48 protein-coding genes and 2 pseudogenes (2 of these 50 running past the window's edge) are annotated in these 57,671 nt (G+C 71.3%); 27 read left to right on the top strand and 23 right to left on the bottom strand.

Annotated features, from left to right (window positions below):
- The 3 genes from sepH to IE263_RS22055 form a co-directional block, all read right to left on the bottom strand.
- Window positions 1-820 carry the 5' portion of a septation protein SepH gene (sepH, locus tag IE263_RS22065; RefSeq protein ID WP_189939274.1) on the bottom strand. The gene continues 218 nt to the left of window position 1, outside the view, so only the first 820 of its 1,038 coding nucleotides appear in the window; its start codon is at window positions 818-820; its stop codon lies off the left edge, out of view.
- Window positions 821-1,285: 465 nt separating this feature from the next.
- Entirely contained in the window at window positions 1,286-2,605 is a 1,320-nt protein-coding gene (locus IE263_RS22060) for a D-arabinono-1,4-lactone oxidase (RefSeq protein WP_189939272.1), read from the bottom strand.
- Entirely contained in the window at window positions 2,565-3,803 is a 1,239-nt protein-coding gene (locus IE263_RS22055; protein WP_189939270.1) for an MFS transporter, read from the bottom strand. Before IE263_RS22055 ends, IE263_RS22060 begins: the two co-directional genes overlap by 41 nt.
- A gap of 290 nt (window positions 3,804-4,093) precedes the next feature.
- Between IE263_RS22055 and IE263_RS22050 the strand changes: the two genes are divergently transcribed.
- Window positions 4,094-5,221, top strand: coding sequence for a ferrochelatase (locus IE263_RS22050; RefSeq protein ID WP_189939268.1), 1,128 nt, complete (start codon window positions 4,094-4,096; stop codon window positions 5,219-5,221).
- Window positions 5,222-5,229: 8 nt separating this feature from the next.
- On the top strand, window positions 5,230-6,045 hold the full coding sequence (locus IE263_RS22045; RefSeq protein ID WP_189939266.1) for an inositol monophosphatase family protein: 816 nt from the start codon (window positions 5,230-5,232) through the stop codon (window positions 6,043-6,045).
- A 73-nt stretch (window positions 6,046-6,118) separates the two neighbouring features.
- Here IE263_RS22045 and IE263_RS22040 read toward each other — a convergent pair whose 3' ends face one another.
- Window positions 6,119-6,292 carry a hypothetical protein gene (locus tag IE263_RS22040; RefSeq protein WP_167348321.1) on the bottom strand — a complete coding sequence of 58 codons (174 nt, stop codon included), beginning with the start codon at window positions 6,290-6,292 and terminating at the stop codon, window positions 6,119-6,121.
- A 418-nt stretch (window positions 6,293-6,710) separates the two neighbouring features.
- Between IE263_RS22040 and IE263_RS22035 the strand changes: the two genes are divergently transcribed.
- From IE263_RS22035 to IE263_RS22020, 4 genes are all read left to right on the top strand, one after another.
- Entirely contained in the window at window positions 6,711-7,364 is a 654-nt protein-coding gene (locus tag IE263_RS22035) for a response regulator transcription factor (RefSeq protein ID WP_003993508.1), read from the top strand.
- Window positions 7,365-7,368: 4 nt separating this feature from the next.
- On the top strand, window positions 7,369-8,601 hold the full coding sequence (locus IE263_RS22030) for a sensor histidine kinase (protein WP_189939264.1): 1,233 nt from the start codon (window positions 7,369-7,371) through the stop codon (window positions 8,599-8,601).
- Between the two features lie 396 nt (window positions 8,602-8,997).
- Window positions 8,998-9,294 carry a DUF4193 domain-containing protein gene (locus IE263_RS22025; protein WP_003993510.1) on the top strand — a complete coding sequence of 99 codons (297 nt, stop codon included), beginning with the start codon at window positions 8,998-9,000 and terminating at the stop codon, window positions 9,292-9,294.
- Between the two features lie 13 nt (window positions 9,295-9,307).
- Window positions 9,308-10,246, top strand: a complete 939-nt coding sequence (locus IE263_RS22020; protein ID WP_189939262.1) for a hypothetical protein — start codon at window positions 9,308-9,310, stop codon at window positions 10,244-10,246.
- Window positions 10,247-10,279: 33 nt separating this feature from the next.
- Here the strand turns inward: IE263_RS22020 and IE263_RS22015 are convergent, their stop codons facing one another.
- On the bottom strand, window positions 10,280-10,744 hold the full coding sequence (locus IE263_RS22015) for a DUF3093 domain-containing protein (protein ID WP_189939261.1): 465 nt from the start codon (window positions 10,742-10,744) through the stop codon (window positions 10,280-10,282).
- Window positions 10,745-10,802: 58 nt separating this feature from the next.
- Between IE263_RS22015 and IE263_RS22010 the strand changes: the two genes are divergently transcribed.
- The 7 genes from IE263_RS22010 to IE263_RS21980 all read left to right on the top strand — a co-directional run bounded on the left by IE263_RS22010 (window position 10,803) and on the right by IE263_RS21980 (window position 17,585).
- Window positions 10,803-11,387, top strand: a complete 585-nt coding sequence (locus IE263_RS22010) for a PaaI family thioesterase (RefSeq protein ID WP_189939259.1) — start codon at window positions 10,803-10,805, stop codon at window positions 11,385-11,387.
- Complete coding sequence (dut, locus tag IE263_RS22005) at window positions 11,384-11,935, top strand: dUTP diphosphatase (protein WP_189939257.1); 552 nt, start codon at window positions 11,384-11,386, stop codon at window positions 11,933-11,935. The genes IE263_RS22010 and dut overlap by 4 nt, the downstream gene beginning before the upstream one ends.
- A 1-nt stretch (window position 11,936) precedes the next feature.
- On the top strand, window positions 11,937-12,701 hold the full coding sequence (locus tag IE263_RS22000) for a DUF3710 domain-containing protein (RefSeq protein WP_189939255.1): 765 nt from the start codon (window positions 11,937-11,939) through the stop codon (window positions 12,699-12,701).
- A 286-nt stretch (window positions 12,702-12,987) separates the two neighbouring features.
- Complete coding sequence (locus IE263_RS21995; protein ID WP_229911094.1) at window positions 12,988-15,624, top strand: sensor histidine kinase; 2,637 nt, start codon at window positions 12,988-12,990, stop codon at window positions 15,622-15,624.
- A complete protein-coding gene (locus tag IE263_RS21990) occupies window positions 15,618-16,334 on the top strand; it encodes a response regulator (protein WP_189939253.1) in 717 nt (238 codons plus the stop codon). The genes IE263_RS21995 and IE263_RS21990 overlap by 7 nt, the downstream gene beginning before the upstream one ends.
- A 96-nt stretch (window positions 16,335-16,430) precedes the next feature.
- Complete coding sequence (locus IE263_RS21985; RefSeq protein ID WP_189939251.1) at window positions 16,431-16,829, top strand: OB-fold nucleic acid binding domain-containing protein; 399 nt, start codon at window positions 16,431-16,433, stop codon at window positions 16,827-16,829.
- A gap of 3 nt (window positions 16,830-16,832) precedes the next feature.
- Window positions 16,833-17,585: a DUF3159 domain-containing protein gene (locus IE263_RS21980; protein WP_189939249.1), complete on the top strand. Its 753-nt coding sequence runs from the start codon at window positions 16,833-16,835 to the stop codon at window positions 17,583-17,585.
- Window positions 17,586-17,832: 247 nt separating this feature from the next.
- Here IE263_RS21980 and IE263_RS21975 read toward each other — a convergent pair whose 3' ends face one another.
- From IE263_RS21975 to IE263_RS21940, 8 genes are all read right to left on the bottom strand, one after another.
- On the bottom strand, window positions 17,833-18,510 hold the full coding sequence (locus tag IE263_RS21975) for a potassium channel family protein (RefSeq protein ID WP_189939247.1): 678 nt from the start codon (window positions 18,508-18,510) through the stop codon (window positions 17,833-17,835).
- Window positions 18,510-19,178, bottom strand: coding sequence for a potassium channel family protein (locus IE263_RS21970; protein ID WP_189939245.1), 669 nt, complete (start codon window positions 19,176-19,178; stop codon window positions 18,510-18,512). The genes IE263_RS21975 and IE263_RS21970 overlap by 1 nt, the downstream gene beginning before the upstream one ends.
- A gap of 254 nt (window positions 19,179-19,432) precedes the next feature.
- Window positions 19,433-20,677, bottom strand: coding sequence for an NAD(P)/FAD-dependent oxidoreductase (locus IE263_RS21965; RefSeq protein WP_189939243.1), 1,245 nt, complete (start codon window positions 20,675-20,677; stop codon window positions 19,433-19,435).
- Between the two features lie 43 nt (window positions 20,678-20,720).
- Complete coding sequence (locus IE263_RS21960; RefSeq protein ID WP_229911093.1) at window positions 20,721-22,205, bottom strand: FAD-dependent oxidoreductase; 1,485 nt, start codon at window positions 22,203-22,205, stop codon at window positions 20,721-20,723.
- Between the two features lie 32 nt (window positions 22,206-22,237).
- The gene (locus IE263_RS21955) at window positions 22,238-24,361 is read right to left on the bottom strand and encodes a molybdopterin oxidoreductase family protein (RefSeq protein WP_189939241.1); all 2,124 of its coding nucleotides are present in this window, start codon (window positions 24,359-24,361) and stop codon (window positions 22,238-22,240) included.
- The gene (locus IE263_RS50065; protein WP_189939239.1) at window positions 24,354-24,695 is read right to left on the bottom strand and encodes a hypothetical protein; all 342 of its coding nucleotides are present in this window, start codon (window positions 24,693-24,695) and stop codon (window positions 24,354-24,356) included. Before IE263_RS50065 ends, IE263_RS21955 begins: the two co-directional genes overlap by 8 nt.
- A gap of 521 nt (window positions 24,696-25,216) precedes the next feature.
- Entirely contained in the window at window positions 25,217-25,471 is a 255-nt protein-coding gene (locus tag IE263_RS21945) for a hypothetical protein (protein WP_189939237.1), read from the bottom strand.
- 345 nt (window positions 25,472-25,816) lie between these two features.
- Window positions 25,817-26,803 (bottom strand): NADPH:quinone reductase, encoded by a 987-nt coding sequence (locus IE263_RS21940; RefSeq protein WP_189939235.1) that lies wholly within the window; start codon window positions 26,801-26,803, stop codon window positions 25,817-25,819.
- 469 nt (window positions 26,804-27,272) lie between these two features.
- Here IE263_RS21940 and IE263_RS21935 point away from each other — a divergent pair, with 469 nt between their 5' ends.
- Together IE263_RS21935 and IE263_RS21930 are read left to right on the top strand one after the other, a co-directional pair.
- Window positions 27,273-29,351, top strand: coding sequence for an APC family permease (locus IE263_RS21935; RefSeq protein WP_189939234.1), 2,079 nt, complete (start codon window positions 27,273-27,275; stop codon window positions 29,349-29,351).
- 106 nt (window positions 29,352-29,457) lie between these two features.
- Window positions 29,458-30,801 carry a class I SAM-dependent RNA methyltransferase gene (locus IE263_RS21930; protein WP_189939232.1) on the top strand — a complete coding sequence of 448 codons (1,344 nt, stop codon included), beginning with the start codon at window positions 29,458-29,460 and terminating at the stop codon, window positions 30,799-30,801.
- A 238-nt stretch (window positions 30,802-31,039) separates the two neighbouring features.
- Here IE263_RS21930 and IE263_RS21925 read toward each other — a convergent pair whose 3' ends face one another.
- The 6 genes and pseudogenes from IE263_RS21925 to IE263_RS21900 all read right to left on the bottom strand — a co-directional run.
- The gene (locus IE263_RS21925; RefSeq protein ID WP_189939230.1) at window positions 31,040-31,390 is read right to left on the bottom strand and encodes a hypothetical protein; all 351 of its coding nucleotides are present in this window, start codon (window positions 31,388-31,390) and stop codon (window positions 31,040-31,042) included.
- 77 nt (window positions 31,391-31,467) lie between these two features.
- Window positions 31,468-31,905: a PH domain-containing protein gene (locus tag IE263_RS21920; protein ID WP_189939228.1), complete on the bottom strand. Its 438-nt coding sequence runs from the start codon at window positions 31,903-31,905 to the stop codon at window positions 31,468-31,470.
- Window positions 31,906-31,937: 32 nt separating this feature from the next.
- Window positions 31,938-36,713: a putative T7SS-secreted protein gene (locus IE263_RS21915; protein WP_189939226.1), complete on the bottom strand. Its 4,776-nt coding sequence runs from the start codon at window positions 36,711-36,713 to the stop codon at window positions 31,938-31,940.
- Between the two features lie 2 nt (window positions 36,714-36,715).
- Complete coding sequence (locus IE263_RS21910) at window positions 36,716-37,372, bottom strand: hypothetical protein (protein ID WP_189939223.1); 657 nt, start codon at window positions 37,370-37,372, stop codon at window positions 36,716-36,718.
- Complete coding sequence (locus IE263_RS21905; RefSeq protein ID WP_189939221.1) at window positions 37,362-37,784, bottom strand: hypothetical protein; 423 nt, start codon at window positions 37,782-37,784, stop codon at window positions 37,362-37,364. Before IE263_RS21905 ends, IE263_RS21910 begins: the two co-directional genes overlap by 11 nt.
- A gap of 288 nt (window positions 37,785-38,072) precedes the next feature.
- Window positions 38,073-38,189, bottom strand: a pseudogene (locus IE263_RS21900) (IS5/IS1182 family transposase); the annotation flags it as partial.
- Window positions 38,190-38,291: 102 nt separating this feature from the next.
- Between IE263_RS21900 and IE263_RS21895 the strand changes: the two are divergent.
- From IE263_RS21895 to IE263_RS21885, 3 genes and pseudogenes are all read left to right on the top strand, one after another.
- On the top strand, window positions 38,292-39,386 hold the full coding sequence (locus IE263_RS21895; RefSeq protein ID WP_189939219.1) for an NAD(P)/FAD-dependent oxidoreductase: 1,095 nt from the start codon (window positions 38,292-38,294) through the stop codon (window positions 39,384-39,386).
- Entirely contained in the window at window positions 39,383-40,276 is an 894-nt protein-coding gene (locus IE263_RS21890; RefSeq protein WP_189939217.1) for an RNA polymerase sigma-70 factor, read from the top strand. The genes IE263_RS21895 and IE263_RS21890 overlap by 4 nt, the downstream gene beginning before the upstream one ends.
- Before the next feature lie 146 nt (window positions 40,277-40,422).
- Window positions 40,423-40,560, top strand: a pseudogene (locus IE263_RS21885) (IS5/IS1182 family transposase); the annotation flags it as partial.
- A 42-nt stretch (window positions 40,561-40,602) separates the two neighbouring features.
- On the opposite strand, the gene IE263_RS21880 reads toward IE263_RS21885, so the two are convergent.
- The 4 genes from IE263_RS21880 to IE263_RS21865 all read right to left on the bottom strand — a co-directional run bounded on the left by IE263_RS21880 (window position 40,603) and on the right by IE263_RS21865 (window position 48,898).
- Window positions 40,603-43,752, bottom strand: a complete 3,150-nt coding sequence (locus IE263_RS21880; protein WP_189939215.1) for an FAD-binding and (Fe-S)-binding domain-containing protein — start codon at window positions 43,750-43,752, stop codon at window positions 40,603-40,605.
- Window positions 43,753-43,975: 223 nt separating this feature from the next.
- Entirely contained in the window at window positions 43,976-46,756 is a 2,781-nt protein-coding gene (locus tag IE263_RS21875) for a P-loop NTPase fold protein (RefSeq protein ID WP_189939214.1), read from the bottom strand.
- Window positions 46,757-46,798: 42 nt separating this feature from the next.
- Entirely contained in the window at window positions 46,799-48,307 is a 1,509-nt protein-coding gene (locus IE263_RS21870) for a hypothetical protein (protein WP_189939212.1), read from the bottom strand.
- 99 nt (window positions 48,308-48,406) lie between these two features.
- A complete protein-coding gene (locus IE263_RS21865; RefSeq protein WP_189939210.1) occupies window positions 48,407-48,898 on the bottom strand; it encodes a MarR family winged helix-turn-helix transcriptional regulator in 492 nt (163 codons plus the stop codon).
- A gap of 110 nt (window positions 48,899-49,008) precedes the next feature.
- Here IE263_RS21865 and IE263_RS21860 point away from each other — a divergent pair, with 110 nt between their 5' ends.
- The 9 genes from IE263_RS21860 to IE263_RS21820 all read left to right on the top strand — a co-directional run.
- Window positions 49,009-49,524: a YceI family protein gene (locus IE263_RS21860; protein WP_189939208.1), complete on the top strand. Its 516-nt coding sequence runs from the start codon at window positions 49,009-49,011 to the stop codon at window positions 49,522-49,524.
- A gap of 263 nt (window positions 49,525-49,787) precedes the next feature.
- A complete protein-coding gene (locus IE263_RS21855; protein ID WP_189939206.1) occupies window positions 49,788-50,177 on the top strand; it encodes a cell division protein SepF in 390 nt (129 codons plus the stop codon).
- Window positions 50,178-50,303: 126 nt separating this feature from the next.
- A complete protein-coding gene (locus IE263_RS21850; protein WP_189939204.1) occupies window positions 50,304-51,509 on the top strand; it encodes an AAA family ATPase in 1,206 nt (401 codons plus the stop codon).
- Window positions 51,506-51,832 (top strand): nucleotide pyrophosphohydrolase, encoded by a 327-nt coding sequence (locus IE263_RS21845; RefSeq protein ID WP_189939203.1) that lies wholly within the window; start codon window positions 51,506-51,508, stop codon window positions 51,830-51,832. Before IE263_RS21850 ends, IE263_RS21845 begins: the two co-directional genes overlap by 4 nt.
- Before the next feature lie 242 nt (window positions 51,833-52,074).
- Window positions 52,075-52,536 carry a DUF6099 family protein gene (locus tag IE263_RS21840; RefSeq protein WP_189939557.1) on the top strand — a complete coding sequence of 154 codons (462 nt, stop codon included), beginning with the start codon at window positions 52,075-52,077 and terminating at the stop codon, window positions 52,534-52,536.
- A 219-nt stretch (window positions 52,537-52,755) separates the two neighbouring features.
- A complete protein-coding gene (locus tag IE263_RS21835; RefSeq protein ID WP_189939201.1) occupies window positions 52,756-53,679 on the top strand; it encodes an LLM class F420-dependent oxidoreductase in 924 nt (307 codons plus the stop codon).
- A 133-nt stretch (window positions 53,680-53,812) separates the two neighbouring features.
- On the top strand, window positions 53,813-54,736 hold the full coding sequence (locus IE263_RS21830) for a DUF4232 domain-containing protein (protein WP_189939200.1): 924 nt from the start codon (window positions 53,813-53,815) through the stop codon (window positions 54,734-54,736).
- A 109-nt stretch (window positions 54,737-54,845) separates the two neighbouring features.
- On the top strand, window positions 54,846-56,330 hold the full coding sequence (locus IE263_RS21825; protein WP_189939198.1) for a 3' terminal RNA ribose 2'-O-methyltransferase Hen1: 1,485 nt from the start codon (window positions 54,846-54,848) through the stop codon (window positions 56,328-56,330).
- A protein-coding gene (locus IE263_RS21820; protein WP_189939196.1) for a polynucleotide kinase-phosphatase crosses the window boundary here: on the top strand, window positions 56,327-57,671 show its 5' portion. Its footprint extends 1,238 nt past the window's final position; the window shows 1,345 of its 2,583 coding nt (coding positions 1-1,345); its start codon is at window positions 56,327-56,329; its stop codon lies off the right edge, out of view. The genes IE263_RS21825 and IE263_RS21820 overlap by 4 nt, the downstream gene beginning before the upstream one ends.

Raw genomic sequence — 57,671 nt, 5'->3', positions numbered from 1 at the left:
CCTCCGCGGGCTCCTCCGGCTCCTCCGGCGGGCGTTCGGGAACGACCAGGTCGCCCCGGAAGCTCGGCACCGCCTCCAGCAGGCTGGTCAGCGAGTCCCGTTCCCGCTCACCGGTGCTCTCCTCGGCCGGCTCGGACGCCTGCGCGGGCAGACTCGGCCGCTCGAGGGCGCGATCCATCGAACGCTCGCGCGGCAGCCGGGCGATGCGGGGGACGAACGGAAAGCTGGGCTCGGGGGCGGCCAGGTCGTCGGACTCGCCGATCAGCGAGCGCGCCTCTTCGTCGACGGCCTGGACGAGCCGCCTCGGCGGGTCGTACGTCCAGCTCGCGGAGTGCGGTTCGCCCGCGACCCGGTAGACCAGCAGGACCTCCCAGGTGCCGTCGTCGCGGCGCCAGGAGTCCCACTGGACGGTGTCCTTCTCGGCACCGCGCAGCAGCAGTCGCTCCTGGACGGCCTCGCCGAGCTGAGGCCCCGCGGCGTTCTCACCGGGCCGGCGGACGGGCGTCTTGCGGGCCCGCTCGGCCATGAAGGCGCGCTCGGCCAGCACGGGGCCCTCGAAGCGGCGGACGCGGTCGACGGGGATGCCCGCCATCTGCGCGACTTCCTCCGCCGTGGCCCCAGCTCGTATACGCGCCTGGATGTCGCGGGGGCGGAGATGGCTCTCCACCTCGATCTCGATCTGGCCGAGGCGGGGACGGTCGCCGCGGACGGCGGCGCGCAGACGCTCGTCGATCGGAAGCGTGTACTCCGTGCTGTCCGCAGCCTTCAGCACCAGCCGTGTGCCGTCATTCGAGACGGCCACGACACGCAGTTCGGGCATGGGGACCTCCCGGGTGGTGCCTGCCGACGTCACGTGCGTCGCTGCTTCCGCTAGTCGAGTGTGGCCTGCCCGGGTGCAGCCTGCCACAACCTTGCCGAGTTGCCCGGCGTGTCGGGCGCGGGCCCTGGATCGCCGTTATGGCACGGTTACCTATTCGCCACGCTAAGTGACCAACTCCGTGACCCTGTGCAACCAGCCCCCCTCCCAGCGGTCCAGCAAGGCCCCGGACGCCCAGGCGGGAGACCGGACCCAGGGCTCGCAACAGTACTCCATTTGGGCCACGTGCGTGGATTGGCGCGCCGCCCAACTTCTGGCAAGGGGTGCCAGTCGGCCGTCCGCTGCCCGGTTTCCACGATCTTGAACGTGGCGAACCTCACGCAACCCCCCGAAACGGAAAAAGGTTTCGCCGGGGCCGGTCTGAGTGTCCCTCAGATCGGGCAGGCGGCCGCGTCGACGCCGCGTCCGCTACGCCCCCAGAACCCTCCGCAAGTAGTCGTTCTGGAACAGGCGGTCGGGATCCAGCCGGTCCCGCAGTGCCGTGAACTCCTCGAAGCGGGGGTAGACGCCCGCCAAGTACTCCGCGTCGCGCGTGTGCACTTTGCCCCAGTGGGGCCGGCCCTCGTGCGCGGTGAAGATGCGCTCGGCTGCGGTGAAATACGCCCGGTACGGCGTGCCCTTCACCATGTGGACGGCGATGTACGCGCTGTCACGCCCGGACGCGGTGGACAGCGTGATGTCGTCCGCCGGCGCGGTGCGCACCTCGACGGGGAAGCTGACCCGCAGGCCGGAGCGGTCGACCATCGCCTTCAGTTCGCACAGCGTCTCGGTCACGGCCTCGCGCGGCACGGCGTACTCCATCTCCACGAACCGCACCCGGCGCGGGGAGGTGAAGACCTTGTAGGGAATGTCCGTGTAGCTGCGCGCGGACAGGGCCTTGCTGGAGATCCGGGCGATCGTCGGGACGGTGGCCGGCACCGCCCGGCCGACCCACTGGGCCGCCTGGAAGACGCCGTTGGAGAGGAACTCGTCCTCGAACCAGCCCGCGAACTGCCCCACCGGCTTGCGAGGACCCGCGCTGCGGTTGTTGCGCTTGGTGTTGGTGCTGCCGGTGTGCGGGAACCAGTAGAACTCGAAGTGCTCGTTCTCGGCCCACAGTTCGTCGAAGTCGGCCAGGACCTTGTCGAACGGCATCGGCTCCTCGCGCGCGGTGAGCAGGAAGATCGGCTCCACGGCGAAGGTGAGCGCGGTGACGATGCCGAGGGCGCCGAGGCCGATCCGGGCCGCCGCGAACACCTCGGGGTTCTCCTTCTCGGAGCAGGTGAGGACCGAGCCGTCGGCCGTGACCAGTTCGAGCGCCTTGATCTGGGCAGCGATCGAGCTCGACTCGCGGCCCGTGCCGTGGGTGCCGGTGCTGGCGGCTCCGGAGACGGTCTGCTCCATGATGTCGCCCATGTTGGTGAGCGACAGACCCTCGCGTGCCAGGGCCATGTTGAGTCTCTTGAGCGGGGTGCCGGCCTCGACCGTGACGGTCATGTTGTCGCGGTCGACGGCGCGGATGCCGGTCAGCAGCTGAGGGCGGACCAGCACGCCGTCGGTCGCGGCGATCGACGTGAAGGAGTGACCGGTGCCGACCGCCTTGACCTTCAGCCCGTCCTCGGCGGCCCGGAGCACGGCCGCGGCCAGTTCGTCGACGGAGGCGGGCGTGACCTCCCGCGCGGGGCGGGCGACGACATTGCCGCCCCAGTTACGCCACGTGCCGTTCTTCCCGCTCGCTGTGCTGCTCAACGGTGCCTCCCCGACCCGGAGCCGGCCTGCTGAGCCGGCGGTACCCCAGGAAACCGACCGCGACCGCGACGGCCCCGGACACCGCCGGAACCCCGTACCCGGCCCGCGCGCCGGCCGCGTCGATGACCCAGCCGGCGATGGAGGAGCCGAGCGCGACCCCGACCGCGAGCCCGGTGCTCACCCAGGTCATGCCCTCGGTCAGTTGCGCGCGTGGTACGTGCTCTTCGATGAGGGACATGGTCGTGATCATCGTGGGAGCGATGGCCAGGCCCGCAAGGAACAGCGCCACGGCCAGAAACGGCAAGTTTCCGACCAGTAGGAGGGGGATCATACTCACGGCCATCATGAACACGCCCAGCAGCCAGCGCCGTTCCGGCGCCCCCTTGAGGCGCAGCAGGCCGAACACGAGCCCGGCCACGCAGGAACCGGCCGCGTAGAGCGCCAGGACGACGCTCGCGGCGCCCTTGTGACCTCGCTCCTCGGCGAAGGCGACGGTGACCACGTCGACCGCCCCGAAGATCGCCCCGGTCGCCACGAACGTGGCCACCAGGACCTGCAGGCCCGGCGAGCGCAGGGCCGTGGCGCGGCCGTGGTGCTCGCGAGGGTGCGGCTTAGGCTCGGTGGCCCGCTGCGCGGTCAGCCAGAAGACGCCGACGGCGAGGAAGCAGGCCGCCAGCAGCGGTCCCGCCTCGGGGAACCAGGCCGTGGACAGCCCGATGGAGATGATCGGCCCGAAGATGAAGCACACCTCGTCCACCACGGACTCGAAGGAGTACGCGGTGTGCAGTTGCGGGGTGCCCCGGTACAGGGCCGCCCAGCGGGCCCGGATCATCGCGCCGAGACTCGGCACGGAGCCGATCCCGGCGGCGCACACGAACAGCACCCAGTCCGGCCAGTCGAAGTGCGCGGCCAGCAGCAGCCCGGCGGACGCGGCGAGCGCGACCAGCGTGGCGGGGCGCAGCACCCTGCGCTGCCCGTACTGGTCCACCAGGCGGGAGATCTGCGGTCCGATCGCCGCCGCGGCCAGTGCGATGGTCGCCGACAGGGCGCCCGCGAGCCCGTAGCGCCCGGTGAGCTGGGAGACCATCGTGACCACGCCGATGCCCATCATCGACAGCGGCATCCGGCCGAGGAACCCCGCGGCGGAGAAACCCTTGGAGCCGGGGGCGGCGAACAGGGCGCGGTAGGGGCTGGGCACGGAGGTCTCCGGTGGGGTCCGGTCACGCGTGCGTGGCGGCTCGGCACGGCGCGAGGGAAGGCGGCTCTGCGGGGCTCGGTAAGGCGTGCATGGAGCGCGACGGGGCTGGTAAGGCGTGAATACAGCTCATACAGCTTACGGAGTTAGGAAACCCTAACGCACCCCCTGCGGACCCTTCGCGCGGGTGCCGCTCGCCACCCGGCCACCTCCCTTCAGCCGCCCCCGTTCCTCACCCCCGCCCGACACCCCGCCGTTTCCCGGCTGTCAGTGCCGGGTGGCAGGATCGAGACATGCCAGACGCGCTCGATGCCACCCCTTACGACGCCCTGCTCCTGCTCTCCTTCGGCGGCCCGGAAGGCCCGGACGACGTGGTCCCGTTCCTGGAGAACGTGACGCGCGGGCGCGGCATCCCCAAGGAACGCCTCAGGGAAGTGGGTCAGCACTACTTCCTGTTCGGCGGGGTCAGCCCCATCAACGACCAGAACCGCGCCCTGCTGGACGCCCTGCGCAAGGACTTCGCCGACCACGGCCTGGACCTGCCGATCTACTGGGGCAACCGCAACTGGGCCCCGTACCTGACGGACACCCTGCGCGAGATGGTCGCCGACGGCCGCCGCCGCATCCTCGTCCTCGCCACCAGCGCGTACGCCTCGTACTCCGGCTGCCGTCAGTACCGCGAGAACCTCGCCGACTCGCTGGCCGCCCTGGAGGCCGAGGGCCTGGTGCTGCCGAAGATCGACAAACTGCGGCACTACTTCAACCACCCCGGCTTCCTGGAGCCCATGATCGAGGGTGTGATCCGCTCCCTCGCCGACCTCCCCGAGGACGTCCGGGACGGCGCACACCTCGCGTTCACGACCCACTCGATCCCCACCGCGGCTGCCGACACCTCCGGCCCCGTGGAGGACCACGGCGACGGCGGTGCGTACGTCAGGCAGCACCTGGACGTGGCGCGGCTGATCGCCGACGCCGTCCGTGAGCGCACCGGCGTGGACCACCCCTGGCAGCTCGTCTACCAGTCCCGCTCCGGCGCCCCGCACATCCCGTGGCTGGAGCCCGACATCTGCGACCACCTGGAGGAGCGGCACGCCGCCGGGGTCCCGGCCGTCGTGATGGCCCCCATCGGCTTCGTCTCCGACCACATGGAGGTCCTCTACGACCTCGACACGGAGGCCAGGGCCAAGGCCGAGGAGCTGGGCCTGCCGGTGCGCCGCTCGGCCACCGTCGGCGCCGACCCGCGCTTCGCCGCCGCCGTCCGCGAGCTCGTCCTGGAGCGCGCCGCGGCCGAGAGCGGCCGGGAGGTCACCCCGTGTGCCCTCGGCGCGCTGGGCGCGAGCCACGACCTCTGCCCGGTCGGCTGCTGCCCGGCCCGCGCCCCGAGGCCCGCCGCCGCGGGCGCCGACAGCCCCTACGCGTGAGGAGCCCCGTGACCGACCCCCTGCACACGGACCTGCTCAAGCTCGCCAAGGAAGCCGCCCGCCGGGCCGGCGAGCTGCTGCGGGACGGCCGCCCGGCCGACCTCGCGGTCGCCGCCACCAAGTCGAGCCCCATCGACGTGGTCACCGAGATGGACATCGCGGCCGAGAAGCTGATCACGGGCCTGATCTCCGATCACCGCCCCGACGACGGCTTCCTCGGCGAGGAGGGCGCCTCCAGCGAGGGCAGCAGCGGCGTCCGCTGGGTGATCGACCCCCTCGACGGCACGGTCAACTACCTCTACGGGCTGCCCACCTGGGCCGTCTCCATCGCGGCCGAACAGGACGGCGAGACCGTCGTCGGGGTGGTCGCCATCCCGATGCGCGGCGAGACGTACCACGCGGTGCGCGGCGCCGGGGCCTGGGCGACCGGCCCCTGGGAGGGCGAGCGCGCCCTCACCTGCCGCCCCCCGGCACCTCTCGACCAGGCCCTGGTCTCCACCGGCTTCAACTACGTCACCGAGGTCCGCGCCCACCAGGCCGACGTGGCGCAGAAGCTGATCCCGCTGCTGCGGGACATCCGGCGCGGCGGCTCCGCGGCCGCCGATCTCTGCGACCTGGCCGCCGGCCGCCTCGACGGGTACTACGAGCGCGGTCTGCACGCCTGGGACCTCGCCGCGGGCGACCTGATCGCCAGGGAGGCGGGCGCGCTGACCGGTGGACGCCCCGGACAGCGCCCCTCACGCGATCTGGCGGTCGCGGGGACCCCGGCCGTCTTCGAGCCCCTCCAGCGGCTCCTGGAGGACTTCGGCGCCTGGCACGACTGAGGCAGCGCCCCGGCACGCGAAGGGGCCCCGGCGCTGGATTCGCCGGGGCCCCTCCGTCGTTCGTTCGAACTGCTCAGACGCTTGACGCGCCGACTTCCACACCGTGCTCGGCGGCGAGGCGGCGCAGGTCGTCGAGCTCGCCCTGCTCCACCTCGACGAGGAAGTCGTCGCCCTCGTCACGAGCCCGCGTCAGGTCGGACTCGGTCGCCTTTATGCGCTGCAGAAGTCCTGCGGTGAATGCGTCCATGCTGCGCCCCCTCGTCCTGGGTCGTGGGTCGGTGGCACGGGGGTGTGCCGTTCGGGAAGGGGCGATCACGTCTCCAGTAGATGCCCAGCACGCTGCCCTGCTGGGCGGCGACGGTGCCGGACACCCACGCCCACTCTGCGGCAAGCGGATCGCGGAGTACCACATGGTGCTGCGGCACATGCAGAGCGTGATCGCGGGGTGTAAAGCCGTCCTCCCCCCGCTCCCTTCCGCGGAAACCTCAACCGAACGAGAAAATCTGGCATTCCCGGGCTTCACACCCGTCCTTCATGGCGCCCTCACCCGCCTTACAGCCGACTTATGGCCGAAAAGGGCAGGATGGAAGCACACACCCGCCAAGACCCCTGCCCGCGTGCGCTCACGGAGCGCTACGCGGGTGGACACAGGAAGGACAAGCGACGTGCGCGTACTCGTCGTCGAGGACGAGCAACTGCTCGCCGATGCGGTGGCCACCGGACTGCGCCGGGAGGCCATGGCCGTCGACGTCGTGTACGACGGTGCGGCCGCCCTGGAGCGCATCGGCGTCAACGACTACGACGTGGTCGTCCTCGATCGCGACCTCCCGCTCGTGCACGGCGACGACGTCTGCCGCAAGATCGTCGAACTGGGCATGCCCACGCGCGTGCTGATGCTCACGGCCTCCGGCGACGTCAGCGACCGCGTCGAGGGCCTGGAGATCGGCGCCGACGACTATCTCCCCAAGCCCTTCGCCTTCAGCGAGCTCATCGCACGCGTGCGTGCCCTCGGCCGGCGCACCAGCGTGCCCCTGCCGCCCGTCCTGGAGCGGGCCGGCATCAAGCTCGACCCCAACCGCCGTGAGGTCTTCCGCGACGGCAAGGAGGTGCAGCTCGCGCCCAAGGAGTTCGCCGTCCTGGAGGTGCTGATGCGCAGCGAGGGCGCGGTCGTCTCCGCGGAGCAGCTCCTGGAGAAGGCCTGGGACGAGAACACCGACCCGTTCACCAACGTCGTGCGCGTGACCGTCATGACCCTGCGCCGCAAGCTCGGCGAACCGCCGGTGATCGTCACCGTCCCCGGCTCCGGCTACCGGATCTGACCCCGTGGCCGCCGCACCCGCGCCTCCCCAGGCGCCCCCGAAGCCCACCTGGGATCCCAGGAAGCCGCAGGCTCCCTTCCCCTGGCTGCGCCCGACGATCCGCATACGCCTCACGCTGCTGTACGGCGGGATGTTCCTGATCGCCGGCATCCTGCTGCTGTCGATCATCTACCTGTTCGCCGCGAGCGCGCTGAACGTGGGCAGTGAACTGCCCTTCAAGATCATCTCCGGTCAGGTCGCCAGCGACACCTGCAACTTCCCGCCCGAGCCGACCGCGACCGAGCTCAACCACGCGATGTACGAGTGCGTGAACGAGCAGCGCCAGCACGCCCTGGACAACCTGCTCAGCCGTTCCCTGCTGGCGCTGCTCGGCCTCGCGGTCATCGCCTTCGCCTTCGGCTACGCCATGGCGGGCCGGGTGCTCGCGCCGCTCGGCCGGATCCTGCGCACCGCCCGCTCGGTCGCGGGCTCGGACCTCTCCCGCCGGATCGAGCTGGACGGCCCGGACGACGAGCTCAAGGAGCTGGCCGACACCTTCGACGACATGCTGGAGCGGTTGCAGCGCGCCTTCACCGCCCAGCAGCGCTTCGTGGGCAACGCCTCGCACGAGCTGAGAACGCCGCTCGCGATCAACCGCACGCTCCTCGAGGTGCATCTCTCCGACCCGAACGCGCCGGTGGAGCTCCAGCAGCTCGGCAAGACGCTGCTCGCCACCAACGAGCGCAGCGAGCAGCTCGTGGAGGGCCTGCTGCTGCTCGCCCGCAGCGACAACCAGATCGTCGAGCGCAAGCCGGTCGACCTCGCCGAGGTCGCCGGGCAGGCCATCGACCAGGTGCACGGCGAGGCCGCGGCCAAGGGCGTGGAGATCCGTGGCAAGCGCGAGTCCTCGGTCGTCCAGGGCAACGGCGTGCTGCTGGAGCGGATCGCCCTGAACCTGGTGCAGAACGCCGTGCGCTACAACGTGCCCGCGGACGGCTGGGTCGAGGTGACCACCGAGGTCCAGCACGGCCAGGCGGTCCTCGTCGTGTCGAACACGGGGCCGGTCGTCCCCGCGTACGAGATCGACAACCTCTTCGAGCCCTTCCGGCGGCTGCGTACGGAGCGCACGGGCAGCGACAAGGGCGTGGGGCTCGGCCTGTCCATCGTGCGGTCCGTGGCCCGGGCGCACGGCGGCCACATCACGGCCCAGCCGCGCGAAGGGGGAGGGCTCGTGATGCGTGTCATGCTCCCCGTCTGAGATCATGTCGCCGACACACAGGGGGGTGTTCGCTTTGCGCGGAATTTTCGGGGCTGTGACCCAGCTCCCCCATGTGTGATCGATCACAAGGGCGATTTTCCGGCCATCTACTCTCCGTGATCATGAGGGGCGCCGGAAAGCCCGGAAACTCCGGGTTTTCGGGGGTCCTGATCACGGGAAGTACACGGTGAGGCGCCTTTGAAGTGCGGCATTCGGACCGTGTACGGTCCCGATCGCCATCCAACCCGATCACTCGTGAGGAGTCCGGTTGGGTGTCGATTGAGTAACAGACCTTGATGTGAGGCAAAATCTCCGCCTCGAGGCGGGCACAAGTCCGGCCTCTCACGCGTTACGTGCGCTGGAGACACCGCAGACACCCAGAGGGGGAGAGGCGAAATGGCAACCGATTACGACACCCCACGCAAGACCGACGACGACGTTGACTCCGACAGCCTTGAAGAGCTGAAGGCCCGGCGGAACGACAAGTCGGCCTCCGCCGTCGATGTCGACGAGTTCGAGGCCGCGGAGGGCCTGGAGCTGCCCGGCGCAGACCTCTCCAACGAGGAACTGGCCGTCCGGGTGCTCCCGAAGCAGCAGGACGAGTTCACCTGCATGAGCTGCTTCCTGGTCCACCACCGCAGTCAGCTGGCCCGGGAGAAGAACGGCCAGCCGATCTGCCGCGACTGCGACTGAGGGCGGGTCGGCCGTGACTGGCTCGACCCCTCCTCGGAAGCGCCGTTTCCCTCTACGGGGAGCGGACAAGGGGCCGTCCGACGGCCCTCACGGCGTGCGTGACGACGAGCGAGGCTCATCCGGTACGGGATTGATCCCTGCGGGATCGGCCTCGCTCGAACCGACGGACGACCGGGGTGACCTCCCGGCTCCGGCACAGGGCGCCGCGCCCGTCGCCAGGCGACGGGCGGCGGCGATCCGGGACAAGGCCGTGGACCTGGCCAGGGAAGGCGTCCGCAAGGGCGGCAGCCGCGCCAGGGCGGGCGTGGCCTACCTCGCCGACCGGATCATCGAGAACGCCCCCAGGATCCCCGTGCGGGACCTCCCCACACTCCGTCGGCAGTTCCCCGGCCTCGGGCCGGAACAGCTCGCCGACAAGCTCGTGACGGGCGCGGCGAACGCCACGTCCACCGTCGGAGCGGGCGTCGGCGCGGCGGCCATGCTGCCCGTGCCGCCCGCGATGCCGACGGAGATCGCCGCCGAGATCACCGGCGTCGCGGCGATCGAGCTGAAGCTGATCGCCGAACTGCACGAGGTCTACGGCGTGCGGCCGCCGGGAAACCTCAAGGACCGCAGTACCGCGTATCTGCACTCGTGGTCGGGCGAACGCGGGGTCGACGTGATGAAGCCCGCCTCGCTCAACTCGGCCCTGGGCGGCCAGATGAAGCGCGAGCTGCGCCAGCAGATCATGAAGCGCATGGTCCGCGACCTGCCGAACCTGATGCCGTTCCTGGTGGGAGCCGCGGTGGGCGCGGTCATGAACCGGCGGGACACCAAGAAGCTGGCCGCGAAGATCCGGGCCGACCTGCGCAAGGTCCAGGTGCCGTGGGACGCCCTGCCCGACCTCCCGCCGCTGGAGAGGCCGGAGGACCCGCTGCCCCTCGGCGAAGGCCCCAAGGAGATCGGGGACTGAGAAGTCTTTGCGCGACGCGGGCGAAACCTTTGCCTACGCCGCGGTTTCCCGCGCTGCCCGCAGCGCCTCGGCCAGCCGCTCCGGCTCCCGCGTCGACAGGTACAGGTACGGCGTCGGGTCCTGCGGGTCGGTGACCTCCACCCGCAGCGCGGTGGGGATGTAGGCGCGGAGCAGCAGGAAGGCCCGGTTGTCGGCCTTGTACGTGCGCCAGGCGCGCGCCTCCTCGGGGTCCAGGACCTCCGCCTCGCCCAGCGCCGCGACCGGGATCTTCGCCTCGCCCGCGATCAGCGAGTCGCCCACCACCCGGATGCGGACGGAGCCGTAGGAGCTGGCCACGACCGCCGCGGCGGCGGTGCCGCCGACCAGGCCGCCGAGCATCGGCAGGGTGCCGAAGGGCAGCAGGATCAGGGCGAAGGAGACGCCCACGAGGAACGAGACGAACCACCACGAGCGGGGGGCGGTGAGGCGTTCTTCGTACGGGGTGGTGGAGAGCTGCATGAGGCCAAGCTTGGCACGGTGTCCGGATTCTGCCGACGCGCGGGTAAGGTCTGCGGCTGTGAGTGGTACTTCCGCAGCTCTTCAACCTCCGGCCGACGCCGTGAAACCGGTTCGGCACCCCGATGCTCCCCTGCCCGGCGAGCTTCTCGGCGCCCATTACGAACAGTGTTTCGGGTGCGGCGGCGCGCAGTCGCACGGGCTGCATCTGGAGGCGCGGGCCGGCGAAGGAGTCACGGTCATCGCCGAGTTCACCGTGCAGCCCGCCCACCAGGGGGCACCCGGGCTGGCGCACGGCGGTGTCCTGGCCAGCGCGCTCGACGAGACGCTCGGCTCGCTGAACTGGTTGCTGCGGACGATCGCCGTGACCGGACGGCTCGAGACCGACTTCGTGCGGCCCGTGCCCGTCGGTACGACCCTGTACCTGGAGGCCGAGGTGACTGCGATGGCCGGCCGGAAGATCTACTCGACCGCCACCGGGCGGATCGGCGGCCCCGAGGGGCCCGTCGCCGTCCGCGCGGACGCGCTCTTCCTCGAGGTCGAGGTCGAGCACTTCGTCCACCACGGCCGTGAGGAAGAGATCCAGGCCGCCATGAGCGACCCGGACCAGGTCCGGCGTGCCCGCGCCTTCGAGGTGAACCCGTGAGCCGTCCTCCCGTGAACGTCCTGATCCGGCGCGTCGACCCCGACGTACCGCTTCCGACGTACGCGCACGCCGGCGACGCTGGGGCCGATCTGCGGACCACCGAGAGCCGGGAGCTGGCGCCGGGAGAGCGGGCGGTGCTGCCCACGGGGGTGTCCATCGCGCTGCCTGAGGGGTACGCGGCCTTCGTGCACCCGCGTTCGGGGCTCGCCGCCCGGTGCGGCGTCGCCCTCGTGAATGCCCCGGGGACGGTTGATGCCGGGTACCGTGGGGAGATCAAGGTGATCGTGGTGAATCTCGACCCGCGCGAGTCCGTGCGGTTCGAGCGCTTCGACCGGATTGCCCAACTGGTCGTCCAGCAGGTCGAGAGGGTCCGCTTCCAGGAGGTGGCGGAGCTTCCCGATTCCGCGCGGGCCGAGGGGGGCTTCGGGTCCACCGGTGGCCACGCCGCGGTGGACGGCGGAGGCAACACGAACGGTCAGGCCGCCATGGGCGGCGCGACGGGTGGGAATCGATACGCTTCGGTCGTATCCGACCGGGAAGGACAGTGACGTGTTCGGACGTCGCAAGAAGAAGGGTGCCGCCGAGGACGCGGCCGGCGAGGCCGAGCAGGTCGTCGACAGTGTCGACACTGAGGCGGACGAGGTAACGGGCGCCCGCGAGCGCGTGCGGCTGGAGCCCGAGCCGCGGCCCGACGGGCCGTGGGACAGCTCGGAGGTGCGCGACCCCGGTGAGGGCCGCGTGGATCTGGGCGGGCTTTTCGTGCCCGGGGTCGACGGCATGGAGCTGCGCGTCGAGGTCGCGGGCGACGCGATCGTCGCGGCCACCGTCGTACTGCGCGACAGCGCCATTCAGCTGCAGGGCTTCGCCGCGCCCAAGCGCGAGGGCATCTGGAGCGAGGTGCGCGAGGAGATCGGCTCGGGCATCACCCAGCAGGGCGGCATCGTCGACGAGGTCGAGGGCCCGCTGGGCTGGGAGCTGCGGGCGCAGGTGCCGGTGCAACTGCCGGACGGCACGGGCGGGTTCCACGTCGTGCGGTTCGTCGGCGTGGACGGTCCGCGCTGGTTCCTGCGCGGTGTGATCTCGGGCCAGGGCGCGGTGCAGCCGCAGGCGGCCGGCCTGCTGGAGCAGATCTTCCGGGACACGGTCGTGGTCCGCGGCGACGGCCCGATGGCGCCCCGCGATCCGATCGTCCTCAAGCTGCCGAACGACGCCCAGATGGTCCCCGAGGGCGTCCAGCAGGAGGAGGCCGGCTCCCGGTTCTCCGGCGGCATGGGACAGCTGCAGCGCGGGCCTGAGATCACCGAGGTCCGCTAGACAGACGCGAAGAGGGCCGCACCCCCTGTGGGGTGCGGCCCTTTCTGCTGCGCGAACTCCTGACGGACGGCGTGAACCGATCGGGGGGTCTCGTCCGATGAACCGGTGAGGGGGAAGCGACGAAGAGTGAGGGGGAGGGCGTATGGCCCGGTCGACCTGGGGTGTGTCCGCCGCGTCAGGGTTGCGTCAAAGGCGTCTCGTGCCCTCCTTTTCATCCCCTTTGTCGGCTTCGTTGGCCGTAAGGTCGACGCTGCGTACGCAGCAGGTACGGGAAGACAATGGGGCCATGGCACGCGGCAAGCTTCGGATCTACCTCGGTGCGGCACCGGGTGTGGGCAAGACGTACGCGATGCTGTCCGAGGCGCACCGGCGGGTGGAGCGGGGTACGGACTGCGTGGTGGCGTTCGTGGAGCACTACAGCCGGCCGCGCACCGAGGTGATGCTGCACGGCCTGGAGCAGGTCCCGCGCCGCGAACTGGAGTACCGGGGCGGCCTCTTCACCGAGATGGACGTGGACGCGGTGCTCGCCCGCGCCCCCCAGGTGGCCCTGGTGGACGAGCTCGCCCACACCAACGTCCCCGGCTCGCGCAACGCAAAGCGCTGGCAGGACATGGAGGAGCTGCTCGCGGCCGGCATCGATGTCATCTCCACGGTGAACATCCAGCACCTGGAGTCCCTCGGCGACGTCGTGGAGTCGATCACAGGGGTCCGGCAGCAGGAGACCGTCCCGGACGAGTTCGTACGACGGGCCGACCAGATCGAGCTGGTCGACATGTCGCCGCAGGCCCTGCGGCGCCGGATGGCGCACGGCAACATCTACACGCCGGACAAGGTCGACGCCGCCCTGTCGAACTACTTCCGGCCGGGCAATCTCACCGCCCTGCGCGAGCTGGCCCTGCTGTGGGTGGCCGACCGGGTCGACGAGTACCTGAAGCAGTACCGCAGCGAGCACCGGGTGTCAGCGATCTGGGGGTCGCGGGAGCGGATCGTGGTCGGGCTGACCGGCGGCCCGGAGGGACGGACGCTGATCCGGCGGGGGGCGCGGCTGGCGGAGAAGGGCGCCGGCGGCGAGGTCCTGGCCGTCTACATAGCGCGCAGCGACGGGCTGACCTCGGCCTCGCCGAAGGAACTGGCCGTGCAGCGCACGCTCGTCGAGGACCTGGGCGGCACCTTCCACCATGTCGTGGGCGACGACATACCGGCCGCCCTGCTCGACTTCGCGCGCGGTGCGAACGCCACCCAGATCGTCCTCGGCTCCTCCCGCCGCAAGGCCTGGCAGTACGTCTTCGGGCCCGGTGTCGGGGCGACGGTGGCCCGGGAGTCGGGGCCCGACCTCGACGTGCACATCGTCACCCACGACGAGGTCGCCAAGGGACGCGGGCTTCCGGTGGCCCGGGGGGCCCGGCTCGGACGGGCCCGGATCATCTGGGGCTGGCTGGTCGGCCTGGCCGGTCCGGCCGGGCTGGCGGTGCTGCTGAACACCGTCCACCTCGGCCTGGCCAACGACATGCTGCTGTTCCTGACGGTGACGGTGGCGGCGGCACTCCTCGGCGGGCTGCTGCCGGCACTGGCCTCGGCGGCCCTGGGCTCCCTGCTGCTGAACTACTTCTACACACCGCCCCTGCACCACTGGACGATCGCCGATCCCAAGAACATCGTCGCCATCGTGATCTTCGTCGGGGTGGGGGTGTCGGTGGCCTCGGTGGTGGACCTGGCGGCCCGGCGCACGCACCAGGCGGCCCGGCTGCGGGCCGAGTCGGAGATCCTCTCCTACCTGGCGGGCAATGTGCTGCGTGGGGAGACCAGTCTGGAGGCCCTGCTGGAGCGGGTCCGGGAGACCTTCGGCATGGAGTCGGCGGCGCTGCTGGAGCGGGAGAGCGACATCGAGCCCTGGACCTGTGCGGGCCACGCCGGATTCGGGCGGCCGGCGGAGCGGCCGGAGGACGCGGACGTGGACGTGCCGGTCGGGGACCATGTGGCGCTGGCGCTCACCGGGCGGGTGCTGCCCGCCGAGGACCGACGGGTGCTGGCCGCGTTCGCCGCGCAGGCGGTCGTCGTCCTGGACCGGCGGCGCCTGCAGGAGGAGGCCGACCAGGCCCGCGCGCTGGCCGAGGGCAACCGGATCCGTACGGCGCTGCTGGCCGCCGTCAGCCACGACCTGCGGACCCCGCTGGCCGGGATCAAGGCGGCGGTGTCCTCGCTGCGGTCGGACGACGTCGAGTGGTCCGAGGAGGACGAGGCCGCGCTTCTGGAGGCGATCGAGGAGGGCGCGGACCGGCTCGACCATCTCGTCGGCAACCTGCTCGACATGTCCCGCCTCCAGACCGGGACGGTCACCGCGATCATCCGGGAGACCGACCTGGACGAGGTGGTGCCGATGGCGCTCGGCGGGGTGCCGGAGGACAGCGTGGAGCTGGACATCCCGGAGACGCTGCCCATGGTCGCCGTGGATTCCGGCCTGCTGGAGCGGTCGGTGGCCAATCTCGTCGAGAACGCCGTCAAGTACAGCCCTGACGGCGAGCCCGTGCTCGTCTCGGCGAGTGCCATGGCCCACCGGGTCGAGGTGCGGGTCGTGGACCGCGGGCCGGGCGTCCCCGACGCGGCGAAAGAGCGGATCTTCGCGCCCTTCCAGCGGTACGGTGACGCTCCGCGCGGGGCGGGTGTCGGCCTGGGCCTGGCGGTGGCACGCGGCTTCGCCGAGGCGATGGGCGGCACCCTCAACGCGGAGGACACGCCGGGTGGAGGGCTGACCATGGTGCTCACCGTGCGTGCGGCGGAGGACCGGGCGGAGCCGGGTGGGGCGGCTGACGTACGGGCCCTCGACCTCGCGGGGGACGGACGGCCGGCCCGGACCCGGCCTCCCGACGATCCCGACACGCGGCGAGAAGACCCCGCACCGACCGAAAGGCAGGCCTCATGCTGAGCCCGACCGGGGGGACCCCCCAGACCCCCACGAGGGTGCTCGTGATCGACGACGAGCCGCAGATCGTGCGCGCCCTCGTGATCAACCTCAAGGCGCGCAAGTACGAGGTGGACGCGGCCCACGACGGGGCCACCGCCCTCCAGCTCGCCGCTGCCCGCCACCCGGACGTGGTGGTCCTCGACCTGGGACTGCCCGACATGGACGGCGTCGAGGTGATCAAGGGACTGCGGGGCTGGACCCGGGTGCCGATCCTGGTGCTGTCCGCCCGGCACTCCTCGGACGAGAAGGTCGAGGCGCTCGACGCGGGCGCCGACGACTACGTCACGAAGCCTTTCGGCATGGACGAGCTGCTCGCCCGGCTGCGGGCCGCCGTCCGCCGGGCCGAACCCGCCGGGGGCGGCGAGGACGACGTGCTGGTCGAGACCGACGACTTCACCGTCGACCTGGCCGCGAAGAAGGTCAACCGGGGCGGCAAGGACGTACGGCTGACGCCCACCGAGTGGCATCTGCTGGAGGTGCTGGTGCGCAACACCGGCCGTCTGGTCAGTCAGAAGCAGCTGTTGCAGGAGGTGTGGGGGCCCTCGTACGGGACGGAGACGAACTACCTGCGCGTGTACATGGCACAGCTGCGAAGAAAGCTGGAGGCGGACCCCTCGCACCCCAAGCACTTCTTCACCGAGCCGGGGATGGGGTACCGGTTCGAGAAGTGAGCCGGTTCGAGAACTGAGCCGGGTCGTGACAGTGAGCCGGATCGAGCGTCGGCACGCGGGTACGGTCCTGTCGGTGTGCCCCGGTACGCTTCTGATATGAGTGCTGCCCCTCGTTCCGATAAGCCGGTGGGCCGGTTCCGGCGCATGCTCGACCGGCTCTCCTCCTCGCAGGAGGACCTGGAGTCCGAGGAGCTGCGGGAGGACGCCGACACCGCCGGCTGCATCCGGATCGGAGACTGCCAGGACCGACAGATAGTGACGGTTACTGGTACCTTGCGCACGGTCACCCTGCGGCCGCGCGCCGGAGTCCCCGCCCTGGAGGCCGAGCTGTTCGACGGTTCCGCCGCGCTGGACGTGGTGTGGCTGGGCAGGCGTTCCATCGTGGGGATAGAACCGGGGCGCCGCCTCATCGCATCGGGCCGGATCTCGATGAGCCGGGGCCGCCGGGTGCTGTTCAACCCGAAGTACGAACTGAGACCCCTCGGTAGGGAGTAGCCGGTGACGTCACTCGACAAGCCGACCGAAGACACATCTGCGGACCACGCCCGGACGGTGACGGAGGCCGCGCTGTTCGAGGCGTTCGGCGGAGTGCGGGGCATGGTCGAGACAGTGCTGCCCGGCCTGCTCTTCGTCACGATCTACACGATCAACAAGGACCTGCACATGTCGGCGATCGCCGCGCTCGCGGTGTCGCTGGTTCTGGTCGTGGTCCGCCTCGCCATGAAGGACACCGTGAAGCATGCCTTCAGCGGTGTCTTCGGTGTGGCTTTCGGTGTCGTGTTCGCGATGATGACGGGCAACGCCAAGGACTTCTATCTGCCCGGCATGCTCTACACGCTGGGGCTGTCCTTGGCGTACATCATCACGACACTGTGCGGGGTGCCGCTGCTCGGGCTGATTCTCGGGCCGGTCTTCAAGGAGAATCTGTCCTGGCGGACGCGGAACCCCGGGCGCAAGAAGGCTTATGCCAAGGCCAGTTGGGCGTGGGGGCTGATCCTGCTCGGCAAGTGCGCGATTCTCTTCCCGCTGTACTGGTGGGCCGATACGACGCAGCTGGGGTGGGTGCTGGTCGCTCTGAAGATTCCGCCCTTCCTGTTGGCCGTGTGGCTGACGTGGGTGTTCCTGGCGAAGGCGCCGGCTCCCATCGACGTCTTCGCCGAGATGGAGGCGGAGGAGAGGGCCGCGGCGGAGAAGGAAGCTGCTGCCAAGGAGGGCGCGGAGGCTGGTGGGCGGCACCGTCGGGAAGCGTAGTTCCCGGCGGGCGAGCGGGCGTCGGAGGGTTTCGCCCCCGCCGCGCCTGCTCTTCCCGCCCCTGGGGGCTGCGCCCCCAGACCCCCGCTGTCGGCCCTGAACGGGCCGCGTCCTCGAACTCCCCCAGAGGGGGCACCCCCGGACAGGCTGGGTTCACCGGCCGGCGCCGACATGTGCCCCACAGACTGGTAGGGAAAGGGCGCCCCTCATCGGAGGGGCGCCCTTCGCTGTCGTAGGTCGGAGCGGGTCAGCCGCCCGTGTTCTCCCGGCGTACCGACAGGAGGTCCTCCAGCTGCTCCTCGCGTGCCGGGGCCGCCACGAAGAGGAGTTCGTCACCCGGTTCCAGGGAGTCCTCGCGGGACGGGGTCAGTACCCGGGTGCCGCGGATGATGGTGACCAGGGAGGTGTCCTCGGGCCACTCGACGTCGCCCACCTGGGTGCCTGCCAGCGCCGACTCCTCGGGGAGGGTGAGCTCCACGAGGTTGGCGTCGCCGTGGCTGAAGCGGAGCAGGCGGACCAGGTCGCCCACGCTCACCGCCTCCTCGACCAGGGCGGACATCAGGCGGGGCGTCGACACGGCCACGTCCACGCCCCAGGACTCGTTGAACAGCCACTCGTTCTTGGGGTTGTTCACGCGGGCGACGACGCGCGGGACGCCGTACTCCGTCTTCGCCAGGAGCGACACGACCAGGTTGACCTTGTCGTCGCCCGTCGCGGCGATGACGACGTTGCAGCGCTGGAGGGCTGCCTCGTCCAGGGAGGTGATCTCGCAGGCGTCGGCCAGCAGCCACTCCGCCTGCGGGACGCGCTCGACCGAGATGGCGGTCGGCGCCTTGTCGATCAGCAGGACCTCGTGGCCGTTCTCCAGCAGCTCGCCCGCGATCGAGCGGCCGACGGCGCCGGCTCCGGCAATGGCGACCCTCATCAGTGACCGCCCTCCTTCGGGCCCTCGGCGAACGCGGCTTCGACCTTCTCGACCTCGTCGGTGCGCATCATCACATGCACCAGGTCGCCCTCCTGCAACACCGTCTGCGAGGTGGGCAGGATCGCCTCGCCGAGGCGGGTCAGGAACGCCACGCGGACGCCCGTCTCCTCCTGCAGCTTGCTGATCTTGTGGCCGACCCAGGAGGCGGCGGCGTGCACCTCGGCGAGCTGGACACCGCCGGTGGGGTCGCGCCACAGGGGCTCGGCGCCCGAGGGGAGCAGCCGGCGCAGCATCTGGTCGGCGGTCCAGCGGACCGTGGCCACCGTCGGGATGCCCAGGCGCTGGTAGACCTCGGCGCGGCGGGGGTCGTAGATCCGGGCGGCGACGTTCTCGATGCCGAACATCTCGCGGGCGACACGGGCGGCGATGATGTTGGAGTTGTCGCCGCTGGAGACGGCGGCGAAGGCGCCGGCCTCCTCGATGCCCGCCTCGCGCAGGGTGTCCTGGTCGAAGCCGACCCCCGTGACCCGGCGGCCGCCGAACGAGGAGCCGAGACGACGGAAGGCGGTGGGGTCCTGGTCGATCACGGCGACCGTGTGCCCCTGCTGCTCCAGGGTCTGGGCGAGAGCGGAGCCCACTCTGCCGCAGCCCATGATGACGATGTGCATGGCCTCACACCGCGCTTTCCGCGGACCGTCCGACCGGTGTCAATGTCGTGCTCATGTCCTTCTCTCGGCTCGCAGGGCAACGCGTCGCGGCCCGTTCGCGAGCCGCCGGAGGACAATCATGCCGGTGTGTCCCGGTGGTGAGCCCGTTCAGGGTCCGGTGCACCGCCGTCGATCGCCCTGTGTCCAACGTATCGGCAAAGCCGGACGGTCGGCCCGTGCGGCCACCCTGCGGCTGATCCGTGCCGTTGCCGGGGCTACCGCCGAGGCTCGCCGAGCAGCAGGTGCTCCGGGGACGAGGGGAGTTCCCGGCCGAGGACCGAGCGCAGCAGCGGATGGGCGCGGCCGTGTCCCACGAGGACGGCGCCGAGCAGCACGCGCGCGTCCGAGTCCAGCACCAGCTTCGCGTAGCGCGTCTCGGGGCTGCCCTGGGCCCCCTGCGTGTAGCTGAGTTCGACCGCTCCCGGCGTTCGGGCATGGGCGTCGCCGACGCTCGCCACCTCCGTGCCGGGCACCTTGAGCACCGTGTCGGTCTCGTCCGCTGCGAGCCCAGGGCCTTCCGCCGGCGCGCCCAGGAGCTGCCCGGCGACCGCTTCGGCCATGCGGTAGCCGGGGGCCACCGTGCCGTGACAGCGTCCCCGGAGCGCGGCGCAGTCCCCGACGGCCCAGATGTCCGGGGCCGGGGTACGGCAGTGGCCGTCCACCAGGAAGCCGCCCCGTTCGCCACGGGCCAGGCCGGCGGGTTCCGCCAGGTCGTCGCGGGGGCGGATCCCGGCGGAGAACACGACCAGGCGGGTGGCGATCCGGGTCCCGTCCTCCAGCCGCACACCGCACACCCGGCCGTCCGCGTCCGCTTCGACGCACCGCAGGGGGACCCCGCAGTGCAGTCGCAGCCCGGCGTGGCGCAGCCGGACGGCCAGAAGCCGTGCCGCGGGGGCGTCGAGCTGTGCGGGCATCAGACGGGGGGCCGCCTCCACGACGTAGGGGCGCATGCCCAGGTGACGGCGGAGCGCCTCGGCCGTCTCCAGCCCGAGCAGGCCGCCGCCGACGACCACGACCGGTTCGCCCGGCACGGCGGCCGAGCGGATCGCGTCCACGTCCGCCAGGGTGCGGTACGGCAGACAGCCCGGCAGGTCGGCGCCGGGGACGGGCGGGCGGAACGCCACCGCGCCGGTGGCCAGCACCAGGGCGTCGTAGGGGAGGGGGGCACCGTCGGTGGTGAGGACCGTGCGGGAGGCCCGGTCGATGCCGGTCGCACGGGTGGCCGTGCGGGACTCCACCAGCGGGTCGCCGAGCAGCTCGGGCCCGGCCAGTGCCAGGTCGCGCTCCGTGGCGCCGGCCAGCCGGTCCGTCAGCGCGACACGGTTGTACGCGAGCCGCGGTTCCTCACCGACGACGGTGATCCTCCAGCAGCCCTCCCGGTCCCGGGAGCGCAGGTCCTCGATCAACCGGTGCGCGGTCATGCCGTAGCCGATGATCACAAGTCGCTGTGGCGTCGTCATGGCCTCGCTGGCTCCTTCATCTCCTTCATCTCCTTCATGGCCTTCATCGACCTGAGGCCCGTGCGTCGACCGGAGGCTCGTGGCGGGCCACCGGCTTCTCGGCGGTGGCCAGCTGGGCGCACAGCTCGCGGATCTGGTCCGCGCAGGTGCCGCAGCCCGTGGTGACCCGGGTGGTGTCGGCGAGGGCCCGCAGACTGCGGGAGCCGTTCTGCCAGGCACCGGTCAGCGTCAGTGCCGTCACGTTGTTGCACCGGCACAGCACCGTGTCCGCATCCTGCGGGGGCAAGACGGACGTCCGCCGGCCGACGGCCGTCTCGCCGAGCAGCAGTGCCAGGCGGTCGTCCGGCAGCGGGCGGCGCGCGTCGTGGAGCTGGGTGAGCGTGGCCAGCGCCTGCGGGAGGCCGACCAGCACGGCGGAGGACAACCGCCCCGCCGGATCCACGGCCAGGGTCGCGTACCGGCCCCGGGACGGATCGGAGAAGGTCACCACGTCGCCCTCGGCCGCCCCGGCCTCCCGGTGGAGGCCGGGGCGGCCGAGCACCCCGAGGTGCAGCCCGGGGACGCGCAGACGGAGCACGGTCCGCGGACGTCGGCCACCGGACCGGTGCCCGGTCAGCGTCCGGGCCAGGAGGTCCGCCTGATCCCATCCCGAGGCCAGCAGCCCCGGGAACCACCCGGGGTGTTCGGCGCAGTCCCCGACCGCCCGGACGTGCGGATCACTCGTGCGCATCTCACCGTCCACGAGGACACCGGTCCGCACCCTCAGCCCCGCCGCGCGGGCGAGTTCCGTGCGGGGCTCGGTGCCGGTGCAGCACACGAGTGTGTCCCAGGTCAGGAGGCCGCCGTCGTCGAGGACGAGCTCTCCGGCCTCGACCCGTGCGGCCGAGCGGCCGGTCTCCACCCGGATGCCCAGCGAGACCAGGTGGCGGGCCAGGAGGTCGCCGGCGGTGGCGTCCAGCCAGCGGTTCAGGGGATGGGGCCCGGGGTGCACCAGGGAGACGTCCCGGCCGGAGCGCCGCAGGGCCACCGCGGTCTCCACGCCCAGCGGCCCCGCACCCAGGACGACGACCCGCTCCCCGCGGACGCGGGCGCAGTCCGCGAGCGACCGCAGACCGGTGATCCCGTCGATCAGCCTTCCGGAGGCGGTGTGCATGCCGGGGACGGCGGGGATGCGCGGCTCCGCCCCGGTGGCCAGCACCAGGGTGTCGTACCGATGGGACTCGCCGTTGGCCGTCCCCACCCGTTGCCGTCTCCGGTCGACGCCGGTCACCCGCACGTCCCGGCGGCCGCGCGCCCCCGGCACGGGCGGCAGTTCCAGGTCCGCGGGATCGAGACCGCCGTCCAGCACCGAGGTGAGGAGGACGCGGTGGTACGCGTGGCCCGGCTCCGCGTCCAGCAGCGTGACGGTGCCCTGGTGGCCGTGGTGGTGCAGCCGCTCCGCGAGACGGTGGCCCACCGGGCCGCCGCCGACGATCACGACGTCCCCCGCCGGCCTTCCCGGCTGGATCCGCTGTGTGTACCCGTTCATGTCATCCGCTCCGTGTTCCCGCTCATGGACGCTCACCCGGACGCCGCGCGGGGACCCGCCGGCCCGACCCGGACCGCGCTGACCTTGAACTCGGGCATCTTGCTGCGCGGATCCAGCGCGGCGTGGGTGAGGAGGTTCGCCCGGCCGTCGTCCGGATAGTGGAACGGCAGGAACACGGTGTCGGTCCTCAGGCTCGGTACGAGCCTGACCCGGGCCGTCACGCGTCCGCGCGCCGACTGCACCCAGGCCAGGTCGCCGTCGGCGACACCGGCGCGGGCCGCGGTGTCCGGGTGGATCTCCACGATCGTCTCGGGAGCCGCCCGGAGCAGGTCGGGAACCCGGCGGGTCTGGCTGCCCGACTGGTACTGGGCGAGCACGCGTCCGGTCGTCGCCCAGAGCGGGTAGCGGTCGTCCGGCGTCTCGGCGGGCTCGCGGTGGTCCACTTCCTGGAAACGCGCCCGCCCGTCCGGGTGGGCGAAGCCGTCCAGGAACATGCGCGGAGTGCCGGGGTGCGCGGGACCCCCGGGGCGCTCGGGGCAGGGCCAGTACAGCGCTTCACCGGCATCCAGCCGGGGGTAGCTGATACCGGAGTAGTCCGCTGTCCCGCCCTCGGAGGCGCGCCGCAACTCCTCGAAGACCAGGCGCGGTTCGTCCGGGTAGCGGTCGGGCGGCTCGCCGAGTCGTACGGCCAGCTCGCGCAGGACGCTCAGATCGCTGCGTACCCCCGGCGGAGGGCTCAGCAGCCGGCGTCGGCGCAGCACCCTGCCCTCCAGATTGGTGAGGGTGCCCTCCTCTTCGGCCCACTGGGTGACCGGCAGGACCACGTCCGCCAGACGGGCGGTCTCCGAGGGGACGAAGTCGGCCACCACGAGCAGGTCCAGCCGGGACAGGCTCTGGGCGACTCGGGCGGCGTCCGGCGCGGAGACGACCGGATTGGCTCCGAACACCAGCAGGGCCCGTGGACCGTCCGCAGTGCCGAGGGCGTTCAGCAACTCGACGGCGCTGCGTCCGGGACCGGGCAGGTGCTCCGGCGGCACGCCCCACACCTTCGCGATGTGCGACCTGGCCCGCGGGTCGGTGATCCGGCGGTAACCGGGGAGCTGGTCGGCCTTCTGGCCGTGCTCACGGCCGCCCTGCCCGTTGCCCTGGCCGGTGAGACAGCCGTACCCGGAACCCGGCCTGCCCGGCAGCCCCAGGGCGAGGGCCAGGTTGATGAAGGCCGCGACGGTGTCGGTGCCCTTGCTGTGCTGCTCCGCGCCCCGGCCGGTCAGTACGTACGCGCGTCGGGCGGTGCACAGCGTCCGTACGGCCTCGCGCTGCAGAGCCACCGGGACCCCGGTGACCCGCTCCACGCGCTCCGGCCACCAGGCGGCGGCCCGCCGCCAGGCCGCCTCGAAGCCGACCGTGCGGTGCTGGACGGCGTCCCGGTCGTACCACCCCTCGGTGACGGCGATGTGCAGCATGCCCAGAGCCAGGGCCAGGTCGGTACCGGGCGCGGGACGCAGGTGCAGCGTGGCCCGCTGTGCGGTGGGGGTGTGCCGCGGATCGATGACGATCAGCGCCCCGGCCCTGCCCAGATGCCGCATCAGCGGCGGCATGGTCTCGGCCGGATTGGCCCCCGCCAGCAGGATCGCCTCCGCGTCCGCCAGGTCGGTGACGGGGAAGGGCAGTCCCCGGTCCATCCCGAAGGCCGTCGTGCCCGCCGCGGCGGCCGAGGACATGCAGAACCGGCCGTTGTAGTCGATCTGGCTCGTGCCCAGGGCGAGCCGCGCGAACTTGCCGAGCAGGTACGCCTTCTCGTTGGTGAGACCACCGCCGCCGAACACGGCGACGGCGTCCGGGCCGTGGGCGGCGCGGATCTCCCGCAGCCGGGAGCCGACGGCGTCCAGGGCGTCGGACCAGGTCGCCGGAGCGAGCCGTCCGGCACCGTCACGCACCAGGGGGGTACACAGCCGGTCCGGGGCACGCAGGACGGCCGGCGCCGTCCAGCCCTTCTGGCACAGACCGCCCTGGTTCACCGGGAAGTCGTCGGGCTCCACGGTCACCCGAGCGCCGTCGGGGCCGTCACCGCGGGCGCGGTGGTGCAGCCGGGTGCCGCACTGGAGCGCGCAGTAGGGGCAGTGGGTGGTCACCGACGTCCGGACCTGTTCAGACATGGGCCGCCTCCCGTTCCGGTGCGCGTGTCGCCGCACCTGCGGCCGGGCCGGGGCGCAGGTACTCGGCCCAGACGACGAGGGCGGACGCCGCGTAGCAGGCGAGGACCACGAACAGGAACTTCTCCCCCGCCGAGAAGGCCGGCCCGGTCTTCGAGGACATGAACAGGACGAGCACCGACCAGAGGCTCCACACCGGGAAGCCGATGTGCTCGGTCAGCACCGAGAGCAGCAGGTTGCGCCGGGCGATGCGCTGTCCTGGGCCGTTCCAGAACTCCGGCACTTCCGGGTCGTAGCCGGACAGCCTGCGCGGTGCGCGCCAGGAGCGACTGCTCATGTGGATACCCCATTTCAGGAATGCCGGCGCAGGACGGGCCCCTGCTGAATACGCATCGGGAGGCTGTTCGTGTCGGTCGCCGCCCAGTGGCGTGCACCGCATGCCGGCCGCCCCGCCGCCCGCCGGGCGTGCGGGGCCCGCCTCCTGCCGGGTGTGCGGGGCCCGCCTCCCCGCGTACGTGCTCCTCGGCGCGGCGGCGCTGGTCGCGCCGGGGCAGTGCGTCGAACACCGCGGCGCACAGTTCCCGCAGCACCTCCTCCTGCACGGGGGGACAGATGCGGGGGCTCGACCGCAGCGGTGTCTCTGAACAGAGTGGTGCTCATCCGGCTCTGCTCGGCTCGGGGCAACTGCGGCTCACTTTTCTGCAGTCGTCCCTCGCCGGTGATGGTGATGGAGAGACGGCGGCCACCTCTCGACCGGCCGGAGGTGGTGGCCGGGCCACCGTTGCCGAGCCCCCTGTGGCGGGCGGCACGCGCGGCACGGCGGGGCGGTGGTGTCGGAGGTGTGCTCCGGCCACCATCTCAGGGCGCCGGGTGGTGGCCCGGACCCGGCGCCGCGCCGCCCGCCACCACCGACAAGGTGGTCTGGGCGGAGGTCGCCGCGAACACCGCCACCCCGGCCGAGGCGAGCAGGAGCACCGGCGCCGAGGCGACGGCCGCGGTCACCGGGGCGAGGACGCCCAGGGGCAGCAGGATCGTGAGGACGGCGGAGCGGCTCAGACGGTGGGCGTACGCGGCCATGGCCCAGGACACCGCGGAACGGATCAGCAGGGCCACGAGACTCCCCAGGGCCGATGTCGGAGGTCGCCCAGCCCGCGTCGTCCTCCAGGGTCCTCGGCACCGTGTAGAGGATCGCGAAGCAGGCGGTCGACAGGACGCACGCGATGCCGCTCACGGTCAGGAACACGGGGGAGCGCAGCAGGGCGGAGGGGATGAAGCCGTCCGGCTTGCGGCGGATCCACGCCGCCAGGGCCACGCCCAGCAGGACCGCGCCCGGCAGGACCGCGCAGATCAGCGCCGGGACCGGGAGGCGACCCAGGAAGACCAGCGAGGCGATCAGGGACTTCCGGCTGTTTCTTCCGTTGTTCCGCCGGCGGATTTCCGTGCGGCGGACGCGGTGTCCTAACGGTCCAGATCGGGGCGCACGATCAGCCGCCTGCCGCGCAACTCGGCCTTCTCCATGCGCAGATGCGCGTCCGCCATCGCGCTCAGCGGAATGCGCTCGGTGCGCCGCGGCCGGAGCCCGCCCGACGTCAGCAGTCGGTTGATGGCGACGGCGGCCTCGGCGAGCTGGTCGGTCGTGGCGTGCGAGATGACGAACCCGAGGATCGACGCGTCCTTCATGTAGAGCGGTCCGACGGGCAGCGTGGGCCGAGCGGCGACCCCCGCGAACAGCACGATCCGGCCACGGGGCGCCAGCTGCTCCACCGCCAGGGGAAGGTCGTTCGTACCGGAGGAGTCCACGTAGACGTCGATCCCGCCGGGGCAGGCGGCACGCAGTGCCTTGTCCAGGCCGGGGTCGCGGTAGTCGAGGGTCGCGGCGGCGCCCAGTTCCGTGACGTAGTCGGCGTCACCGGCGGAGGCGGTGGCCACCACGCGGGCGCCCGCCTCCGCGGCCAGGGTGACCAGGGCGCTGCCGACGTTACCGGCGGCGCCCGCCACGAACACCGTCTCACCGAGCCGGACGCGGGCATGGGTGAACAGGGCCAGATAGGCCGTCGCCGCGGGGTGGAACACCGCGACGGCCTGCTCCGGATCCACTCCGGGCGGCAGGTGGTAGAGCCGGTCGGCCGGGACCACCGCCCGCTCGGCGGCCGCGCCCTGACGGCCGCCGTGGCCGAGGCTGTTGCACCACACAAGGTCTCCCGGGCGGAAGCCGGGCGCCCCCGGACCAGCCTCGACGACGGTGCCGACGAGGTCACGGCCGACGGCCAGGGGAAGGGGGACAGGGGTGCGGAAGACCCCTGAGCGGACGAAGGTGTCGACCGAATTGACCGTGGTGCACACGACCGCGACCAGCACGTCGGTCGGTCCCGGGCGGGGCTCGGGCAGATCACCGTAGCGGATTCCGTCCGCCGGCCCGAGTTCTGTGATGTAGGCGGCACGCATGACCCCAGACTGTCCCGTGCGCCGCGGCCGGGCATGGTGCCACACCGGAACGCATCCAGTCCGGCCTGCCGCGGTCCCCGGCATCGAGGTGGAGAACGTGGCGACCACGGCCAAGACCCTGCCCGGCTTTCCCCGCTCTGTGGCGGCGCATGCTGGACGGCGGGTCCGGGGCGGAGCCGGATGGCGGGCTCACCGACGGCTGATGCTCCAGAAGCTGAGGAGAGTGAGGACGCCGAGGCCGACAAGGGTGCCGGCGGCGCCGATCAGCTCCGCGGTCGAGTGCATGGGGACCTCCCAGGGGACGGCAGCGAGCGGGATTGTCATATAGGCATGGCGACCGCTTCCGCCTCGCACTCCGCAGCCGCGCCCTGGCTGAATTCACCCGTGAGGCAGACGCGGCACGGCATCTGCCGGCCGAGCGAGGGGGAGGGTGGGCGGTCCCCTGTTCGAAGGCCTACGATGCTCTGTTGTGTCCAAACTGACCGACGTGCCCAAACGGATCCTGATCGGGCGCGCACTGCGCAGTGATCGGCTCGGAGAAACGCTCCTGCCGAAGCGCATCGCCCTACCCGTCTTCGCCTCCGACCCGCTCTCCTCCGTGGCCTACGCGCCCGGGGAGGTGTTGCTGGTCCTCTCCATCGCGGGTGTGTCGGCCTACCACTTCAGCCCGTGGATCGCGGTCGCGGTCGTCGTGCTGATGTTCACGGTGGTCGCCTCCTACCGGCAGAACGTCCACGCCTACCCCAGCGGCGGCGGTGACTACGAGGTGGCCACCACCAACCTCGGCCCCAAGGCCGGCCTCACCGTCGCCAGCGCGCTGCTCGTCGACTACGTCCTGACCGTCGCCGTCTCCATCTCCTCCGGCATCGAGAACCTCGGCTCCGCGATCCCCTTCGTCGTCGAGCACAAGGTGGCCTGCGCGGTCGCCGTCGTCGTCCTGCTGACGCTGATGAACCTGCGCGGCGTCAAGGAGTCCGGCAAGCTCTTCGCGATCCCGACGTACGTGTTCGTCGCGGGCGTCTTCATCATGATCGCGTGGGGTGCGTTCCGGGAGCTGGTCCTGGACGAGACCATGCGGGCGCCGACCGCGGAGTACACGATCAAGGCCGAGCACCAGGGGCTCGCCGGCTTCGCCCTGCTCTTCCTCCTGCTGCGCGCCTTCTCCTCCGGCTGTGCCGCGCTCACCGGCGTCGAGGCGATCTCCAACGGCGTGCCGGCCTTCCGCAAGCCCAAGTCCAAGAACGCGGCGACCACGCTCGCGATGATGGGCCTGCTGGCCGTCACCATGTTCTGCGGCATCATCGTCCTGGCCCTGGTCACCGACGTCCGCATGGCCGAGAACCCGGCCGCCGACCTGCTCAAGAACGGTGTCGCCGTCGGCTCCGACTACGTCCAGAACCCGGTGATCACCCAGGTCGCCGAGGCCGTGTTCGGCAAGGGCAGCTTCCTCTTCATCGTGCTCGCGGCGGCCACGGCCCTGGTGCTGTTCCTCGCCGCCAACACCGCCTACAACGGCTTCCCCGTCCTCGGCTCGATCCTCGCCCAGGACCGCTACCTGCCCCGCCAGCTGCACACCCGCGGCGACCGCCTGGCCTTCTCCAACGGCATCGTGCTCCTGGCCGGTGCGGCGACCCTGCTGATCGTCCTGTACGGCGCCGACTCCACGCGTCTGATCCAGCTGTACATCGTCGGCGTGTTCGTGTCGTTCACCCTCAGCCAGACCGGCATGGTCCGCCACTGGAACCGCCACCTCGCGAGCGAGACGGATCCCGCCCAGCGCCGCCGCATGATCCGCTCCCGCGCGATCAACACCTTCGGCGCCTTCTTCACCGGCCTGGTCCTGGTCGTCGTCCTCGTCACGAAGTTCACCCACGGCGCGTGGGTCGCCCTGCTCGGCATGGTGATCTTCTACGGGACGATGACCGCCATCCGTCGCCACTACGACGGCGTCTCCGCGGAACTCGCCGCACCCGAGGGCCCCAGCGACGACAGCGTCCGCCCCTCACGCGTGCACTCGGTGCTGCTGATCTCCAAGATCCACCGCCCGACGCTGCGCGCCCTGGCCTACGCCAAGCTGATGCGCTCCGACACCCTGGAGGCGCTCACCGTCAACGTCGACCCGGCCGAGACGAAGGCGCTGCGCGACGAGTGGGAGCGGCGCGGCATCGAGGTCCCGCTGAAGGTCCTCGACTCGCCGTACCGCGAGGTCACACGGCCGGTCATCGAGTACGTCAAGAGCCTGCGCCGGGAGTCGCCGCGCGACGCGGTGTCGGTGATCATCCCCGAGTACGTGGTCGGCCACTGGTACGAGCATCTGCTGCACAACCAGAGCGCGCTCAGGCTGAAGGGCCGGCTTCTGTTCACGCCGGGCGTGATGGTGACCTCGGTGCCGTACCAGCTGCAGTCCTCCGAGGTGGCGAAGAAGCGGGCGCGCAAGCGGCAGGAGTGGAACGCTCCGGGCTCGGTGCGACGCGGTCCCGCGGAGCAGGGCCGGCCCAAGGAACCGTCGGGCTCGGGCGCCTCGGGCACGTCGAGCCCGCAGGACTGACCGCCGTCGCCGCACCGGCTCGTGGTGAACGGCCGGACGACAGCCACGTAGACTGGTGGGCTGTTGTCCGGCCGTTCCTCGTTCGACGTTGTGGAGTCACCCCGCCATGCAGGCAGAACCGAAGAAGTCGCAGGTGGGGTCGCTGGTGGGCGAGGAGTACGAGGTCGAGGTCGGCCCCGTCGCCCACGGCGGCCACTGCATCGCCCGTACGGACTCGGGCCAGGTGCTGTTCGTCCGGCACGCGCTGCCCGGCGAGCGGGCCGTGGCCCGGGTGACCGAGGGCGAGGAGGGCGCGCGGTTCCTGCGCGCGGACGCGGTGGAGATCCTCTCGGCCTCCAAGGACCGGGTCGAGGCGCCCTGCCCGTTCTCCGGCCCCGGCCGCTGCGGCGGCTGCGACTGGCAGCATGCCAAGCCGGGCGCCCAGCGCCGGATGAAGGGCGAGGTGATCGCCGAGCAGCTCCAGCGGCTCGCGGGCCTCACGCCCGAGGAGGCCGGCTGGGACGGCACGGTGATGCCCGCCGAGGGCGACAAGCTGCCGGCGGGCCAGGTGCCGCAGTGGCGGACGCGCGTGCAGTACGCGGTGGACGCCGAGACGGGCCGGGCCGGCCTGCGCCGGCACCGCTCCCACGAGGTCGAGCCGATCGACCACTGCATGATCGCCGTGGAGGGCGTCAGCGAACTGGGCGTCGAGAAGCGGGACTGGAGCGGTATGGCCTCGGTCGAGGCGATCGCGGCGACGGGTTCGCAGGACCGCCAGGTGATCCTCACTCCCCGGCCGGGCGCGCGGCTGCCGATCGTCGAGCTGGACCGGCCGGTCTCCGTGATGCGGGTGGGGGAGAAGGACGGGGGCGTGCACCGTGTCCACGGCCGCCCCTTCGTCCGCGAGCGCGCGGACGGCCGTACGTACCGCGTCGGCAGCGGCGGCTTCTGGCAGGTCCACCCGAAGGCCGCGGACACCCTGGTGACCGCGGTGATGCAGGGCCTGCTGCCCCGCAAGGGCGAGACGGCGCTCGACCTGTACTGCGGGGTCGGCCTCTTCGCGGGCGCGCTGGCCGACCGGCTCGGCGAGAAGGGCGCGGTGCTCGGCATCGAGTCCGGCAAGCGCGCCGTCGAGGACGCCCGGCACAACCTCGCGGGCTTCGACCGCGTACGCATCGAACAGGGCAAGGTCGAGAGCGTGCTGCCGCGCACCGGCATCACCGAGGTCGACCTCATCGTCCTGGACCCGCCGCGCGCGGGGGCCGGGCGGAAGACGGTGGAGCACCTGACCTCGCTGGGAGCGCGGAGGATCGCGTACGTGGCATGCGATCCGGCGGCGTTGGCGCGGGACCTGGGGTACTTCCGGGACGGGGGGTACCGGGTGCGGACGTTGCGGGCGTTCGATCTGTTTCCGATGACGCATCACGTGGAGTGCGTGGCCATCCTCGAACCCACCGAAAAAGGTCGCTGACCTGCGACTTTGATAGGTGTGCACGATGTGCGTCAGGGCGATGTCCTGGCGTTGAAATGACGCTCGTGAGGCTCATCGGGCCTCAGAATTCGTGCACCACGCTCTTGGGCGCCTTACTCAGGAGCGGGGTGGCGGCATGAGTCAGATCGCTCTCCCCCGCTTCATGCGCGATGGCACCGGCCGGCTTGCCCGCGGTCGCCAAGGCGTGTTGCCCACTGCGGGGCGGGTGAGCGCTTCCTTATGGGAACAGGAGGCGGTCGCGTACCGACAGGTGGGGCGTCACCTGAATCTCCATGGTCCCCGTGCACTCGACCGTGCTGAATTCGACGGAAATGTGCTTGGTTGACTGCCCTGAGGTGAAGGAAAGGCGTGTTGCGCTTTCGCGGAAGAAATCCAGTATCTCGATTCCCTGATCGTTCACCCAGTGGATCCTCACTGACCTTGGCAGCGCATCGTAGGCAAAAATGAGCGATTGTCCGGAATCGTCGTGCAGGGTGAGAACGCGTGCGCCACTCTCGTCAGAATCCGGCCATTCGCCGATGGACTCGTAGACCTCTTCGTCGTCGGGGGTGAGGAACTCCCGGTACACGTCCGCCTTCACTTTCCACTGTGCGGCGGCCAGTGGTCCAGGCTGCCGTGGATGATGCTCGTGACGCTCATCGGACCTCAGAATTCGTGCACTACCACCCAGTAGTCGGATTCTTCGACCGAGGCGGCACACAGGTGGCGGCCGTCAACCGAAACGGCGACGAACTCGGGTGAACCCGTCACCCCGGAGATACGTGACGGGAGGCTCTTGCCGACCGGGTCCTTCACGCGCACCCAGCCGACCTCGCTCCCGCCGGGTGTGGGCGGGAGGATGAGGAACTCTCCGTTCTCCCCGTAGAGCGAAGCTTGTGAAGCATGGTGATGCCACGCCTCGTCCAGTTTGTCGGCGGCGTGGGCGGTGGAGGCGGGGATCGCGACGACCGGTTCCACCTCGAATCCGCTGACCGCATAGATGGCGGCGTTCACGGGTGGGCCGTCAGGTGCCGCCTCCCCCTTCACCTCAAGTCCACAGCGCCCAAGGGTGTCCAGCCACTCCGGTGCCTGCCGGTCCTTCATGATCCCTGACCTTTCATCGGTCCCCACGGCATTCAGCCGCCTTCGTAGAACAGGTGATGGTCGCCACCCGATTTGTTTATCTTGGCATATCTCTCCATGGACTCCGGATAGCCGAGGCTACCGTCGGGTCGCTGCACCCTTGCATTGTCCCAGCCGAAGTTGACGAAGTTCCGGGTGTCATCGATCTTCGGTTTGCCGGCATGGAAGTGTGGACCTGCCGGATCGTGGGTGTGCTCGACGACCACACGCGAGCCACTGTCCGTTTCGAATTGCCGGAAATTTCCCCAGTGTGCCGGGTCGGGTGAATACACATAACCCGGCGTGTGCTTCAGTTGCTTGTCGCCGGTGACTACCCACTCCGCGATGGGCTCTTCGCCGTAGCGAACACCGGCGAGCTCGAACGCGGCTTTTTCCGCATCCGCGCGGTTCTCGAACGGGTTGCCTTTCTCACCACGCGGATACGGGCTGAGTCCGAGGGGGTCGGACCAGGTGTGGGGGTTGTGGACGTAGGTGGCGGGGTTGGGCGCGGGAGTGAGCCCGAGGGGGTCGGGGGTGAGGTATCGCGCGGTTTCAGGGTCGTAGTGGCGGAACAGGTTGTAGTGCAGGCCGGTTTCCGGGTCGTAGTACTGACCGGGGAAGCGGAGCGGGGTGTAGGCCGTGCTGGATCTGCTCCAGGCGGTGGTGCCCCAGAGGGTGGCGCGGGTGCGCCAGGCGATGTCGCCGTCCTGGCCGATCAACTCGGTAGGGGTCCCGACGAGGTCGGTGGCGATGGCGAAGAAGCGCCGGTCCACCTCGTCCTGACGGGTGTCCGCCGTGATGATGCGCTCGGTCTGTGAGAGTGGAACGCCGGACCGATGGTCCCAGGTGAGGGCGACTGCGCTCGGGAGGTCCGGGTGGTGAACGGTCTGTTCGCAGAGGGTCATGCCGTCCCAGGCGAACCGGACCTCCTCCATCACGCTCTCGTCGTCTGCCAGACGCTGCTTGGCGACGCGGCGGCCCAGGGGGTCGTAGCGGTAGCGCCAGCGGGTCCCGTCCGGGGTGATCACAGAGGTGAGTCGGTTCTCGGCGTCCCATTCGTAGCGCCAGGTATCGGGTTTGCGGGACAGACGGGTCTTCTGCCGCAGGGTGATGCGGCCGATGGCGTCGTGTTCGAAGCGGACGCCTCCGGCGCGGGTGATCGCTGTGCCGGCGTAGGTCCGCGGTCCGGTGGCTTCGTTGCCGGGGTGGGAAGCGGGCCAGGACGCCTCGGTCAGGTTGCCGCTCGCGTCGTAGGCGTACCGCTCGGCCCAACCCTGTGCGTGGACGGCGGTGACTTGGCCGACCGCGTCCAGGTCGAAGGTGCGGGTGCCCGACAAGAGGTCGCTGACAGAGCTGAGGTGGCCGTCCGGGCGGTAGGAGTAGGTACGGCTGTTGAGAGTACGGTCGCCGGCGGTCAGGTGACTGGCGGAGAGCCGCCCGGCCTCGTCCCAGGCCGAGGTGACGGTGAGGGGGGCGGCGAAGTCTGCGAAGACACGAGCCGTTTCACGGCCCGCGACATCATGGGTGAAGACGACCGGGGACCCTCCGGTGGTCAGGCGCTCGGGACGGCCACTGGCGTCGTACGTGTAGGTGGTCACGTGACCGGTGGGAGTGATGCGGCGGGTGCGGCGGCCCACGGCGTTGTACGCGTAACTCATGGCGCGGCCGTCGACGAGCTCGGACTTGACCCGTCCCCGGCGGTCGTACATGTAGAGGAGTTCGCTGTCCGGGCCGGACGCCTGCAGAAGACGTCCGGCCCGGTCGTAGCTGTAGGTGGTCACCTGGCCGTCGGCGTCCTTCCGGATCACCCGGCCGAGTTGGTCTCGCTCGAAGGAGATGATGTGGCCGAGCGAGTCGGTTCGGGAGGCGAGTTGTCCGGCGGGGTCGAGACGGTAGCTGAGGGTTCGGCCGTCGAAGTCGGTCTCCGAGACCATGCGACCGGCCGAGTCGTACTCGTAAGTCCAGCGTGCGCCCTGCGGGTTGGTGACCTGGGTGAGCCGCAGGGCGGCGTCGTACCCGAATTCGTACCGGGCTCCGTTCGGCTGGGTGCGGGCGGCGAGGAGGTCGAAGTGGGTGTACTCGAACCGGGTCACCCCGCCGACCGGGTCGGTGTGGGTGAGGCGGTTGCCCTCGCCGTCGTAGGTCCATGACTCGGTGGCGCCGTTCGGGGCCTCCCGGCGGATCACATTGCCGTCTGCGTCCCACTGGAGACAAGTGACGCCGCCTGTGGGGTCGGTGACGCGTCTTGCATGTCCGAGGGCGTCGCGCTGAAGATGAGTGGTCCCGCCGGCCGGGTCGATGACCTGCAGGGGCTGGCCCATGGCGTCGCAGCGGACTGTGGTGACGGCTCCCAGCGCGTCGGTGATCGACGTCAGGCATCCCCGAGCGTCGTAGGCGTACCGGGTCGTATGGCCGGCCGGATCGGTGACCGCTACCCGGTTGCCGCGCTCGTCGAAGCTCTGGAGCCAGCGGCTGCCGTCCGGGCCGTGGAGGTCCGTGTACCTCCCGAACGGGCCAGGCTTCATGACGAGTCGACTGCTGTCCGGGCGGAGCACGGCGACCAGGCGGTCGTTCTCGTCGTAGGTGTAGGCGGTGGTGCGGCCCAGCGGGTCGGTGCGGGTCAGCAGGTTGCCGTGGGTGTCGTAGGTGGAGCGGGTGGTGTGGCCGAGGGGGTCGGTGGTGGCGATCACCCGGCAGTGGTTGTCGATGAGGTGGCGGGTGGTGTGTCCGTCGGCGGTGGTGAGGGTGGTGGTGCGGTGGCCGGTCTCGGGGTCGGGTTCGGTGTAGGTGAGGGTGATCTGGATGTGGCCGGCCTCGCCGCCCTCGGCGATGACGCGGTCGCGGTCGTCGTAGACGTAGTCGTACCGGCTTGCGTTGGAGTCGATCCAGGCGATGACGCGGCGGCGGTCGTCGTAGACGAAGGTGGTGGTGGCGCCCGACGGCTTGGTGACCGTGGTGAGGTTGCCGTCCTCGTAGCCGTAGCCCATGAGGGACAGGTCCGCGCCGCCCTCGCCAGCGTCGGCCAGGGAGAGGGCGGTGACCAGGCCGTCGGTGGTGGTCAGCTTCACCTGGTGGCCCGCCGAGTGGGTCAGGGCCAGTGGCAGGCCGTCCTCGGTGCGGTCGACGGTGATCGTGTGGCCGTTGCGTTCGGTGACGGTCGACAGCCAGGCCGTGCCGTCGTCGCCCGGTTCGGTGCCGGGCGGGGCGGTGAAGTGGCGGGTCAGGCCGCTGTGGGGGTCGGTGACCGTGTAGTCGCCGTCCGTGTCGCGGGCGAGAAGCGTGCGGGTCCTGCCCGATTCCGGTGTGGTCGGCGCGCCGGGCACCGGGTGGGGATAGGTGATCAGGAGGCCGTCGGCGGTGACGTGGATGACGCCGATGGCGTCGATCTCCAGCCGCTCGTCGACGGTGGAGGTCCAGGCCGCTCCAAGGAAGCGGCCGGCCGTGCAGCCCGACTCGGTGCGGCGGGTGAACACCAGCGGCAGGATGCCCGGAACCGCGAGGTCGGTCTGGGGCAGGAACATCCGGCCGGAGGCGAGGTCCACCGGGTCCGTGCCGTCGGTGGTGCGCTCTCCGTCCGGTCGGTTGTGGGTGCCGTCGGGGGCGTCGTCGAGCAGGTTGCGCGCCCGCGCGGCATCGGCGGCGTCCCCGGCGATGCGCACACCTTTGACCGCGGCGCCGCCTCCGCCGGTGGCCACGGTCAGCGCGAGGTCGGGCAGCAGCCGGCCGAAACCCTCCGCCGGGTCCTTCATGAAGTCGCTGATCATCTGCTTGCCGGTGCCGACGGGGTCGTTCGCGGCGACCACCAGCCCCGCGGCCAGGCTGTTCAGAGATGTGGCGTACTCGGCCGGGTGGGTGATGTTGTAGGGGTCCAGGGGATTGACACTGCGGACGAAGTTCAGGATGCCGGCCGTGCCCTTGATCAGGCCACCGCCGACATGGTCCCCCATGATCTGGAATTCCTGGATCCCGTCGCCCAGCTGCTCGGCATACGACGGCTTCTGCGGGGCCGTGTCGCGGGCGGCGCGCACCGCCGAGCGCGCGGTCTCCGCGGCCGTGTTCCGCTGCTTGCGGGCCTCGGCGAGGAGGTCCTGCGCCTCCTGCATCAGCTTCTTGCCCGGGTCGTCGAAGGTCGCCGCGGGCTTGGGAGGCAGCGTGGAGGGGTCGCGCTGGTCGGCGGGCTGGGCGTTGTAGCGGTCGACGGCGCTGTTGAAGTCGTCGACCTTCTTGCGGTGGGCGTCGGCGGCGTCCTCGGACGCCTTGACCCCGTCCTTCCACTTGTCGATCGCCGTCTGCGCCTGACCCTGCGCCCAAGTGACCGTGCCGGCGAACGCCTCCAGCGCGGCGGCCGCCTTCTCACAGGCGTCCGCACCGGTGAACCACTTCGGCGGCTGGGTACCCACGGCCGTCCGCACCGCCTTGGCCGTCTCACCCTTGAGCTGGGAGGAGTCCAGGCCCTTGAGGCCCTCACCGGCGCTGTCGAACGCCGTCTGGAACGCGCGGAGCTTCTCGGCGGTGGAGCGCAGCTTGTCCACACTGCCGTAGATCAGCTTGGTCTTGTCCTCGGTCTGCCCGAGGTCCATCTCGTCGACCTCGGCGCCCATCCGGTTGGCGACCGAACGGGACTGCTCACGCACCCAGTCCGCACCGGACTCCCAGCCGACGTCGTCCAGCCGGTCGGCAGTCCACTTCCCCGCGTCCTCGACCCGGTTGCCCACCCACTCGACACCGCCCTCGACCGCGTCCTCCACCGAGTCGGGCGTGATGTCACTGATGAAGTCGCCGATACCCACGCTCAGTTCCCCCCGGACTCACCCTGCCGCTGCGCCTGCTGCGCGCGCTCCTCGGGCGACGGCCCGAAGGTGTCGTCCAGCGCCTGGTTCCACTCATCGTCGGAGATACCCAACGCGTCGTTGAGCACCTCCGACCGCTGCCCGCCCTGACCCTCGGTGAGCACCGTGCGGCCGGTGTCCTTCCAGGTCTGCTCGATGTCCTGACCGGCCTTGTCGAACGACTCCGCACTCCAGTCCGGATCCAGCGCGTCCGGCGTGAACACATCGCCCCAGTCCTGCCGGGCGATCTCCTCCTCACTGGCGTGCGGGTTACCGCCGAACAGGGCGTTGACGCCCACCTTCAGCGAGCCCGCCACGTACTGGTCGTGCTCCCACTGGGTGCCCGCCGCCAGACCCAGAAGATTCGCGATCGCACTGGCATCGCTCACCAAAGCACGCACCCCCCACTCCCAGCGCTCACAGAAGTCCTCGAAATCGACCGAGAGACCGTGATGCCCGGCCTCCATCCCCGTCACCGCCAGCTCCGAGAACCCCTTGCCCATCACCGAACCCGTGGCACCGCCCAGTTCACCGAGCTGGTCGATGGTCGCACCCACGCCCTGCGTGAACTTCGCGACGGCCGCCTTGCCCAGCCGCAGGTCCTGCCCGTCACCGCCCATGACCGCCCTCCTCTCCCGCCCGGCCGGCGTCGACCGCGACCGCGTCCGGAACGATGCCGGCGGCCGGCGGGAAGAACATCGACCCGTCCTCCGTGGCGATATCGACAGCGAGACCGGCGGGCTCGTTCAGGGACGGCACGATCTCGTCGACGATGCGCGCACCCAACAACGCCGCGTAATCCATCGGCCGGTCACCGGATCCGTGATGCAGGGCGAACCGGGCCAGCGCGGCCTCGTCGGTGAACCCGCAGACCCACCGCACCCCGCCCGAACGCACCGACCACAGACCCCCGTCAGCCACCGGCACCAGAAGGACCGAACGCCGCATCTCACCGACCAGCGCCCGAGGATCCCCAACACCCGTTCTCTGCTCGGCGATCCGCTCGGCCAGCGCTGTCCTTGCCCGCTCCACGACCCCTCCCTCGCCCTCGGTGACTGGTGGCACTGTAGGTCAGACGTGCGTGCAGGTGCCGGTGGTTCTCCTGGCGGTCATCCAAGCCCCGCATGTCGTCCACAGGACGAGACCGCCGTGGGCGGCCCGTCCTCGCGGTGCGGGTTCGAGCCGTCCGATGCCACCGAGGGGCGCGTTCGCGACTCGGCATCGAGCCGGACCGCAGGCCGCCGCCTCCTCCTTCGCGAACGTGGAGCGCCGGATCCGGCACGGTACGAGGAAGCGGCTCAGGGCGCCCGGCAGGAGGCGTCACTTCAGGCGCTTGGTGGTGGGGCGGCCGTCCCAGCGGTATCGCGGGGTCGCGCGGTGGATGAGCATACGCAGCGTGACGATCGCGGCGGACAGGTAGAGGTAGAAGCGGGCGACTCAGATTCAAGCGGTGGTGACACAGGTCACTTCGCCAGTGCGTCACAAGCGGGCGTTGGGCGGCATCCCGTGTGTGATCCGATTTCACAACGGGAGGCAGACATGAGGGTCGTGGTGGTGGGCGCCGGTTATGCGGGAACGATCGCGGCGAACCGCCTGGCGAAGAAGGTGCCGGACGCCGGGATTACGGTGATCAACCCACGCCTGGACTTCGTCGAGCGGGTGCGGCTGCACGAGCAGATCGCCGGGACAGGCCAGGCGGCAACCCCGCTCGCCTCGATGCTCCGCGCGGGGATCACTTCGCGTGTCGGCACCGTCGACACGATCGGCGACGGCTGCGTCACCCTCGAAGACGGCGCGCGCCTCGGGTTCGACTACCTGTTCCTGGCCGTCGGAAGCACGGTCGTGCCCATGCCGGGTACGGTCCCGGTGGGGACGTGGGAGGGTGCCGCGCAGGCTCGCACCGGGCTGGCCGAGCTCTCTGCCGGGGGTGCCGTTACCGTGATCGGTGGCGGTCTGACGGGCATCGAGACGGCATCCGAGCTGGCCGGGGCACGGCCCGATCTGCACCTGCGACTGGTGGGGGCGTCGATGGCGGCGAGCCTCTCCCCCCGGGCGCAGCAGCGGGTGCGCGCCGGACTGGATCGGTTGGGGGTGGAGGTCGTGGAGGACATGGCCGTGGAGGTGGTGGTCGGGTCAGGACGGGGAGACAGCGTCGTGCGTCTGCGGTCGGGCGCGGAACTCGTCTCAGACCTCACGCTGTGGGCGATCCTGGAGGCCGTTCCCGATCTGGCTGCCCGCAGCGGGCTGGAGGTGAACCGTGAAGGGCGTGTGGTCGTGGATGAGTTCCTGCGCAGTGTGAACGACGCGCGCATCTTCGCCGTCGGGGACTGCGCGGCGGTTCCGGGCGCGCGGTTGTGCTGCGCGACTGCCTCGCCGCAGGGTGCGCATGCGGCCGACAACCTGGCCCGCATCGTCAAGGGGCGCAAGCCCGAGCCGTACTCCATGGGGTACGCCGGACAGGCCCTCAGCCTGGGGCGCAAGGACGGACTGGTGCAGGCCAGTCGCAGGGACGACACGGTGCGGCGGCTGTACATCGCCGGGCGCGCCGCGGCCGTTGCCAAGGAGGGCGTGTCCCGCTACGCGAAGTACGGCTCCCGCACTGCCAACTACGCCTGGATACCGGGGACGAAGTGACTGAGCAGCCGACCCCCGAGGACGAGTTCACGGCTCACCGCCCGCTGCTGTTCTCGATCGCCTACGAGATCCTGGGGTCGGTGGTCGACGCCGAAGACGTGGTGCAGGACAGCTACCTTCGGTGGCGCACCGTAGACCTCACCTCGGTGGCAAACCCCCGGGCGTACCTCGCGCAGATCGTCACCCGACAGGCGCTCGGTGTACTGCGGTCCGCCGCCCGCCGACGGGAGGAGTACGTGGGGCCCTGGCTGCCGGAGCCGTTGGCGACTGATACCGCCGAGGGCGGGGGGCCCGACGGCATCGACCATGTGCTCACCGGAGAAGCCGTGACCACCGCGATGCTGCTGGTGCTGGAGACGCTGACGCCGAACCAGCGCGCCGTGTTCGTGCTACGCGAGGTGTTCGACTTCAGCTACCCGGAGATCGCCGCGGCGATCGGTAAGTCCGAGGAAGCCGTGCGCCAACTCAACCAGCGCGCCCGCAACCAGGTGCACGCAAAACGGCACACGGCGGTCGCACCGCCTTCCGAGGCGGCCGCGGTCACCGCACGCTTCTCGATCGCGGCAACCACGGGCGACGTCCAGGGGCTGATGGACGTGCTGGCGCCCGACGTGGTGTACCTCGCCGACGGAGGCGGCGTGGTGCATGCCGTACGCCGGCCCGTGCATGGACCCGACAAGGTCGCGCGGTTGGTGATCGGCCTGTTCGCCAAGGGCGTCCGGATGGGCGAACTCGACCTGCGCTTCGGTACCTACAACGGAATGCACTCGGTGGCCGTTCTCATCGACGGAGTACTCGACCAGGTGACCTCCATCGAGGTTCGCAACGGCGTCGTGACGGCCGTGTACTGCGTCCGCAACCCCCACAAGCTCACGGCCGTGGAGGTCTGAGCCACCGCTGCGTGAGGGCACGGGACGTCTCCTGAAGGCATGGCCCAACCGGTGACGCCTTGCCCCAGGCGCGCTGGTGGCCGGCGGGGCCCCGGAGGTAAGGGCTGGCACGAGCCCAGGTGATCATGGAGTTCTACGCCCTGTAGGCGTACGACCGCATGATCGGCCTGGAGCTCGACGAACTGTCCGTGGACGGCTGCATCACCAAGGCCCCGTGCGGCAGCGAGGCTGCCCGGCGCTCCCCGGTGGACCGTGGCAAACAGGGCCTGAAGCGCTCGGTGGTGTGGCAGCGGTCAAGGGCGGTCGCCCGAGCGCCTGACACCTGCTCACCGCCCCCTCCACCGCACCCCTGTAGCGACCGCAGCCGCCACACCCCCCGCGGCAAGCCCCGCCCCTGCCACGGCCAGCGCCCGGGCGGACCGGCGCGGAGGCGAAGGCCGGGCGCCCGGAGCGGTCGCGTAGGCCGAGCCCGCGCCGGTCCCCGCGCCGGCTCCGGCACCGGACTCCGGCAGCCCCGTCGCCAGGAGTTCCGCCAGGTGCACCGCCTCGTGGCCGCCGCTGTCCAGTTCGTGGATCTGGGTGCGGCAGCTGAAGCCGTCGGCGAGGACGGGGGTTTCGGGGGCGGTGGCGCGCAGGCGGGGCAGGAGGGCGCGTTCCGCGCAGGCCTCGCTGACGTCGAGGTGGCCGGGGGTGAAGCCGAAGTTGCCGGCCAGGCCGCAGCAGCCGGACTCCAGGGGCTCGGCGTCGACGCCCGCGCGGCGCAGGAGGTCGCGGTCGGCATCCCAGCCCATGATCGCGTGCTGGTGGCAGTGCACCTGGGCGAGGGCGTGTGCGGCGTGGGCCGGGACCTGCGGGGGCTCGTAGCCGGGGCTGTGCTCGGTGAGGAGTTCGGCGAGGGTCACCGTGTGGTGGCGCAGTCGGCGTACGTCGTGGTCGCCGGGGAAGAGGTCGGTGGCGTCGGAGCGGAAGACGGCCGCACAGCTCGGTTCCAGGCCGACCACCAGGCCACCGGCGCGGACGTGGCCGGCGAGGTGACGGACGGTGCGGGTCAGGACACGCTTGGCGGTGGCGAGCTGACCGGTGGAGATCCAGGTCAGGCCGCAGCACAGGGGCTCGGCGGGCATCGTCACCCGCCAGCCCGCCGCCTCCAGGACGCGGACGGCGGCCTGCCCGAGGTGCGGGTGGAAGTGGTTGGTGAAGGTGTCCGGCCAGAGGAGGACCGTGCCGCGGGTGCCGTCGCCGGACGGCTCGTGGCGGGCGTACCACTGCTGGAGGGTCTCGTTCGCGAACAGGGGGATCTCGCGGTCCTCGATCCCCGCCACGGCGACGGCCGCCTTCGTCAGCGGAGGAATGTGCGTGAGGGTGTTGATCAGCGGGGCCAGCCGGCTGCGGCCCACTGCCTGCGCGACGGCGGGCAGCCACCCCGTCGACCAGTCCGAGCGCGGCCTGCGCCACGGCCGCCCCTGGTAGTGGTGGGCCAGGAACTCCGCCTTGTACGTGGCCATGTCGACGTCCGCCGGGCAGTCCTGCTTGCACCCCTTGCAGGCCAGGCACAGGTCGAGGGCGTCCCGCACCGCCTTTGACCGCCAGCGGTCGCGCAGCGCGCCGTCGCCGTGCCCGTCGAGCATCTCGAACAGCAGCCGGGCCCGCCCGCGCGTGGAGTGCTCCTCCTCCCGTGTGACCTGGTACGACGGGCACATCACCGCGCCGCCCTCGGTGCTCTGCTGCCGGCACTTGCCGACCCCGACACAGCGGTTGGCGGCCTCCGCGAACGACCCCCCGTCGTGCGGGAAACGGAAGTACAGGTCCTGCGGGTCGTACGGCGCCCAGTGGCCGCCGAGCCGCAGGTTCTCGTCGAGCCGGTACGGGGCCACGACCTTGCCCGGGTTCATCCGGTCCCCGGGGTCGAACACGGCCTTGAGCCGCCCGAAGGCCTCGACGAGCTCCTCCCCGAACATACGGGGCAGCAGCTCGCCCCGGCTCTGACCGTCACCGTGCTCACCGGAGAGGGAGCCGCCGAACTCCACGACGAGGTCGGCGGCCCGCTCCATGAAGCGGCGGTAGGCGGCCACACCGTCCGCCGTGTACAGGTCGAACGGGATACGGGTGTGGACGCAGCCCTGGCCGAAGTGGCCGTACAGGCTGGGCCCGGTGTCGCTGAGAAAGCCGAACTCCTCGAAGAGCGCGCGCAGTCGGCGCAGGTAGTCGCCCAGTTTCCCGGGCGGCACCGCCGAGTCCTCCCAGCCCTCGAAGGTGTCGGGGCGCCCCGGAATGTGCGCGGTGGCTCCCAGCCCGGCCTCACGCACCTGCCACAACTGCTCCTCGTGGACGGGCTCGTCGAGGAAGGCGACCTCGGGATCGTGCTCGCTCTCGTCGAGCGCGTCCAGCATCCGGTGCGCGCGCTCGTCGGCCTCCTCGACGGTGTCCGCGCCGAACTGCACCATCAAGTAGGCGTCCCCGTCCGGGAGTTCGTCGATCGCCCGGGAGTTGAGCCGCTTGATCTCCTCGTCGTGGATCAGCCGCGTGTCGACCCCCTCCAGCGCGATCGGCTCGTACGGCAGGACCGTCGGCACCGCGTCCGCGGCCCGGGTGATGTCCGGGAACCCCAGGACCACCAGGGTGCGTTCCTTCACCACGGGCACCAGTTCCAGCTCCGCGCGCAGGACGGTGACCAGCGTCGACTCGCTGCCGACCAGCAGGCCGGCGACGTCGAAGCCGTGTTCGGGGAGGAGGGAGTCGAGGTTGTAGCCGGAGACACGGCGCGGGATCTTCGGGAATCGGCGGCGGATCTCGTCGGCGTAGGTGTCGCGCAGCGCGCGCAGTCGGCGGAAGACGGCGGCTCGCAGGTCGCCCTGCCGCTCGATCTCGGCGTACTCCTCGTCGCCGGTCTCGCCGCACCAGAAGCGGGTGCCGTCGTAGAGCAGGACCTCCAGGCGGGCGATGTTGTCGACGACCTTGCCGTGCGCCTGGGCGGTGGCGCCGCAGGAGTTGTTGCCGATCATGCCGCCGATCGTGCAGTTCATGTGCGTCGCCGGCTCGGGTCCGAAGCGCAGGCCGGTCGGCGCGAGTTGCCGGTTGAGCTCGTCCAGCACGATGCCGGGCTGGACGACGCAGGTGCGGGCGTCGGTGTCGACGGACTCGACCCGTGTGCAGTACTTCGACCAGTCGAGGACGACCGCGGTGTTGGTGCACTGCCCGGCCAGACTGGTTCCGCCGCCCCGCGACAGCACGGGCGCTCCGTGCTCACGCGCCACGGCCACCGCCTCGACGGCGGCCTCCGGGCTGCGCGGGACGACCACGCCGATGGGCGTCTGCCGGAAGTTGGAGGCGTCCGTCGCGTACACGGCCCTGCTCCCGGCGTCGAACCGCACCTCACCGTCGACACGGGAGCGGAGCGCGGCCTCCAGCGCCGCCGGGTCGAGCGGAGGGGCTGCGGCAGGCCGGATGACAGGATCGGGCAGACCTGTCGCGCCCATGGGGTTCTCCTTCGCATACCGACGAGGCAACAGTGACGTGCGTCCGGCACGACAGGCGCCGGGTACCCCCGCGGCGATCCCGGCATTCGCCGCTGTCGGCCTACGAGCAGGACGTCGCCGGCACGGGCCGGCTCGGCATGAAGAAAGCAGACACCGGCTCTGTAGTCGCTCAGCGGCCGTTGCCCGTCTGTCCCCGCCGTCGCCCGCGTTGGTCGGCTCCGACTCAGCCGTCGCCCGCCCCGGTATCCCCCACCCCCGCCGGGCCGCTGTGCACCGGGCAGGGAGAGCTGCGGGGCCGCGGGATCGTGGTGAGCGTGCTGCTGGAGGGCCGGTCGGGGAGGGCCCAGGACGCTCTGACCGCGGCGATGAGAGGGCGCGCGCTGTACGGCGAGACCTCCAGCTCCTGCCGTGCCTGCGCCAGCAGGTCCGGGTTCCCGTCCGGACTGCGCCGGGCCGCTTCCGCCCGGCGCCGGGCGAGATCCGGACGTCCGAAGATGTCCAGCAGGGTCAGCGAGAAGAGGACGTACGTCGCGGCCTCGTCGATCAGGAGACGGGTCGGTTCCGGGACCTGGGCCGCCGCGGGCCCCAACTGCTGGTCCAGGTCGTAGAAGGCGACGTGGTGCAGCGCCCTGGTCAGATCGGCGGACGGACAGGGGCAGAGGTACTGGAGATGGCCCATGAGGCTGCGGAACGACAGGAGCACGGGGCTCGTCTCGGCCGTCCACTGCTGCTTGGCGAGCAGCGTGCGGAAGCCGGCGAGTGTCTCCGCGAGTTCCTCCAGGATCATCTGCCGGGAGATGTCGGTGAGTTCGTAGAACCGCGTCTTGTCCTCGATCTCCATGATGCGCAGCCCGTAGCGGATGAGGTCGCGGGGGAGCCCTCCCGACAGGCCGTGCACCAGCAGGGTGTAGGGCTCCCGCAGTCCCTGTGTGCGCTGTTCGAGGATGGCCTTGGATTCCGCGAGCGTGCAGGGCTGGACGTGCACGATGTCGTCCAGGGAACTGTCGGTCACCCCGCGGTGCGGCAGACCGCGGCGGACGAAGGAGGCACCCACGTCCTCGGCCACCGAGATGAGGTAGTGGACATGCGGCACGCCCAGGATGGCCTTGATCTCGCCGAGGAACGCCAGCGCCTCGGCGTCCGAGCCCAGCCGGTCCACCTCGTCTATGGCGATGACGACACGGCCCTTGCGGGCGTACCGCTCCTTGGCGATGTCCGTCAGCAGGTCGCGGAAGTCGGAGACCAGCTTCGGCATGGTGGGGGGCACGGTGGACAGCGAAGTCGTGTGCGCGGTCAGCAGTTGGGGCAGTCCGGTGGTGACGGCGGCGGAGGAGGTCTGCACCGTCTGCAGCCGGTAGAGCTGGTCGCGGCACTCGGTGACGAGCGGCGGTTCCGGCTGCGGGACGGTCCATGAGCGGGCCCTGATCAGCAGGACGCCGAGGAGGAGACAGGCGAGACGGAGCGGGTTCCCCGCGTCGGTCGCGACGGCCCGTGACGGTGCGCTCATGAGGAGCGGCAGCAGACCGAACGCGAGCATGCCACCAACACCGGCCTGCAGGTACCGGTTGATGACGACGGTGACACCCCCGACCGTCCACTCGACGTCCGGCGCCAGGAACAGCAGAGCGAGGAGGAGCCCGAGCCCCAGGAGGAGAGCGAGCTCGCCGGGCGATTGGTGAAGCAGGTCGCGTGCGTGCCGGTGGACGTCGGAGTCGAAGAGCAGGGAGACCGGAGCCCCGAGGACCAGCAGGAAACCGCTGAGGCTGCAGAAGTCCGGCCACACGGCCCGCACCTCCGTCCCCAGCCCTGTCGGTCGGCGCATCCACCAGAGCACGAGGCCGATGAGGGCCGCCACGAGGGCCGCACCCACACTCTCCCCGCGCCAGACCGCGGCCGCGGTGCCGGTCAGGTCGCTCCAGAGTTCCCGGGCGCGCAGCAGCACGGGATCGTCGTAGCGTCCTGCGACCGCGCGCAGTGACGCGGACAGCCCGAGGACGACGAGCGCGCCCGCCGCCAGCGCGAAACCGAGGTACCGCGTTACGCGCCCGGCCAGCGGAACGAGGCGCCGCACGGCTCTGTGCAACCCGGACAGACGCGCCACATCGGGGACCGGTGAACCGTGCTCGGTCAGGTAGGTCTCGCAGACCGTGACGAACAGCGACAGCAGGAACTCGTACGGGGAGTAGGTCGCGGGCGCCTGGACGACGACGGCCAGGTCGGCCTCCTCGGCGCAGCTCTCCAGCAGCGTCGACTTTCCCGCCCCGCGCGGCCCGCTGACCGCGATGGTCCCGCCCTCGCGCTGGGCGACCTTGCGGGCCAGGCGGCGGGCCGCCTCGTTGTCGATCACGTACTGCCGGTTCCGCGGCGAGCGCAGCCCCTCGTAGTCGTCCGGCAGCAGCAGGGAGTCGGGATCGTCGCCCAGGAGCGCCTCGACGACCCGCTGCATCAACGGGCCCACGCCCCGGAGTTGGAGATCGAGCCGCCAGCGTCGGTCCGCGGCCTCCGCCTGCCGCTCCCGCACGAAGAGGACGGCCTTCAGGCCGAGTTCGCTCACGTTGTGCCGCACGTGCATGCTCCACAGCGGGTGCCGCCGGACGGCGAGACCGGCCCCGGCCGTCATCAGCGCGAGGACGCCGACGTAGGTCCACGGGGCCGCGACGAGAGACACCAGCAGGCCCAGCGACAGCAGGGCGAGGACGACGGTCTCCGGGGCCGGCGGGTCGTGGAGGTAGTCGACCCTGTCGCGGGTGGTCTCGTGCCGCCGCAGCGCGTGACGGAAGTGCCGCTGGTTCTCCTGGCACGGCTCCAGGGCACGCCGCACGTTCGCTTCCGCCAGCATGGCCACGCGGACGTTCTCCGCGGTGGCCTGGGGCCTCTTGCCCAGGCGCCGTGCGGTAGCCGGGTCGGCCAGACAGACGTCGACCGCGGCCTCGTAGGCCGCAGCCTCTCGTGCGTACCGGAAGAGACCGGCGACCTGCCAGGGCGGGGTCCGGCGTCGCGGCATGGTGGGGCGACCTGCTTTCAGGAGTGGGGGACGGGTCCTACGTCAGGACGACGAGGCGCGAGCGCGTTCCAGCGCTCTCCGGGGGAATCGTGTGCCTCGTTTGTGCTTGACGCTGAAGAGGGCCTCGAGCCCGGGTTCGGCATCCAGCCGTGAGCCGTAGGTGACCGCGTGGGCGGCTCCGTCGTCGAGCAGCCGGCCCACGCACTGGGCGAGCGTCCCGGGCCCCGACCCGCTGTATCCCCAGGACAGTCCGGGCGCGTCCATGCTGGGCGCCGGATACAGGACCCCGTCCGTGGTGCGCACCCAGATCGGTTCCTCGAGGATGACCTCCTTGAGGACGGAACCGGCCGGCAGTCTTTTGGGGGCACGTCCGAGATAACTGATCTCGCGGCTGGCGCCGAACACGAACCTGCCCTTGAAGGCGACGACGGGACTTCCGGTGACGGGGTCGACGAACGTCCCGACCGGGGTGTCGCCGTCTCCGATGAAGAGGTTGTGGAAGGCGGTCGGTTCGACCGGACGCAGCCGGTTGATCCACTCCGCGCCGGTGCGCGAGACCCGGGAGCGGGTGAGGCTGAAGGTGCCGCCGAACGGCAGGTCCGCCTCGCTCCACATGCTGATCTCTTCCAGGCACTCCAGCGCGCGGTGGTCGGTGCGCCCGCACAGCTCGGCCAGGCCTCGGGCCACGACGTCCGACGACACAACCTCGGACCGGCCGCGATCATCGGTGTCCGGGACTCCCGGCAGGACGATCGCCGCCCGCTCCGCCTCGGCCCGGGCACTGACGGTCCCACGGAACCTGCCCGCCGGTTCGAGGAGTTCGGCCACCTCGTGCTCGGCCCAGTCGGCGGCCCGGGCCCGCATCTCGTGTCCGATGGTGAAGCACGCGCCGCGTACGGGGGAGTCCTTCGGCTCGTTCCGGGCCAGTTCGTAGAGGGGCTCCCAGGAGGGCTGGGTGACGACCTCGACGGGTACGGGCGAGTCGCCGGGCCGCCAGGACGTCATATGGTCCGGTCTGCGCAATTCCGAGGGCCACCAGGGGACTTGGGCACCGATGTGCGCCGCGGCCTCCGACCACCGCGGCTCGTACAGGGTGTCGGGGCGGGCGCGGTCCACGGCCTCCAGCGCGGGCCCGTAGAGGTCGTAGTCATGCCGGACGACCACGAGGGTCGTGGCCTGCTCGTGGAACTCCAGGACGTCGCGCGGAGCGTAGGTGTGGGAGCGGGGATAGGTGATCGCCACGACTCCCGCCTCGGTCCGCCACAGTCCGGCGAAATGCTCCCGGCCGGGCCCGATCTCGTCCGCTGTGGCGTAGCGCCCGCCGAGGTAGTGGAACTCTTCGGCGACCCCCGGACGCAGCAGCACGGGGACTTCACCGGCCAGCGCGGGGTGGGCACGGGCCAGCCATCGGGCGAACGCCTGCCCCTCCCACTTGGTGACGTCGCCCGTGTACTTCGGATCGAGCGGCTCGACCATGCCGGGGGCCGAGCTGATCTCCTCCCAGACGCTGCTCGACAGGCCGAACAAGTCCTGCAGTTCGGCCGACGTCATTGCTTGCACCGCGTCCCCCCTCCAAGTCCCCGCCACGCCTCAGCACCCCCCATCATGAGGGTGGCCACTGACAGTCCGGGGGCCGAGGCCGGAGCCGCCTCAATCGCCGGCCAGGTCCGGCAGCAGCCCGCACACGGCATTCCGCTGGTCCGGTCCCATGACGTGGGCCAGTGCCTCGGTGACCGTTGTCGCCAGTGCCTCGGACGCGTCCCGCAGGAGGCGGCGGGCCTTGTCGGTGAGGGCGACCTCGACGCCTCGCTTGTCCCCGCACACCGACTTGCGGGTGACGAGGCCGGCGTGCTGGAGGCAGGCGATCTGGTAGGTGAGGCGGGTCTTGGGGCGGCCCAGGAGCTCCGCGATGCGGGTCATCCGAAGGCCCTCCCGGGGCTGCTCCGCCAGCAGGCACAGCACCAGGAACTCGTCGTGCGAGACGTCGAGCCGCTCCTTCACGACCGCCCGCAGCCGCTGCTCCACCGCCCCGGTCGCCGCCAGCAGCAGCATCCAGGCGCGCAGCTCGTCGGGCAGCAGGCCGGTGCCCTGTGCGGACGGGCATTCGGGCAGGTCGGGGGCGTGCTCGTCGGGGTCGGCCATGGCTCGAGTGTACCTGTTGTCCAAATTTGAATGAGGGGCTTGTTCAGATTTGGATGACCCGCTAGCGTGAAGTCATCCAAATTTGAAGCACTCGTCGCAGGAGAACGATCATGACTGTCGCCGTGGAAACCGGGCTGTGGCAGCTCGACGCGCACGCCTCCACCGTCGCCCTGAAGCACAAGACGATGTGGGGCCTGGTCACCGTCAAGGGCACCTTCGCCGCGGTCAGCGGTCAGGGCGAGGTGCGGCCCGACGGGTCCGCGGTCGGCACGCTGACCCTGGACGTCGCCTCCGTGGACACCGGGAACGCCAAGCGGGACACGCACCTGCGCGGCGCCGACTTCTTCGACGTCGACCACCACCCCGAGATCACCTTCGCGGCCCGCAGTGCCGAGCTCCGTGACGGCGACGCCGTACACGTCGTCGGTCAGCTGACCGCGCGCGGCATCAGCAGGCCCCTGTCCTTCACCGCGCGCCTCGTGGGCGCCGACGCCGACGCCCTCACGCTCGACGCCGAGTTCTCCGTGGACCGCGCCCAGTTCGGCATGGACTGGAACCAGCTGGGGATGATGCGCGGCCTCACCACGATCACCACGACGCTCCGCTTCACCCGCTCCGTGAGCTGACCGCCCACCGGTTCAGCTGTCGGCGCAGAGTGCTCCCCCTGTCCGCGCTCGACAGCGAAATTTCCGTGCTCGGCAGCCAACGTGCATCCGGCCTGGTGAGCGGGGTGCCGACGGAGGTGAGGACTCCGTTGTGGGGCCGGTCAGGAGCCTTCGTGTGACACCTGGGGCGGTCGCGGACCGTGTCGTTGTTGGGCCGAACGGGTGACATGGCGTAAGAATTGGCTGGTGCAGGCATCGAGTGCGAGTCAGTTCGGGGGGAGCCGGTGAACCGTTACGACGTCACCGATGAACAGTGGGAAGGGCTCGCCCAGGTCGTTCCGTTGCGCGGCCGTGACGCCTGGCCTTCGGCGGTGGGCCATCGCGCGCTGCCGGACGCGGAGACGGAGACCCGCCGCCGGTTCGTCGTCCTCCGGGTCAACGTCTTCGCCGACGCCCGTGAGGTCGCCGAGACCCTGATGGCGGGCATCCCGGTCCTCCTGGACCTCACCGGCGCGGAGACCGAGGTCGCCAAGCGCGTCCTGGACTTCTCCACAGGCGTCGTCTTCGGCCTGGCCAGCGGCATGCACCGGGTCGACCGGAACGTGTTCCTGCTGACCCCGCCCGGCACCGAGGTGAGCGGGATCATGGAGGGAGCGGAGGTTCCGGGGGTGTGACCCGGGCCGCCCGTGGCCAGGGGTGTCCCGGCGGGCGCCCCCCGTCCACTCCCACCGTCGCCCGTTCGTAGGAAGCTCCCGAGGGCGGAACGGTTCGCCGTCACGGCGGAGTCCTACGGTCCGCACATGGCCGTGCCGCCCCCTTCCCCCGCGTCCTTGTCCCCCGCCGTGTCCGCCGTGTCCGTCGAGGAACCACCCGGACCCGCTCTCCGACCGAGCCCCCACCGCCCGTGTCTCACCGAGTTGCGGCTGTCCGCCTTCGCCGGGCATCGGCGGGCCGGGTTCCCGCTGGGGCCGGTCACCCTCTTCGCCGGGGCCAGCGGCAGTGGCAAGACCACCGCGTTGCGGGCGTACGAGGCGCTGGCGCGGCTCGGTGGCGGGGCCGGGCTCGCCGAGGTGTTCCCGGATCCGGTCGCGTGTGTGCCGCAGTGGGCGCGGCCCGACGCCCAGCGTCGCCGGGGCTTCCGTATCGGCTGCACGGCCGACGGTCCCGCGGGACCGGTCCGGCTCGACGTCGCCGTCCAGGCCGAACCCGAGCTGCGCATCGTGGGGGAGCGGCTGAGCGCGGGCGGGCTCGTGCTGCTGGAGACGGCCCTGCGCGATCCGGGCCGGCGCACGGTGCAGGCCGCCTGGCACACCGCCGGTTCGGCGCCGGTCACCCGCGCCCCGCTCCCCGACGACCGCCTGGGCACCGCGCTGCTGCCGCTGCGCGTGGCCGGCCGGACCGACGGGCAGCGGCAGGTGCTCGCCGCCGCCGAACAGATGCTGGTGGCCCTGTGCTCCGTGTTCGCCTGCGATCCGCGGCCCGAGCGGATGCGCGCTCCCGTGCCCTGCGGCTCCGGCCGGCTGCTCGGCGGCTGCGACAACCTCGCCGACGTGCTCTGGCGCACCCGCGCGGAGTGCACCCGGCGGCACGCGCAGCTCGTCGCCGCCCTGCGGGCCGGCTGCGCCGGACCCGTGACCGACGTGCTCGCCGAACCCCTCGGCGACGGCACCGTCCGCGCCCTGCTCGACCGGGGTGCCGGCCCGCGCACCGAGCTGGCCCGCCTCGGCGACGGCGAACTGCGCTACCTCGCGCTCACCCTGGTGCTGCTGACCGGCCCCGGCGTCCTGGACGTCGACCCACCCGGCGAGGTGCCCGACGCGATGCGTGCCCTCACCGTCCTCGCCGACGGCTTCGACCGCGCGCTGGACGTACGGCAGCGCGACGAGCTGCTGCGGCTCGCGGTCCGGATGGGCGGGCGCGGGCACATCCGCTGCGTCGGGGCGGTGAGCGACGCCTCCTGGGCCGCCGGGACCGACGGGGTCACGGTGGTACACCTGGACGCGTGACAGAACACCTCGACGTGGCGAAGCTGCAGCGCAGGCTGGCCGAGTTCGCGGCCGCGCGGAACTGGCAGCCGTACCACACCCCCAAGAACCTCGTCTCCGCGCTCAGTGTGGAGGCCTCCGAACTCGTCGAGATCTTCCAGTGGTTGACCCCGGAGGAGTCGGCCCGTGTGATGGACGACCCCGACACCGCCCACCGCGTGACGGACGAGGTCGCCGACGTGCTCGCGTATCTGCTGCAACTGTGCGAGGTGCTCGGGATCGATCCGCTGGCGGCGCTGGACGCGAAGATCGACCGCAACGAGCGGAGGTTCCCTGCGCCGTGAGCGCCGGGACCCCCGCCGGTGCCACGGGAACCCCCTGCGCCGGGGCGCCCGCCGGCGCCGTGGGAACCCCGCCCTCCGATATCACTCTCCGGAGTTGTTTGAGCGTCCGAAACCGATTTGTTGTCCACAGATTTCCGTCTTCCTCTGGCTTTTCGCCCCATCGACCCTCACTCTGGGTAGTGGACAAGGGAGTTCGAGCGACGGACGTGCGAGGAGCACGTCGGGACGGACGGGGGCGGCGCATGGACGCGGTGCGGCTCATCCTGACGAGCAGGCGTGCTCTCGCAAGCAGCGACGACGGGCCTCGGACACTGACGGAGGTGTGGCAGGCACAGGCCCTGGCACAGGCGATCGGAAGCCGGCTCGCGGTCTCGGGTCCGCCCGAACTGCGCGGTGAGGCCCTGGGATTGACCGAGCTGGCGGGCAGAGGCTGCGGTGTGCTGGACGCGCCGGACCTCGACCCCGGCGACCTGCGCGCCGCCCAGCTCACCGAACTGGACGACGCCCGCGAGGCCCTGCTCGGCCTCGATGACCTGCTCGGCGAGGTCGGCATCGCCCTCGTCGGCCTCGCCAGCGCGGCGGACGACGAGGGCACGTACTGGCAGTGCATGGAGGCCATCGACGCGGCGGACGAGTCCAGAGACCGGGTCCTGGAGATGCTGCGGAAGCTGGCGGCGCGGGAGGGGGCGTTGCGGGAGAGGTGAGGTTGCCGACCGGTGCCTGGCGAGCGCGGGCCGGTCGAATCAGCCCGTCTGGGGGCACCCCCTCTGGGGGAGTTCGAGGACGAGGCCCGTTCAGGATCGAAGCAGGGGTCTGGGGGCGGCAGCCCCCGGAACGGCGGGACTCAGCCCACCGCACCTCTTCGGCGGAGGGTGACAGGGGGACCGGTGGGGCCGGCGGAGCCCTCGTGCAGGATGGAGGGCATGGATCTTCGCATCTTCACCGAGCCCCAGCAGGGCGCCACCTACGACACCCTCCTCACCGTGGCGAAGGCCACCGAGGACCTCGGATTCGACGCGTTCTTCCGCTCCGATCATTATCTGAAGATGGGCGACGTGGACGGCCTCCCCGGCCCCACCGACGCCTGGATCACCCTCGCCGGCCTGGCGCGCGAGACCAGTCGCATACGCCTCGGCACGCTGATGACCGCCGCCACCTTCCGGCTGCCCGGCGTCCTCGCCATCCAGGTCGCGCAGGTGGACCAGATGTCCGGCGGCCGCGTCGAACTCGGCCTGGGCGCGGGCTGGTTCGAGGAGGAGCACACGGCGTACGGCATCCCCTTCCCCAAGGAGAAGTTCGGGCGGCTGGAGGAGCAGCTGGAGATCGTCACCGGCCTGTGGGGCACGGACACCGGCAAGACCTTCGACTTCCAGGGCGAGTACTACGAGCTCAAGGACTCGCCCGCGCTGCCCAAGCCCGCCCAGGAGAAGATCCCCGTGCTGATCGGCGGCCACGGCGCGAGCCGCACACCGCGGCTGGCCGCGCGGTTCGCCGACGAGTTCAACATGCCGTTCGGCTCGATCGAGGACAGCGAGCGGCAGTTCGGCCGGGTACGGGCCGCCGCCGAGGAGGCCGGCCGCCCGGCCGACGCGATCACGTACTCCAACGTCCTCGTGGTCTGCGTCGGCAAGGACGACCAGGAGGTCGCCCGCCGCGCCGCCGCGATCGGCCGCGAGGTCGACGAACTGAAGCGCAACGGCCTGGCCGGCACCCCCGCCGAGGTCGTCGACAAGATCGGCCGCTACGCCGAGATCGGTTCCCGCCGGATCTACCTCCAGACCCTCGACCTGCACGACCTGGACCATCTGGAGCTGATCTCCACGCAGGTGCAGTCGCAGCTGTCGTAGTACGACGTCGGGCGCGTCCGGGCCCGGACATCGTTGTCCGGGCCCGAGGCGCCGCACCACCTGTGACACGCCTGTGACCGGAACTGTGGCTTCCGTCACGGTCGTTGAGGCGGGTGCCTGATGAGGTGACCGGATGCGTAGATCCGCCCCCCTCCTCCTGGCCCTCGCCGCCTGCCTGCTGCTCACGGCGTGCGGCTCGGAGCGTGCCGGCACGCAGAACAGCGGCCCCGGCGCCGCCGGTCCGCCGAACCGCACCCAGGTCACCGACCCGGGCATCGACGGCGTACGGATCACCTCGGTGACCATCCCGTCACCCTCCCCCTCCCCCTCGCGCACCACCTCGGTCGTCGTCGACGCCCTCCCCACCGACTCCGGGATCTCCGCCGCTTACGAGGTCACCAACCAGGGCACCGAGACGCTGACCTACACGGTCCTCTTCAACTTCACGACCGATGCCGGCGAGGTCATGAGCAACCAGCGCGAGACCGTGCGCGCCGTCGGACCCGGCAAGACCGTGCGGGGCACCGTCCGCCTGGGCGTTCTGGCGCCGGGAGCGTCGCCGGTGACGCGGGCCGAGGTGGCGGAGGTCACCAAGGTCCCCGCGGACGAGTCACCCACCGCGGCCGGTGAGTGCCCGTCCTCCGGGATCCGCGTCACGGCCGACCAGGGCGACGCCGCCATGGGCCTGCGCGTCGTCGGACTGCACCTGGAGAACTGCGGGACGGACGACTACACCGTCAACGGCTACCCGCTGCTGGAGCTGCTGGACGACGCACGCGAACCGGTCGACGGCGTGAGAATCCTCCAGGGCAGCGGCGAGATCACCACCGCCACCGGGCCCGACGAGCCGCCCCGGCCGGTCACCCTGAAGCCCGGCGAGAAGGCCACAGCGAGCCTGGTGTGGCGCAACATCACCGACTTCGGCACGCCCGTGAACGTCCCGTACGTCCGGGTCCGCGCGAAGGCCGGTGCCGACCCGGTGACCGTGACGCCCCACCTCGACCTCGGCACCACCGGAAAGCTAGGGGTCAGGCCGTGGAAGCGGGCGGAGGAGTAGCGCGGGAAAATCCCGGGTGTCCCCGGACCGTTCTCTGTACGTTGGGGGGCACGCGTAGGCGCACGACCAGCGCTTTCGCTCCTTCCGAACCCTTCCGAGGCAACCCACCGTGTTCCTGACCATCAGCACCACCGGCACCCACGAACGCCCCGCCACCGACCTGGGCTACCTGCTGCACAAGCATCCCGACAAGGCGCAGGCGTTCTCCACCTCCTACGGCAAGGCGCACGTCCTCTATCCCGAGGCGGACGCGCAGCGCTGCACGGCGGCGCTCCTGCTGGAGGTGGATGCCGTGGCGCTGGTGAGACGCGGCAAGGGCAAGGGCCGCGGGGGCGCTCCCGACGCGGCGCTCGCGCAGTACGTCAACGACCGCCCGTACGCGGCCTCCTCGCTGCTCGCGGTCGCGCTGAGCAACGTCTTCTCCAGCGCGATGCGGGGCGTGTGCACCGCCCGCCCCGAGCGTGCCACCGAGCCGCTGCCGCTGCGCGTCGAGGTCCCCGCGCTGCCCGCCCGCGGCGGCCCCGACCTCGTACGGAATCTCTTCGAGCCGCTCGGCTGGACGGTGACCGTCGAACCGGTCGCGCTGGACACCGAGTTCCCGGAGTGGGGGGACTCGCGGTACGTGCACCTCGTGCTGGAGTCGGAGACGCTGACCCTCGCCGAGGCCCTGCGGCACCTGTACGTCCTGCTGCCCGTCCTCGACGACGCCAAGCACTACTGGGTCGCCCCCGACGAGGTCGACAAGCTGCTGCGCGTCGGCGAGGGCTGGCTTCCCGAGCACCCCGAGCAGAAGCTGATCACCAGCCGTTACCTCTCGCGCCGCTGGTCGCTGACCCGGCAGGCGATGGAGCGGCTGGAGCTGGTGCGGCTGGCCGAGGCCGACGACAGCGAGGTCGAGGAGATCGACAACGCGGTCGAGGCGGAGGCCGAGACGGAGGAGAAGCCGACCCCGCTCGCCGTACAGCGCCGGGACGCGATCGTCGCGGCCCTGCAGGAGTCCGGCGCCACCCGGGTGCTCGACCTCGGCTGCGGGCAGGGTCAGTTGGTGCAGGCGCTGCTGAAGGACGTGCGGTTCACCGAGATCGTCGGCGTCGACGTGTCGATGCGCGCGCTCACCATCGCGTCCCGCCGGCTGAAGCTGGACCGCATGGGCGAGCGCCAGGCCTCCCGCGTCAAGCTCCTGCAGGGGTCGCTCGCCTACACCGACACCCGGCTCAAGGGCTACGACGCGGCCGTGCTCAGCGAGGTGATCGAGCACCTCGACCTGCCCCGGCTGCCCGCCCTGGAGTACGCGGTGTTCGGCTCGGCCCGCCCGCGCACGGTCCTGGTGACCACCCCGAACGTCGAGTACAACGTCCGCTGGGAGAGCCTCCCGGCCGGCCACGTCCGGCACGGTGACCACCGCTTCGAATGGACCCGCGAGGAGTTCCGCGCCTGGGCGGCCACGGTGGCCGAACGACACGGCTACGAGGTCGAGTTCCGGCCCGTGGGACCCGACGACCCCGAAGTGGGACCGCCCACCCAGATGGCCGTTTTCGTGATGAGCGCGGCCGACGGCAAGAACCCGAACGAGAAGGAGGCGAAGGCAGCATGACCGAGACCCAGGAGTCCCCGAAGCAGGGCCGTGTCCTGCCCGTCACCGACCTCTCCCTCGTCGTGCTGATCGGCGCGTCCGGCTCGGGCAAGTCCACCTTCGCCCGTCGGCACTTCAAGCCGACCGAGGTCATCTCCTCCGACTTCTGCCGCGGCCTCGTCTCCGACGACGAGAACGACCAGAGCGCCACCCGGGACGCCTTCGACGTCCTGCACTACATCGCGGGCAAGCGGCTCGCGGCCGGCCGGCGCACGGTCGTCGACGCGACCAGCGTGCAGCCGGACGCCCGCCGCCAGCTGATCGACCTGGCCAGGCAGTACGACGTGCTTCCCATAGCGATCGTGCTGGACGTCCCGGAGGAGGTGTGCGCCCAGCGCAACGCGGGCCGCACCGACCGCGCCGACATGCCGCGCCGGGTCATCCAGCGCCACACCCGCGAACTCCGCAGGTCCCTCCGGCACCTGGAGCGCGAGGGCTTCCGCAAGGTCCACATCCTGCGCGGAGTCGAGGACGTCGAGCACGCCACCGTCGTCACCGAGAAGCGCTTCAACGACCTGACCCACCTCACCGGCCCCTTCGACATCATCGGCGACATCCACGGCTGCGCCTCCGAACTCGAGGCCCTGCTCGGCAAGTTGGGATACGTCGACGGCGTCCACCCGGACGGGCGCCAGGCCGTCTTCGTCGGCGACCTCGTCGACCGCGGCCCGGACAGCCCGGGCGTGCTGCGCCGCGTGATGGCGATGGTGAAGTCGGGCAACGCGCTGTGCGTCCCCGGCAACCACGAGAACAAGTACGGCCGTCACCTGCGCGGCCGCAAGGTCCAGCACACCCACGGCCTCGCCGAGACCATCGAGCAGATGGCGGGCGAGAGCGAGGAGTTCCTGGCCGAGGTGCGGGAGTTCCTCGACGGACTCGTCAGCCACTACGTCCTCGACGGCGGACGTCTCGTCGTCTGTCACGCCGGTCTGCCGGAGAAGTACCACGGCCGCACCTCCGGCCGCGTCCGCTCGCACGCGCTGTACGGCGACACCACCGGCGAGACCGACGAGTTCGGGCTGCCGGTGCGCTACCCGTGGGCGGAGGACTACCGGGGCCGGGCCGCGGTCGTCTACGGCCACACCCCCGTCCCGGAGGCCACCTGGCTGAACAACACCATCTGCCTGGACACCGGCGCCGTCTTCGGCGGCAAGCTGACCGCGCTGCGCTGGCCGGAGCGGGAGCTGGTCGACGTACCGGCCGAGCGGGTCTGGTACGAGCCGGCCAAGCCGCTGCGCTCCGAGGCGCCCGGCGGGCACGACGGGCGGCCGCTGGACCTGGCGGACGTGCACGGCCGACGGA

The organism is Streptomyces aurantiogriseus (assembly GCF_014649375.1).
Lineage (GTDB): Bacteria > Actinomycetota > Actinomycetes > Streptomycetales > Streptomycetaceae > Streptomyces > Streptomyces aurantiogriseus.
The sequence above is the reverse complement of the archived record's forward strand: the minus strand, read 5'-3'. Positions and strand labels throughout refer to the sequence as shown.

What these genes read in the sequence shown, in the direction of transcription:
- IE263_RS22050 (WP_189939268.1), top strand. Translation starts at nt 4,094, where the DNA reads ATGCCAGACGCGCTCGATGCCACCCCTTACGACGCCCTGCTCCTGCTC.
- IE263_RS22040 (WP_167348321.1), bottom strand. Translation starts at nt 6,292, where the DNA reads ATGGACGCATTCACCGCAGGACTTCTGCAGCGCATAAAGGCGACCGAG.
- IE263_RS22025 (WP_003993510.1), top strand. Translation starts at nt 8,998, where the DNA reads ATGGCAACCGATTACGACACCCCACGCAAGACCGACGACGACGTTGAC.
- IE263_RS22015 (WP_189939261.1), bottom strand. Translation starts at nt 10,744, where the DNA reads ATGCAGCTCTCCACCACCCCGTACGAAGAACGCCTCACCGCCCCCCGC.
- IE263_RS21995 (WP_229911094.1), top strand. Translation starts at nt 12,988, where the DNA reads ATGGCACGCGGCAAGCTTCGGATCTACCTCGGTGCGGCACCGGGTGTG.
- IE263_RS21990 (WP_189939253.1), top strand. Translation starts at nt 15,618, where the DNA reads ATGCTGAGCCCGACCGGGGGGACCCCCCAGACCCCCACGAGGGTGCTC.
- IE263_RS21985 (WP_189939251.1), top strand. Translation starts at nt 16,431, where the DNA reads ATGAGTGCTGCCCCTCGTTCCGATAAGCCGGTGGGCCGGTTCCGGCGC.
- IE263_RS21975 (WP_189939247.1), bottom strand. Translation starts at nt 18,510, where the DNA reads ATGAGGGTCGCCATTGCCGGAGCCGGCGCCGTCGGCCGCTCGATCGCG.
- IE263_RS21970 (WP_189939245.1), bottom strand. Translation starts at nt 19,178, where the DNA reads ATGCACATCGTCATCATGGGCTGCGGCAGAGTGGGCTCCGCTCTCGCC.
- IE263_RS21965 (WP_189939243.1), bottom strand. Translation starts at nt 20,677, where the DNA reads ATGACGACGCCACAGCGACTTGTGATCATCGGCTACGGCATGACCGCG.
- IE263_RS21960 (WP_229911093.1), bottom strand. Translation starts at nt 22,205, where the DNA reads ATGAACGGGTACACACAGCGGATCCAGCCGGGAAGGCCGGCGGGGGAC.
- IE263_RS21955 (WP_189939241.1), bottom strand. Translation starts at nt 24,361, where the DNA reads ATGTCTGAACAGGTCCGGACGTCGGTGACCACCCACTGCCCCTACTGC.
- IE263_RS50065 (WP_189939239.1), bottom strand. Translation starts at nt 24,695, where the DNA reads ATGAGCAGTCGCTCCTGGCGCGCACCGCGCAGGCTGTCCGGCTACGAC.
- IE263_RS21940 (WP_189939235.1), bottom strand. Translation starts at nt 26,803, where the DNA reads ATGCGTGCCGCCTACATCACAGAACTCGGGCCGGCGGACGGAATCCGC.
- IE263_RS21930 (WP_189939232.1), top strand. Translation starts at nt 29,458, where the DNA reads ATGCAGGCAGAACCGAAGAAGTCGCAGGTGGGGTCGCTGGTGGGCGAG.
- IE263_RS21920 (WP_189939228.1), bottom strand. Translation starts at nt 31,905, where the DNA reads ATGAAGGACCGGCAGGCACCGGAGTGGCTGGACACCCTTGGGCGCTGT.
- IE263_RS21910 (WP_189939223.1), bottom strand. Translation starts at nt 37,372, where the DNA reads ATGGGCGGTGACGGGCAGGACCTGCGGCTGGGCAAGGCGGCCGTCGCG.
- IE263_RS21895 (WP_189939219.1), top strand. Translation starts at nt 38,292, where the DNA reads ATGAGGGTCGTGGTGGTGGGCGCCGGTTATGCGGGAACGATCGCGGCG.
- IE263_RS21880 (WP_189939215.1), bottom strand. Translation starts at nt 43,752, where the DNA reads ATGGGCGCGACAGGTCTGCCCGATCCTGTCATCCGGCCTGCCGCAGCC.
- IE263_RS21875 (WP_189939214.1), bottom strand. Translation starts at nt 46,756, where the DNA reads ATGCCGCGACGCCGGACCCCGCCCTGGCAGGTCGCCGGTCTCTTCCGG.
- IE263_RS21870 (WP_189939212.1), bottom strand. Translation starts at nt 48,307, where the DNA reads ATGACGTCGGCCGAACTGCAGGACTTGTTCGGCCTGTCGAGCAGCGTC.
- IE263_RS21865 (WP_189939210.1), bottom strand. Translation starts at nt 48,898, where the DNA reads ATGGCCGACCCCGACGAGCACGCCCCCGACCTGCCCGAATGCCCGTCC.
- IE263_RS21860 (WP_189939208.1), top strand. Translation starts at nt 49,009, where the DNA reads ATGACTGTCGCCGTGGAAACCGGGCTGTGGCAGCTCGACGCGCACGCC.
- IE263_RS21850 (WP_189939204.1), top strand. Translation starts at nt 50,304, where the DNA reads ATGGCCGTGCCGCCCCCTTCCCCCGCGTCCTTGTCCCCCGCCGTGTCC.
- IE263_RS21840 (WP_189939557.1), top strand. Translation starts at nt 52,075, where the DNA reads ATGGACGCGGTGCGGCTCATCCTGACGAGCAGGCGTGCTCTCGCAAGC.
- IE263_RS21835 (WP_189939201.1), top strand. Translation starts at nt 52,756, where the DNA reads ATGGATCTTCGCATCTTCACCGAGCCCCAGCAGGGCGCCACCTACGAC.
- IE263_RS21830 (WP_189939200.1), top strand. Translation starts at nt 53,813, where the DNA reads ATGCGTAGATCCGCCCCCCTCCTCCTGGCCCTCGCCGCCTGCCTGCTG.